Origin of the sequence: Bradyrhizobium genosp. P (assembly GCF_049949265.1) — a bacterium.
GTDB lineage: Bacteria > Pseudomonadota > Alphaproteobacteria > Rhizobiales > Xanthobacteraceae > Bradyrhizobium.
The window spans coordinates 8,552,316-8,607,824 of sequence record NZ_CP188195.1; the positions used below are offsets into that span (position 1 = coordinate 8,552,316).

At 63.2% G+C, this 55,509-nt stretch carries 55 protein-coding genes and 2 pseudogenes (1 of these 57 cut by a window edge); 14 read left to right on the plus strand and 43 right to left on the minus strand.

The window, feature by feature from the left end; translation table 11 throughout:
* Window positions 1–1,304: the 3' portion of an MDR family MFS transporter gene (locus ACP2YO_RS41035; protein ID WP_426436880.1), read on the plus strand. The gene continues 310 nt to the left of window position 1, outside the view; the window shows 1,304 of its 1,614 coding nt (coding positions 311–1,614); the start codon falls outside the window, past its left edge; the stop codon is at window positions 1,302–1,304.
* Window positions 1,305–1,334: 30 nt separating this feature from the next.
* Complete coding sequence (locus ACP2YO_RS41040) at window positions 1,335–1,793, plus strand: carboxymuconolactone decarboxylase family protein (protein WP_426436881.1); 459 nt, start codon at window positions 1,335–1,337, stop codon at window positions 1,791–1,793.
* A gap of 193 nt (window positions 1,794–1,986) precedes the next feature.
* Here ACP2YO_RS41040 and ACP2YO_RS41045 read toward each other — a convergent pair whose 3' ends face one another.
* From ACP2YO_RS41045 to glsA, 5 genes are all read right to left on the minus strand, one after another.
* A complete protein-coding gene (locus ACP2YO_RS41045) occupies window positions 1,987–2,847 on the minus strand; it encodes a D-amino-acid transaminase (RefSeq protein ID WP_426436882.1) in 861 nt (286 codons plus the stop codon).
* A 103-nt stretch (window positions 2,848–2,950) separates the two neighbouring features.
* Complete coding sequence (locus ACP2YO_RS41050) at window positions 2,951–4,315, minus strand: amidohydrolase family protein (RefSeq protein WP_426436883.1); 1,365 nt, start codon at window positions 4,313–4,315, stop codon at window positions 2,951–2,953.
* Window positions 4,316–4,385: 70 nt separating this feature from the next.
* Window positions 4,386–4,949, minus strand: a complete 564-nt coding sequence (locus ACP2YO_RS41055) for an HdeD family acid-resistance protein (protein WP_426436884.1) — start codon at window positions 4,947–4,949, stop codon at window positions 4,386–4,388.
* 90 nt (window positions 4,950–5,039) lie between these two features.
* Window positions 5,040–6,662, minus strand: a complete 1,623-nt coding sequence (locus ACP2YO_RS41060) for an MFS transporter (RefSeq protein ID WP_426436885.1) — start codon at window positions 6,660–6,662, stop codon at window positions 5,040–5,042.
* Between the two features lie 72 nt (window positions 6,663–6,734).
* Window positions 6,735–7,733: a glutaminase A gene (gene glsA, locus ACP2YO_RS41065; protein WP_426436886.1), complete on the minus strand. Its 999-nt coding sequence runs from the start codon at window positions 7,731–7,733 to the stop codon at window positions 6,735–6,737.
* A 400-nt stretch (window positions 7,734–8,133) separates the two neighbouring features.
* On the opposite strand from glsA, the gene ACP2YO_RS41070 reads away from it, so the two are divergent.
* Entirely contained in the window at window positions 8,134–8,343 is a 210-nt protein-coding gene (locus ACP2YO_RS41070; RefSeq protein ID WP_426436887.1) for a hypothetical protein, read from the plus strand.
* Window positions 8,344–8,442: 99 nt separating this feature from the next.
* Here the strand turns inward: ACP2YO_RS41070 and ACP2YO_RS41075 are convergent, their stop codons facing one another.
* From ACP2YO_RS41075 to ACP2YO_RS41105, 7 genes are all read right to left on the minus strand, one after another.
* A complete protein-coding gene (locus ACP2YO_RS41075; RefSeq protein ID WP_426436888.1) occupies window positions 8,443–9,174 on the minus strand; it encodes an amino acid ABC transporter ATP-binding protein in 732 nt (243 codons plus the stop codon).
* A gap of 195 nt (window positions 9,175–9,369) precedes the next feature.
* A complete protein-coding gene (locus ACP2YO_RS41080; RefSeq protein WP_426436889.1) occupies window positions 9,370–10,062 on the minus strand; it encodes an amino acid ABC transporter permease in 693 nt (230 codons plus the stop codon).
* Window positions 10,063–10,064: 2 nt separating this feature from the next.
* Entirely contained in the window at window positions 10,065–10,796 is a 732-nt protein-coding gene (locus ACP2YO_RS41085) for an amino acid ABC transporter permease (RefSeq protein ID WP_426436890.1), read from the minus strand.
* A 289-nt stretch (window positions 10,797–11,085) separates the two neighbouring features.
* Window positions 11,086–11,997, minus strand: a complete 912-nt coding sequence (locus ACP2YO_RS41090) for an amino acid ABC transporter substrate-binding protein (RefSeq protein ID WP_426436891.1) — start codon at window positions 11,995–11,997, stop codon at window positions 11,086–11,088.
* Between the two features lie 28 nt (window positions 11,998–12,025).
* Entirely contained in the window at window positions 12,026–12,889 is an 864-nt protein-coding gene (locus ACP2YO_RS41095) for an alpha/beta fold hydrolase (protein ID WP_426436892.1), read from the minus strand.
* The gene (locus tag ACP2YO_RS41100) at window positions 12,886–13,302 is read right to left on the minus strand and encodes a hypothetical protein (RefSeq protein ID WP_426436893.1); all 417 of its coding nucleotides are present in this window, start codon (window positions 13,300–13,302) and stop codon (window positions 12,886–12,888) included. Before ACP2YO_RS41100 ends, ACP2YO_RS41095 begins: the two co-directional genes overlap by 4 nt.
* A complete protein-coding gene (locus ACP2YO_RS41105; RefSeq protein ID WP_426436894.1) occupies window positions 13,299–13,523 on the minus strand; it encodes a hypothetical protein in 225 nt (74 codons plus the stop codon). The genes ACP2YO_RS41100 and ACP2YO_RS41105 overlap by 4 nt, the downstream gene beginning before the upstream one ends.
* A gap of 127 nt (window positions 13,524–13,650) precedes the next feature.
* Here ACP2YO_RS41105 and petA point away from each other — a divergent pair, with 127 nt between their 5' ends.
* On the plus strand, window positions 13,651–14,304 hold the full coding sequence (gene petA / locus ACP2YO_RS41110; RefSeq protein ID WP_426436895.1) for a ubiquinol-cytochrome c reductase iron-sulfur subunit: 654 nt from the start codon (window positions 13,651–13,653) through the stop codon (window positions 14,302–14,304).
* 58 nt (window positions 14,305–14,362) lie between these two features.
* On the opposite strand, the gene ACP2YO_RS41115 is transcribed toward petA, so the two are convergent.
* The 3 genes from ACP2YO_RS41115 to ACP2YO_RS41125 all read right to left on the minus strand — a co-directional run bounded on the left by ACP2YO_RS41115 (window position 14,363) and on the right by ACP2YO_RS41125 (window position 18,268).
* Window positions 14,363–15,208, minus strand: coding sequence for an IclR family transcriptional regulator (locus ACP2YO_RS41115; protein ID WP_426436896.1), 846 nt, complete (start codon window positions 15,206–15,208; stop codon window positions 14,363–14,365).
* Between the two features lie 171 nt (window positions 15,209–15,379).
* Entirely contained in the window at window positions 15,380–16,663 is a 1,284-nt protein-coding gene (locus ACP2YO_RS41120) for an MFS transporter (RefSeq protein WP_426436897.1), read from the minus strand.
* A 219-nt stretch (window positions 16,664–16,882) separates the two neighbouring features.
* Window positions 16,883–18,268, minus strand: coding sequence for a M20 family metallopeptidase (locus ACP2YO_RS41125; protein ID WP_426436898.1), 1,386 nt, complete (start codon window positions 18,266–18,268; stop codon window positions 16,883–16,885).
* Between the two features lie 171 nt (window positions 18,269–18,439).
* Between ACP2YO_RS41125 and ACP2YO_RS41130 the strand changes: the two genes are divergently transcribed.
* Window positions 18,440–19,828, plus strand: coding sequence for an LLM class flavin-dependent oxidoreductase (locus ACP2YO_RS41130; protein ID WP_426436899.1), 1,389 nt, complete (start codon window positions 18,440–18,442; stop codon window positions 19,826–19,828).
* Between the two features lie 277 nt (window positions 19,829–20,105).
* On the opposite strand, the gene ACP2YO_RS41135 is transcribed toward ACP2YO_RS41130, so the two are convergent.
* The 3 genes from ACP2YO_RS41135 to ACP2YO_RS41145 all read right to left on the minus strand — a co-directional run bounded on the left by ACP2YO_RS41135 (window position 20,106) and on the right by ACP2YO_RS41145 (window position 23,606).
* Window positions 20,106–21,770, minus strand: coding sequence for a thiamine pyrophosphate-binding protein (locus ACP2YO_RS41135; protein ID WP_426436900.1), 1,665 nt, complete (start codon window positions 21,768–21,770; stop codon window positions 20,106–20,108).
* A gap of 129 nt (window positions 21,771–21,899) precedes the next feature.
* Window positions 21,900–22,418 (minus strand): GFA family protein, encoded by a 519-nt coding sequence (locus tag ACP2YO_RS41140; protein WP_426436901.1) that lies wholly within the window; start codon window positions 22,416–22,418, stop codon window positions 21,900–21,902.
* A gap of 60 nt (window positions 22,419–22,478) precedes the next feature.
* The gene (locus ACP2YO_RS41145) at window positions 22,479–23,606 is read right to left on the minus strand and encodes an alkene reductase (RefSeq protein ID WP_426436902.1); all 1,128 of its coding nucleotides are present in this window, start codon (window positions 23,604–23,606) and stop codon (window positions 22,479–22,481) included.
* 103 nt (window positions 23,607–23,709) lie between these two features.
* Between ACP2YO_RS41145 and ACP2YO_RS41150 the strand changes: the two genes are divergently transcribed.
* Window positions 23,710–24,093: a winged helix-turn-helix domain-containing protein gene (locus ACP2YO_RS41150; protein WP_426436903.1), complete on the plus strand. Its 384-nt coding sequence runs from the start codon at window positions 23,710–23,712 to the stop codon at window positions 24,091–24,093.
* A 214-nt stretch (window positions 24,094–24,307) separates the two neighbouring features.
* Here ACP2YO_RS41150 and ACP2YO_RS41155 read toward each other — a convergent pair whose 3' ends face one another.
* Window positions 24,308–25,804: an aldehyde dehydrogenase family protein gene (locus tag ACP2YO_RS41155; protein ID WP_426436904.1), complete on the minus strand. Its 1,497-nt coding sequence runs from the start codon at window positions 25,802–25,804 to the stop codon at window positions 24,308–24,310.
* A gap of 263 nt (window positions 25,805–26,067) precedes the next feature.
* Between ACP2YO_RS41155 and ACP2YO_RS41160 the strand changes: the two genes are divergently transcribed.
* On the plus strand, window positions 26,068–26,919 hold the full coding sequence (locus ACP2YO_RS41160; protein ID WP_426436905.1) for an SDR family NAD(P)-dependent oxidoreductase: 852 nt from the start codon (window positions 26,068–26,070) through the stop codon (window positions 26,917–26,919).
* 111 nt (window positions 26,920–27,030) lie between these two features.
* Here the strand turns inward: ACP2YO_RS41160 and ACP2YO_RS41165 are convergent, their stop codons facing one another.
* Complete coding sequence (locus ACP2YO_RS41165; protein WP_426436906.1) at window positions 27,031–27,411, minus strand: hypothetical protein; 381 nt, start codon at window positions 27,409–27,411, stop codon at window positions 27,031–27,033.
* Window positions 27,412–27,579: 168 nt separating this feature from the next.
* On the opposite strand from ACP2YO_RS41165, the gene ACP2YO_RS41170 reads away from it, so the two are divergent.
* Window positions 27,580–28,989: an aldehyde dehydrogenase family protein gene (locus tag ACP2YO_RS41170; RefSeq protein WP_426436907.1), complete on the plus strand. Its 1,410-nt coding sequence runs from the start codon at window positions 27,580–27,582 to the stop codon at window positions 28,987–28,989.
* A 199-nt stretch (window positions 28,990–29,188) separates the two neighbouring features.
* Here the strand turns inward: ACP2YO_RS41170 and ACP2YO_RS41175 are convergent, their stop codons facing one another.
* The 8 genes from ACP2YO_RS41175 to ACP2YO_RS41210 all read right to left on the minus strand — a co-directional run bounded on the left by ACP2YO_RS41175 (window position 29,189) and on the right by ACP2YO_RS41210 (window position 36,034).
* A complete protein-coding gene (locus tag ACP2YO_RS41175; protein ID WP_426436908.1) occupies window positions 29,189–29,395 on the minus strand; it encodes a hypothetical protein in 207 nt (68 codons plus the stop codon).
* A gap of 92 nt (window positions 29,396–29,487) precedes the next feature.
* Window positions 29,488–30,483, minus strand: a complete 996-nt coding sequence (locus ACP2YO_RS41180; RefSeq protein WP_426436909.1) for a hypothetical protein — start codon at window positions 30,481–30,483, stop codon at window positions 29,488–29,490.
* Window positions 30,480–31,601: a GNAT family N-acetyltransferase gene (locus ACP2YO_RS41185; RefSeq protein WP_426436910.1), complete on the minus strand. Its 1,122-nt coding sequence runs from the start codon at window positions 31,599–31,601 to the stop codon at window positions 30,480–30,482. The genes ACP2YO_RS41180 and ACP2YO_RS41185 overlap by 4 nt, the downstream gene beginning before the upstream one ends.
* Complete coding sequence (locus tag ACP2YO_RS41190) at window positions 31,598–32,797, minus strand: hypothetical protein (protein WP_426436911.1); 1,200 nt, start codon at window positions 32,795–32,797, stop codon at window positions 31,598–31,600. Before ACP2YO_RS41190 ends, ACP2YO_RS41185 begins: the two co-directional genes overlap by 4 nt.
* The gene (locus ACP2YO_RS41195; protein WP_426436912.1) at window positions 32,794–33,669 is read right to left on the minus strand and encodes a HesA/MoeB/ThiF family protein; all 876 of its coding nucleotides are present in this window, start codon (window positions 33,667–33,669) and stop codon (window positions 32,794–32,796) included. The genes ACP2YO_RS41190 and ACP2YO_RS41195 overlap by 4 nt, the downstream gene beginning before the upstream one ends.
* Window positions 33,666–34,721 carry a hypothetical protein gene (locus ACP2YO_RS41200; RefSeq protein WP_426436913.1) on the minus strand — a complete coding sequence of 352 codons (1,056 nt, stop codon included), beginning with the start codon at window positions 34,719–34,721 and terminating at the stop codon, window positions 33,666–33,668. Before ACP2YO_RS41200 ends, ACP2YO_RS41195 begins: the two co-directional genes overlap by 4 nt.
* A gap of 292 nt (window positions 34,722–35,013) precedes the next feature.
* A complete protein-coding gene (locus ACP2YO_RS41205; RefSeq protein ID WP_426436914.1) occupies window positions 35,014–35,289 on the minus strand; it encodes a YiaA/YiaB family inner membrane protein in 276 nt (91 codons plus the stop codon).
* A 49-nt stretch (window positions 35,290–35,338) separates the two neighbouring features.
* Window positions 35,339–36,034 (minus strand): PspA/IM30 family protein, encoded by a 696-nt coding sequence (locus tag ACP2YO_RS41210; RefSeq protein ID WP_426436915.1) that lies wholly within the window; start codon window positions 36,032–36,034, stop codon window positions 35,339–35,341.
* Window positions 36,035–36,146: 112 nt separating this feature from the next.
* On the opposite strand from ACP2YO_RS41210, the gene ACP2YO_RS41215 reads away from it, so the two are divergent.
* Window positions 36,147–36,755 (plus strand): TetR/AcrR family transcriptional regulator, encoded by a 609-nt coding sequence (locus tag ACP2YO_RS41215; protein WP_426436916.1) that lies wholly within the window; start codon window positions 36,147–36,149, stop codon window positions 36,753–36,755.
* Window positions 36,756–36,786: 31 nt separating this feature from the next.
* Here the strand turns inward: ACP2YO_RS41215 and ACP2YO_RS41220 are convergent, their stop codons facing one another.
* Window positions 36,787–37,404, minus strand: a complete 618-nt coding sequence (locus ACP2YO_RS41220) for a cupin domain-containing protein (RefSeq protein WP_426436917.1) — start codon at window positions 37,402–37,404, stop codon at window positions 36,787–36,789.
* A gap of 99 nt (window positions 37,405–37,503) precedes the next feature.
* Here ACP2YO_RS41220 and ACP2YO_RS41225 point away from each other — a divergent pair, with 99 nt between their 5' ends.
* Window positions 37,504–37,788, plus strand: coding sequence for a hypothetical protein (locus ACP2YO_RS41225; protein WP_426436918.1), 285 nt, complete (start codon window positions 37,504–37,506; stop codon window positions 37,786–37,788).
* Between the two features lie 45 nt (window positions 37,789–37,833).
* Here ACP2YO_RS41225 and ACP2YO_RS41230 read toward each other — a convergent pair whose 3' ends face one another.
* The 4 genes from ACP2YO_RS41230 to ACP2YO_RS41245 form a co-directional block, all read right to left on the minus strand.
* Window positions 37,834–38,865, minus strand: coding sequence for a G1 family glutamic endopeptidase (locus tag ACP2YO_RS41230; protein WP_426436919.1), 1,032 nt, complete (start codon window positions 38,863–38,865; stop codon window positions 37,834–37,836).
* Window positions 38,862–39,773 (minus strand): hypothetical protein, encoded by a 912-nt coding sequence (locus ACP2YO_RS41235; RefSeq protein WP_426436920.1) that lies wholly within the window; start codon window positions 39,771–39,773, stop codon window positions 38,862–38,864. Before ACP2YO_RS41235 ends, ACP2YO_RS41230 begins: the two co-directional genes overlap by 4 nt.
* 42 nt (window positions 39,774–39,815) lie before the next feature.
* Window positions 39,816–41,585 carry an adenylate/guanylate cyclase domain-containing protein gene (locus ACP2YO_RS41240; protein WP_426436921.1) on the minus strand — a complete coding sequence of 590 codons (1,770 nt, stop codon included), beginning with the start codon at window positions 41,583–41,585 and terminating at the stop codon, window positions 39,816–39,818.
* A 433-nt stretch (window positions 41,586–42,018) separates the two neighbouring features.
* The gene (locus ACP2YO_RS41245) at window positions 42,019–43,002 is read right to left on the minus strand and encodes a zinc-dependent alcohol dehydrogenase family protein (protein WP_426436922.1); all 984 of its coding nucleotides are present in this window, start codon (window positions 43,000–43,002) and stop codon (window positions 42,019–42,021) included.
* Window positions 43,003–43,124: 122 nt separating this feature from the next.
* Here ACP2YO_RS41245 and ACP2YO_RS41250 point away from each other — a divergent pair, with 122 nt between their 5' ends.
* Both ACP2YO_RS41250 and ACP2YO_RS41255 read left to right on the plus strand, forming a co-directional pair.
* Window positions 43,125–43,700, plus strand: a complete 576-nt coding sequence (locus ACP2YO_RS41250; protein WP_426436923.1) for a TetR/AcrR family transcriptional regulator — start codon at window positions 43,125–43,127, stop codon at window positions 43,698–43,700.
* A gap of 134 nt (window positions 43,701–43,834) precedes the next feature.
* Window positions 43,835–44,857, plus strand: coding sequence for an SAM-dependent methyltransferase (locus ACP2YO_RS41255; RefSeq protein WP_426436924.1), 1,023 nt, complete (start codon window positions 43,835–43,837; stop codon window positions 44,855–44,857).
* 63 nt (window positions 44,858–44,920) lie between these two features.
* Here ACP2YO_RS41255 and ACP2YO_RS41260 read toward each other — a convergent pair.
* The 6 genes and pseudogenes from ACP2YO_RS41260 to ACP2YO_RS41285 all read right to left on the minus strand — a co-directional run.
* Window positions 44,921–45,864, minus strand: a pseudogene (locus ACP2YO_RS41260) (pyridoxamine 5'-phosphate oxidase family protein); the annotation flags it as partial.
* 60 nt (window positions 45,865–45,924) lie between these two features.
* Window positions 45,925–46,542 carry a glutathione S-transferase family protein gene (locus tag ACP2YO_RS41265; RefSeq protein ID WP_426436925.1) on the minus strand — a complete coding sequence of 206 codons (618 nt, stop codon included), beginning with the start codon at window positions 46,540–46,542 and terminating at the stop codon, window positions 45,925–45,927.
* 211 nt (window positions 46,543–46,753) lie between these two features.
* Complete coding sequence (locus tag ACP2YO_RS41270) at window positions 46,754–48,235, minus strand: aldehyde dehydrogenase (protein ID WP_426436926.1); 1,482 nt, start codon at window positions 48,233–48,235, stop codon at window positions 46,754–46,756.
* A 102-nt stretch (window positions 48,236–48,337) separates the two neighbouring features.
* Window positions 48,338–48,751: a Rieske (2Fe-2S) protein gene (locus ACP2YO_RS41275; protein ID WP_426436927.1), complete on the minus strand. Its 414-nt coding sequence runs from the start codon at window positions 48,749–48,751 to the stop codon at window positions 48,338–48,340.
* Between the two features lie 69 nt (window positions 48,752–48,820).
* On the minus strand, window positions 48,821–49,933 hold the full coding sequence (locus tag ACP2YO_RS41280; RefSeq protein ID WP_426436928.1) for an amidohydrolase family protein: 1,113 nt from the start codon (window positions 49,931–49,933) through the stop codon (window positions 48,821–48,823).
* Window positions 49,934–50,149: 216 nt separating this feature from the next.
* A pseudogene (locus ACP2YO_RS41285) lies at window positions 50,150–51,213 on the minus strand (amidohydrolase family protein).
* Between the two features lie 249 nt (window positions 51,214–51,462).
* Between ACP2YO_RS41285 and ACP2YO_RS41290 the strand changes: the two are divergent.
* Window positions 51,463–51,945, plus strand: a complete 483-nt coding sequence (locus ACP2YO_RS41290; RefSeq protein ID WP_426436929.1) for a hypothetical protein — start codon at window positions 51,463–51,465, stop codon at window positions 51,943–51,945.
* Between the two features lie 81 nt (window positions 51,946–52,026).
* Here the strand turns inward: ACP2YO_RS41290 and ACP2YO_RS41295 are convergent, their stop codons facing one another.
* The 3 genes from ACP2YO_RS41295 to ACP2YO_RS41305 all read right to left on the minus strand — a co-directional run bounded on the left by ACP2YO_RS41295 (window position 52,027) and on the right by ACP2YO_RS41305 (window position 53,792).
* Entirely contained in the window at window positions 52,027–52,443 is a 417-nt protein-coding gene (locus ACP2YO_RS41295) for a DoxX family protein (protein ID WP_426436930.1), read from the minus strand.
* An 83-nt stretch (window positions 52,444–52,526) separates the two neighbouring features.
* Window positions 52,527–52,949: a nuclear transport factor 2 family protein gene (locus ACP2YO_RS41300; RefSeq protein WP_426436931.1), complete on the minus strand. Its 423-nt coding sequence runs from the start codon at window positions 52,947–52,949 to the stop codon at window positions 52,527–52,529.
* A 132-nt stretch (window positions 52,950–53,081) separates the two neighbouring features.
* Window positions 53,082–53,792, minus strand: coding sequence for a DJ-1/PfpI family protein (locus ACP2YO_RS41305; RefSeq protein WP_426436932.1), 711 nt, complete (start codon window positions 53,790–53,792; stop codon window positions 53,082–53,084).
* Between the two features lie 99 nt (window positions 53,793–53,891).
* On the opposite strand from ACP2YO_RS41305, the gene ACP2YO_RS41310 reads away from it, so the two are divergent.
* Window positions 53,892–54,839 carry a GlxA family transcriptional regulator gene (locus ACP2YO_RS41310; protein ID WP_426443444.1) on the plus strand — a complete coding sequence of 316 codons (948 nt, stop codon included), beginning with the start codon at window positions 53,892–53,894 and terminating at the stop codon, window positions 54,837–54,839.
* 60 nt (window positions 54,840–54,899) lie between these two features.
* On the opposite strand, the gene ACP2YO_RS41315 is transcribed toward ACP2YO_RS41310, so the two are convergent.
* Complete coding sequence (locus ACP2YO_RS41315) at window positions 54,900–55,448, minus strand: carboxymuconolactone decarboxylase family protein (RefSeq protein WP_426436933.1); 549 nt, start codon at window positions 55,446–55,448, stop codon at window positions 54,900–54,902.
* Window positions 55,449–55,509 lie beyond the last annotated feature (61 nt).

Here is a 55,509-nt window from a genome sequence, read left to right on the forward strand (position 1 = left end):
CGTTCCTGTTCCTGGTGTTCTCGGCGACGTGCGCGCTGGCGCAGGACCTGCCGCAGATGATCGTGCTGCGCGCCGTGCAGGGCTTTTGCGGCGGCGTGTTGATCCCGATGGCCTTCACGCTAATCATCACGCTGCTGCCGAGAGCGAAGCAGCCGATCGGGCTCGCGGTGTTTGCGATATCGGCAACGTTCGCGCCCGCGATTGGCCCGACCATCGGCGGCTATCTGACCGAGAACTGGGGCTGGCAGTACATCTTCTATGTCAATCTGGTGCCCGGCGCGATCATGATCGGCATGCTGTATTTCTCGCTCGAGCCCGGCCCGATGAAGCTGTCGCTGCTCCCGAAGGGCGACTGGCTCGGCATCATCACCATGGCGATCGGGCTGGCCGCGCTGCAGACCGTGCTGGAAGAAGGCAACAAGGACGACTGGTTCGGCTCGCCCTTCATCGTCCGCCTGTCGGTGATCGCAGCCGTTGCGCTGACCGCCTTCCTGGTGATCGAGCTCAGCGTCGAGAAGCCGCTGCTCAATTTACGCCTGATGCTCCGCCGCAATTTCGGCTTTGGCATGCTGGCCAACTTCCTGCTCGGCGTCGCGCTGTATGGCTCGGTGTTCATCCTGCCGCAGTATCTGTCGCGCATCCAGGGCTACAATGCCGAGCAGATCGGCATGGTGCTGGCATGGACCGGGCTGCCGCAGCTGTTGCTGATCCCGCTGGTGCCGCGGCTGATGCAGCGCATCGACGCCCGCATCCTGATCGGCGTCGGCTTTGCGGTGTTCGCCGGCTCCAACTTCATGAATATCTTCATGACCAACGACTACGCCACCGATCAGCTGTTCTGGCCCAACGTGGTCCGCGCCGCCGGCCAGGCGCTGGTGATGGCTCCGCTGTCCGCGGTCGCGACCGCAGGCATCGAGGCGGAGAATGCGGGCTCGGCGTCCGGGCTGTTCAACATGATGCGCAACCTCGGCGGCGCGGTCGGCATCGCGGTTCTGCAAACGGTATTGACCAAGCGCGAGCAGTATCACTCCAACGTGCTGAGCGAGTCGGTCTCCCTGCTGGAGCCCGCCACCCGGGCGCGGATCGACCAGATGACCCAGTATTTCATGAAGCGCGGCATCGTCGGCCAGGCCGAGGCGGCCCATAGCGCCATCGTTGCGATCGGCAGGATCGTACAGAAGCAGGCCTTCATCCTCGCCTTCAGCGACACTTTCTACCTGCTCGGCGTCACGCTGATCGTGGCGCTGATCGCGGGCCTGTTCCTGAAGAAGCCCGGCCATCTCGCAGGCGGCGGCGCGCACTGATTGACATTGAACCAAGGAAGGAGAAATGACATGAAACCTCGCATGAACTATTACCAGGCCGCGCCTGAGCTCATTAAAGCGCTTGCCGCGGTCGACGCCCAGATCAGGGCGAGCGGGCTCGAGCAATCGCTCATCGAACTGGTCAAGACCCGCGCCTCGCAGATCAACGGCTGCGCCTACTGCATCGCCGTCCATACCGAGGACGCCCGCAAGCATGGCGAGACCGAGCAGCGGCTCTATCTGCTCAACGCCTGGCGCGAGTCGCCGCTCTACAGCGACCGCGAGCGCGCCGCGCTGGCCTGGACCGAAGCCCTGACGCTGGTTTCCGAGACGCACGCGCCCGATGCCGACTATCAGGCCGTGTGCGCGCAGTTCTCGGACAGCGAGACGGTCAACCTGGCCATGCTGATCGGAACGATCAACGCCTGGAACCGGATCGCGATCGGCTTCCGCGCGGTGCATCCGGTGAAGGTGAACGTGGCGGCGTGAGCAGCGGCAAGCGTCAGAGATTTGGCCGCGCGCACAATCTATCACCGTCACCCTGAGGAGGCCGCGAAGCGGCCGTCTCGAAGGGCGACGGCCCGACTTGGGCCGTGCATCCTTCGAGGCTCGCCCAGCGGCGCAAGTGCGCCGCAAGGCTCGCACCTCAGGACGACGGGTTTAGCTGTCGCGCTAGACTTCTTTAAACCGCCGTCGCCTTGGCGAACTCGACATAGATCTCGCGCAGGCGGTCGGTCATCGGGCCGACCTTGCCGTTGCCGACCTTGTTGCCGTCGATCGCGACCACGCCCTGGACGAACACCGAGGCGCTGGTGATGAAGGCTTCCTTGGCGGCGAGCGCTTCCTCCACCGTGAAGGCGCGCTCCTCGATGCGGAGCTGGCGCTCTTCGGCAAGCTTCATCACCGCCTTGCGGGTGCAGCCCGGCAGGATCTCGTTGCCATTGTGCCGCGTCACGATGACGTCGTCCTGGGTGACGATGAAACTGGACGACGAGCCGCCCTCGGTCACCTTGCCGTCCTCGATCATCCAGGCTTCGCCGGCGCCGGCTTCGGCCGCAGCCTGTTTGGCCAGCACCTGCGCCAGCAGCGCCACGCTCTTGATGTCACGCCGCGTCCAGCGGATATCGGGCACGGTGATGACGTTGATGCCGGTCTTGGCCGAGGGCGCGTTGATGATATCCTTTTCCGAGGTGAACATGACCAGGGTCGGCTTGACGTCCGCCTTCGGGAACGGAAAGTCGCGTCCCGTGTCGGCGCCGCGGGTCACCTCGAGATAGACCATGCCGTTGACGAGGTTGTTGCGCTGGACCAGTTCCTTCTGGACCTCCTCGATCCGCTCGAGCGTCTCCGGCAACGCGAGCTGGATTTCACCGACCGAACGCTTGAGCCGCGCCAGATGCGAGGCATTGTCGATCAGCTTGCCGTCGAGCACCGCGGCCACTTCATAAATGCCGTCGGCGAACAGGAATCCGCGATCGAAAACCGAGACCTTGGCCTCGGAATGCGGCACGAACGAGCCGTTGACGTAAGCGATCTTTTCCAAGCGAATTCTCCTGCGGACGGGACGCGATTTCGTCCCTTCCTATACGCAAATTGTTAACGGCGATAAACCCCGTGGCGGGTCATTCCGGAGCGTCGTGTGGCGTCTACGTCTTTTTCTCGCCGGCCAGGAGATTCTTGTAGACTTTTCCGTCCTTCATGATGACGAGGAAATTTCTGGCCGGATCTTCTATCAGTTTGATGTTGTCGATCGGGTTGCCATCGACCAGCAAGAGGTCCGCCAGCGCCCCCTCCTCAACTACACCCAGTCTGCCGGGGTATGGATTTCTGGGCCCGGACAGGCTGAGCAATTCGCCATTGGTCGATGTCGCCATCGTCAGTGCTTCGGCAGGCGTGTACCACCGGGTGAGGTCGACCAGCATCGCGCCCTGCCGTTCGGCGAGCGCCTTCGAGAACAGAACATCGGTGCCGAATGCCGTCTTGAGCCGGTATTTCCTGGCCAAGGTATAGACTCTGTCCGTGCCGGCAACCACTTGCTGCATTTTCGCTTGCTCCGCGGGTCCCAGAGCGCTTGCGCCTGACAAATCGAGGAAGGGCTGCGTGCTCAGCCAGATGCCCTTGTCGGCCATCAGGCGGGCCGTCGCGTCGTCCATCAAGTGCCCGTGCTCGATGCACTTCACTCCCGCCGCAATCGACCGCTGGATCGCAACCGACGTATAGGCGTGCACAGCGACATAGGTGCCCCAGTTCTCGGCCGCCTCGACGGCGGCATGCAACTCGGGCTCGGTGAACGTGGAGACATCGAGCGGACTGAATGGTGAGGCAACGCCGCCACCGGCGGTGAGCTTGACCTGCGAGGCGCCTTGCATGAGTTGTTCCCGGGCGCGCAGTCGAACCTCATCGGGACTGTCCGCGACCATGCTGCCGCCGATTCTTTCCATGCGGCTGAGCATGCCGCCGATCGTTCTTGGCAGATCGGAAAGCTGCCGGAAGTCGCCATGACCGCCGGTGATGGTGATCATGGCGCCGGATGGGTAGATGCGAGGTCCGACCACAAGGTCTTCATCGATGGCTCGCTTGAGGCTAAAGGTGGGTCCGCCCATATCGCGAACGGTGGTGAAGCCCCGCATCAGCGTCGCCGTCGCTTCCGCAGCCGCCAGCAGATTGGTGTAGCCAACGTCGCCGGCGATGGCGGCTGCCGGGGTTGGGCGCACCAGCATCGCATGCCAGTGGGCGTCGATCAGCCCGGGCATCAGCACGCGTTCTCCACCATTAATGACTTGAGCATTGATTACCTGGGCGTCGACCGCGATCGCCGCAGCCGAGATCTTTTCGATCTTGTTGTTGCGGACCAGGACATTCGAGGGTGCGGAAAGCGTCTGGTTCTTTCCGTCAAAAATTCGGACGTTCTGAAACAGCACCGTGGAGTCTTGTTGAGCCTGCACGGGTGACGTCGCTGCAAGGCCGATTGCCATTGCTGCGAGCCATGCCGGAATTGCCAAGCCCGGCATGCCTGATCTCTGCCAGTGGCGCATGATCAAATATCTCCACTCGTCTTGTTGTACAGAAAATCGATGCCCGCTATCCCGCCCTGACAGCCGGCTGCCAGGCGTAGGTCAGCCATCCGATGCCATGAGACAGCAGATCGACGCCCAGGAGCAGTCCGAGCACCCACAATCCGGTCGCCGGAAATCCACTCAGGATCACAAGACCCGCGAGAACGCCGAATAATCCCGACGCCAACATGATCCAGCCGAGTTGCCGCCAATGGCTGATGCCGATCAGGATTCGAACGATCCCGGAGATCAGAAACAGCAGACCGAGCGTGTAGGTCAGGATCAGCGCGCTGGCGACGGGCTGGCTCACCAATACGATCCCGAACGCGAGGTAGAGGGCGCCGAGCACCAGCTGCCACACGAACCCGCCCCAACCCTTGGTCCAGAAGGCATGGAAGATTTCAAAGCCGCCGGCAACGATGGCCATCCAGCCGATAAAGATGGTGCTGATCACGGTGAAGAACGCGACGTCGCCAAGGACCATGAGGCCGGCGATGATCATGACGATCCCCAGCAGGACGCACACCCATAAAGGCGGTGCCGGCAGGCCGGTAAGACGCACTGCGGAACTGTTGTCATAGGTGGTCATGTCGTCCTCCATTGCTTGCCGCGTTTCATCCATGGACAAGGCCGAGCGTGCTCGATGTCCGACCGGGAGCCATCGTTCGCGCTCACCGCCTTATCTCTCCTCAATCTCTCCTGGTCGGTAATTCGGCAGCCGCCGGGCCGGAACGATCGACAGCAGCGCCAGACCCGCCATGATCAAAAGGCCGATCTTCAAGGCGCGCAGGCGCGCTTCGGTATTGATGCGCACCGCCTCCGTCACCTGCGCCGGGGTTGCGGTGGTGCTGCTGAGAACGGTCTGCAGCCGGTCGTTGCTGATGAAGTTGATATTGTCGAGATCGACTTGCGCCTGGAGCTCGGGTGTGAGCTCGGGGCTGGCCGCGATGCTGGCCAGCGCGATCGCACTCAGCAGCCCGACGAGCAGCGCTCCCACCACCGCCGTCCCGACAGCGGCGGCGAGGTTGTTGGCTGTACCGCGGAGCGAGCCGACATCGCCTGCGAGTTCCTTGGGCGAGGCAGTGACCAGCACGTTGAACAGCAATGTGACGAGCGCACCCTGTCCGATGCCAAACATGATGAGCCCGAACAGGACCGGCACCTCACTCCAGTCGTTACGCACGACGAAGGCGAGCCATAACAGCGCGATGGTACAAAGGACGAAGCCGTAACGTCCGATCTGCCGCGGGGTCAGTCTGTCGTAGAACCGGACGATCAGCATCGCGGCGACGAATACCGTGAGATTAAAGGGCATCATCGCGATCGCGGTCGCGATCGGGCTGCGGCCCTGCACGATCTGAATGTAGAGCGGGACCGAGAAGTTGAGCGCAGCTTCCAGCGCGACGACCGCGAACATCGCGTAGACCGCTGCCCGCTCCTCCGGGGAATCGATCACCTGGAGCGCGAGAAGCGGGGTCTTCCCCGCCTGCTGGCGCTTGTGCGTCCACATCATGAAGATCTGGCCAAACACGACGCCCGCCACGATCAGGACCGGCGCGGGAGACAATCCGATCAGGCTGAACGGCGCGTTCGCCGTCGCCAGCAAGAGGCCCCATCCATTCAGATTGTTGAAGCCGAAGCTGATGGAAATGATCGCCGCTGCCGCGAGAATAACGCCTAGTCCGTCAATGGTGACGTCCGGGCGCCCCTCGTCGGGCTTGAGACGGTAGCTCAACAGCAAGACGATGGCCGATACCGCAATCAGAATTCCAAATACCGGCCGCCAGCCGATATAGGTGCCGAGCACGCCGCCGATGATGAAGGCAAGCACACCGGCGCCGGCGCGCGCCGAGCCCAGCGCGCCCAATGCCGTCGCCTGTTGGCGGCCTTTGTAGTTTTCTGCGATCAACGCCACCAGGGACGGCACGATCACGGCGCCCGCCACGCCGCACAGCGCCTGGGCAAAGATCATGAGCGTTGCGGTTGGGCTGAACGTCATCAGTATCTGCGAGAGACCGAACAGGACGATCGCGAAACGGTACACGCGCAACGCACCGTAGCGCTGACAGAGCTTCGCTCCGAGCATGACAAAGCCGGCGACCAGCATCGAGTAAGCCACGATGCCGGTCGCAACCGTGGTCGGCGGAACGCCGAAGCTCTTGACCATCCCGCCCATCGCAACCGGCAACGATGCCACGTTGAACGACATGATCATCTGGCCGAGCGCAATCGCGATCATGGGGACCCATGACGCGCGCTCCTCCTGGCGGATGCCGCCGATCGAAATCGTCTGTGTTGTCATGGCATCCTCCGATGGGCTCGGCGCTGGCGATCGGCTGGATCACCGAGGACCGCCGATCTCTTGAGCATTGGTTCATTCTTCCGGTTGCGACACGAACAGATCCATTCCCAGCCGCCGCGACAGGAATTTTGCGGCTTGCTGTCCCCTCACACTGTTGCCTGCGGCATCCAGAGGCGGCGCGAAGGTGCCAAAGCCGCCTTTGCCCGGAGCCACCGCGACGATGCCGCCGCCGATGCCGCTTTTTCCCGGCAGGCCGATGTCGTAAAGCCAATCGCCCGATGTTTCATACAATCCGGCCGTGATCATCACCGCCAGGGCGTAATGGCATACGGCTGCGTCGACCACGCGTTGCCTGGTGAGCGGATTGACGCCACCGTCGGCCAGCGTCGCCCCCATGACGGCCAAATCTCTGGCACTCACATTCAGCGAGCATTGCCTGGTGTAAAGGTCGGTCGCCTCCCTGGCGTCGCAATAGATGCGGCCGTAGCTCTCCAGCAGCCGCGCTATGCTTCGATTGCGGAAATTGGTCTGCGACGCTGACGCATATACCTCTTCATTGAGCGGAAGCTTGCGGCCGGCAAAGCGCGAAAGCCCGTCATGGATGAATTGCCACCGATCCTCAACGGACCCTCCGGGCGCGAGGCTCGTCGCCGCGATCGCACCCGCGTTCACCATCGGGTTGGTGCGGCCGCTGCCGTGCTCGATTGCAGCGAGCGAGTTGAACGGAAGTCCCGTGGCATTCGCTCCGAGCTTTGCGCGCGCCTCCTCAGGCCCGATCGTCTCGCAGATCAGTGCGAACAGAAACGGCTTTGACACACTCATGATCGAGAATTCGTGGTCCGCGTCTTCGGCGCCGTAGACACGCCCGCTGGTTCCGACGACGCAGACGCCGAACAGGTCCTTCGGAACCCGGGCAAGCGCGGGGTAAACCTCCGAGTTTTTTCCGTCAGCATTGGGCAAGAAGCGCCGGTACGCGTCTTCAACCAGCGACTGCACCAGCTCAGGCCCCGGCAAATGCCCGGTCGAAACGTAGGACTGTTCGAATCCGTCAAACGCAGATTGTGACGCCATCGCACCACTCCGCCGAACGAATTATCAGCTCAAGTCAGTCCGTCCATTCTGGAGTCCACCGCATGTCATTCAATGTAAACCCACACGTTTAGGATAAGTCAACTTGCAACCACCGGACTGATTCGCAAACCAGCCAACCGAATATCAAAGTCGCGATTCCGTCGTGACCGGTTCCCGAGACTCTGACGAGCGTCAGGTAAACAACACTGACACGATCGTTCGCGTTCGCAATTGAATCAAAGAGAATTTGTCGGTTGCGAATCCGGGCAATGAAAAATTTGCAACGCCTGCCCCTGGGTATACGATTGGAGGCCCGGACGATGCGACCTGTCGCCTGCACGGGCAAAACCGATGCGAAGAGAATTGGTGATATGGGCCCATCACAAGAGTGAGGCTGATCATGGTGGCGAGCACGAGTGACGGACATTACCTGCTGATCAAGAAGCTTGGTGGACTGCTCTCGATCATTCTTGGATGTCTGCTGACTGGAATTGGCGCGACGTTCGAGTCCGCCAGCACGTTGGTCGTCGGCGTCCTGCTTCTTGCGCTTGGCGCCTTCCTGCTCACGCTCAAGATCATAAGACGAAATCAGGACAGTCCTAGCGGATAGCAGGACTTGTCCGTGCCTCGCACGTGGCCGGAAGCAGAGCCAATTGCGAGCGCTCCGCGACCAGTCCGTCGCGGCATGCGGGGACGATCAGTCGACGGCCTAGTGCTGCAGGATCTTCGACAAAAACTTCTGCGCCCGGTCGCTGCGCGGCTTGCCGAAGAAGTCGACCTTCTTGGCGTCCTCGACGATCTCGCCGCGGTCCATGAAGATCACGCGGTCGGCGACCTTGTTGGCGAAGCCCATTTCGTGGGTGACAACCATCATGGTCATGCCCTCGCGGGCGAGGTCGACCATCACGTCGAGCACCTCGCTGATCATCTCGGGGTCGAGCGCCGAGGTCGGCTCGTCAAACAGCATGGCGATCGGGTTCATCGCGAGCGCGCGTGCGATCGCGACGCGCTGCTGCTGGCCGCCCGACAGCTCGGCCGGATATTTCTTCGCGTGATCCTTCAGCCCGACCCGATCCAGCAGCTTCATGCCCGTGACTGTGGCGTCGTCATGCTTGCGTCCCAGCACCTTCTCCTGCGCGAGGCAGAGATTGTCGATGATCCGCAGATGAGGAAACAGCTCGAAATGCTGGAACACCATGCCGACGCGCGAGCGCAGCTTCGGCAAATCGGTCTTCGGATCATTGACCTTGACGCCGTCGAGGATGATGTCGCCCCCCTGAATCGGCTCCAGCGCATTGACGCATTTGATCAGGGTCGATTTTCCCGAACCGGACGGGCCGCAGACCACGACCACCTCGCCCTTGGCGACGCTGGTGGTGCAATCCTTCAGCGCCTGGAAGCTCGGCCCATACCATTTGTCGACGTGGTTGATCTCGATCATGTGTGACTCAAAAGTTGCAACGGGCTCGCTTTGAACACCTCTCCCACAGGGAGAGGTCGGATCGCGCGAGCGATCCGGGTGAGAGGCTTAAATCCATCGATAGGCCGGACCCCCTCACCCGGCGCTACGCGCCGACCTCTCCCCATGGGAGAGGTGAAGTGGTTCGTGCCCTGATCAACCAGTCGCATAAGTAACCTATCGCACGATGGCAATGCGCGCCTGCAGGCGGCGGACGAAGAAGGATGCAGCACAGCAAATGACGAAGTAGACCAGCGCTGCGAACAGATACATTTCGACCAAACGGCCGTCGCGCTGGGCCACCTTGCTGGCAGCACCGAGGAAATCCGGAATCGACAGCACGTAGACCAGCGAGGTGTCCTGGAACAGCACGATGGTCTGCGTCAGCAGCACCGGCAGCATGTTGCGGAACGCCTGCGGCAGCACGACGTAGCGCATGGTCTGGCTGTAGGTCAGGCCGAGCGCGTTGGCCGCAGCCGGCTGGCCGCGCGAGATCGACTGGATGCCGGCGCGCATGATCTCGGAGAAATACGCCGCCTCGAACATCACGAACGTAATCAGCGAGGAGGCGAAGGCGCCGACGCTGATCGGGCGCGACGCACCGGTGATCCACTGGCCGATATAGGGCACCAGGAAGTAGAACCAGAAGATCACCAGCACCAGCGGCAGCGAGCGCATGAAGTCGACGTAGAAACCGGCAATGCGTCCGAGCACCTTGTAGCCCGACAGCCGCATCAGGGCGATCAGCGTGCCGAACACCAGGCCGCCCAGGGCGGCGAGCGCCGTGAGCGTCAGCGTGAATCGCATCCCCTCGAAGAACAAATAGGGCAGCGCGCGGCGGATGACATCGAAATCGAAGTTCGTGAACATCGTTATTTCCCCGAGATGTAGCCGGGGATCGCGACATAGCGCTCGAGAAAGCGCATCGCGGTGACGACGACGAAATTGACGAGGAGGTAGAGCACGGTGGCCGCGGTGAAGGCCTCGAACACCTGGAACGAGAATTCCTGCATCGAACGCGCCTCGCCGGTCAGCTCAATCAGGCCGATGGTGATCGCCACGGCCGTGTTCTTGATGGTGTTGAGGAATTCCGAGGTCAGCGGCGGCAGGATGATGCGGAATGCGATCGGCAGGAGCACGTAACGATAGGTCTGCACTGTGGTCAGCCCGAGCGCGGTCGCGGCCATCTTCTGCCCGCGCGGCAGCGAGCCGATACCGGCCTGCAATTGCACCGCGACGCGCGCCGACATGAACAGGCCGATACCGATCGCGGCGGTCCAGAACGGCGCATTCGGCAATTGCTTCATCCAGAGCCCGGCGGACTGCGGCAGCAGTTCCGGCAGCACGAAGAACCACAGGAAGAGCTGCACCAGCAGCGGCATGTTGCGGAAGAACTCGACCCAGCAAAAGCCGATCCACTGCGCCGTCCGCGACGGCAGCGTGCGCAAGACACCGATGATGATGCCCATGATCAGCGCGATGATCCACGCCAGCACCGACGTCTTGATGGTGACCACCAGTCCCGCCAGCAACAGGTCGAGATAGGTGCCCGTCCCCATCGGGTTCGGCTCAAGGAAGATATGCCAGTTCCAGTTATAGTTCACGGGTCCCCCGCGCAAACGCGCCGATCACGCATATCTGCCGGCTAGTAAACAGCCGATATGCAACAGCCTATATGCAAATGTCCGGCCATTCTCCTCCAAAAATGGCCGGACATGTCAATTTCAGACCCTCACGCGAGAGGCAGCGGGTCTACTACGTCGTCATTGCGAGAAGCGATAGCGACGAAGCAATCCATACGTCCGCGCATTCGATGACCATGGATTGCTTCGCTTCGCTCGCAAGGACGTGGAAAGAGCTACGCTCTCTCTTCTCTTCACGGGAAGACAAGACCTACTTGTACGAATCCGGATCCGGCGAATCCGACGGCTTGGCGAACTCGTTCTCCAGCTCCGGCCCGATCGGCACGTTGAGGTTCAAGCCCTTCGGCGGAATCTTCTGGTTGAACCATTTGTCGTAGATCTTCTCGCCTTCGCCGCTGGTGTAGAGCGCGGCGGTGGCAGCGTCGACGACCTTCTTGAAGGGCGCGTCATCCTTGCGCAGCATGATGCCGTAGGGCTCGGGCTTGGAGAACGCATCCTTGGAGATGACGTAATCCCCCGGCGACTTCGAACCGGCGACGAGGCTCGCGAGCAGGATGTCGTCCATCACGAAGGCGACCGCGCGGTCGGTCTCGACCATCAGGAAGGATTCGGCGTGGTCCTTGGCCGGAATGATGTTGACGTTGAGGCCACGCGCGACATTGGCTTCGGTGAGCTGCTTGATATTGGTGGTGCCGGCGGTCGAGACCACCGTCTTGCCCTTCAGATCGTCGATCGACTTGAGCCCGCTCGACTTCTTGAAGACGTAGCGGCTCGCGGTCAGGAAGTGGGTGTTGGTGAAGGCGACCTGCTTCTGCCGCTCGGCATTGTTGGTGGTCGAACCGCATTCGAGGTCGACGGTGCCGTTGGCCATCAGCGGAATACGCGTCGCCGAAGTGACCGGGTTGAGCTTGACCTCGAGCTTGTCGAGCTTCAGCTCCTTCTTCACGGCATCGACGATCTTGTAGCAGATGTCCATGGCGTAGCCGATCGGCTTCTGGTTGTCGTCGAGATAGGAGAACGGAATCGAGGAATCGCGGAAGCCCAGCGTAATCGCGCCGGTCTCCTTGATGTTCTTCAGCGTGCCGGTCAATTCCTCGGCCTGCGCCTGGCTCGCGCCGAGCGCGGCGGCAAGCGCGAAGCCGATCAGATAGTTGCGTGTCATACGTCTACTCCTTCGTGGAAACGGTCATTTATTGCGTGAGAATGTCGGCGAGGACAGGTGCGATATAGCGGCGAAACTGTTCGGGATTCTCGCTCATCGGGAAATGACCGAGCTTCTCCATGATCGTGACGCTGGCGCCCCCTATTGCCGCTGCCGTCCGCGTAGTGTCCTCAGGCGTGCAGGAGAAATCATACTCGCCCGTGAGCAAATAGAGCTTGCATACTTTAGTATCGATTGACGCGACCCGATCGCGCAGGTCGCCGTCGACACGGTAGAAGTAAAGATCGCCCTTGAACACGCCGGGACCGCCCTGCTTGTAGGCCCACAGCGTTTCCATCCGCGCGGCTTCAGGGCTCTGCGGGGCAATGAGGCCCGATACCAGCGCGGCGCAGACTTCGCCACCATGAACGTCCGGACGATTCAGCCAGCTTGTGTCATACCACGGCGCCTGAAAGTCGGCGGCCTCGAGCCCGATCAGCGCGCGGAACTCGGCCGCATGCTCGATCGCAAGGTTGAGCACGATGCGGCCGCCGATCGAGCAGCCCATCACGACAGGCTTCTCCAGCGCGAGCGCACGACAGAAGGCGCGGATGGTCTCGGTGTATCTGATGGTGGTGAGTTGATATTCATCGCCGGTCCAGCTCTTCGGCGGATTCGACTTGCCATGAAAGGGCATATCGAAGGCAATGATGCGGAAATTTTCGGCAAACTGCGCGTCGGCGAGCAGATGCCGCCATTGGCGCCCGTCGGAGCCTGCGGTGTGCAGGCAGACCAGCGGAATGCCCTCGCCGCTCTCCTCGAAATAGATGCGATGCGCTTCGCCGCCGATCTCGACATGAACGTAGCGGCCGACCATCGGCTCGATATAGCCGTTCTCGATGTGGCCGTTCATGACACCGACGCCTGAACATGCGCCCGCGGCAGCGCCAGCAGGTCCTTGAAATACTGCAGATGCGCCATGAAGGGATGCAGATCGCCTTCCAGCACCGCCTCGCCGCGCTTGGTCAGCGCCAGCAAATCGTGCCAGCCGGGCTTCGGCTCCGCCTGCCAATAGGCCGCCCATGCCGGCGCGGTCGCGCGATAGGAGAAACGCCAGGAGCGCATCAGGCGAGGCGCCGGCACAAGCTCAACGATGCGGCCGGCGCGGATCGCGGCGTAGAACGGATGATCCATCGGACCGAGGCGGCAGTCGCAATCGAGCAGCCGGCCGCGCGCGAGCAGCGACGGGGCCTGGTCGAGCAGCGCGGGAATGCCGGCAAACGCCCTGATGATTGTGGCGTCGGTGGCGTCAGGCGATAACGTCATCTGTCGAGCAGGGTTCCGGCGGCGGGCAAGGCCATGATGGCCCGAAGCGCTGCTCCTCGCAAGGCGCCCGGAAGCACTGGAGTTTGAAGCTGTACCCGATTTAACAAAAAACGGCTGGCAGCCGCGGCAGGCGTCACCACATTTCCATCGAGCGCTCGCGGTGAGTTGCCGCTGCGAAACGCGCAGCTTTCGGACCAGGCGAACATGCCGTCAAACGGCATCGGCCTTGGCTCGGGCGGGTGAAGTTCGCGCCGATTGTGAACAATCCGTAGCAGGTCTGGCGGATGCGCCGAGTTCGATCGAGCGCGACAATTCCGTCATCTGCCCTCTCAAAGCGAGGCATCCTCGATGACCGACACAGTTCATGCCGCAATCATCCATCCCTCCGATGAACCGACGCGCCGCGACTTTCTCTACATCGCAACCGCCGCCTTCGGCGCGGTTGGCGCCGCGGCTTCCATCGTTCCCATGATCAGTCAGATGAACCCTGACGCCTCGACCTTGGCCGCGGGAGGTCCGGTCGAGCTTGATCTCACAAAGGTCGCACCGGGTCAGCAGGTGATGGTTCGCTGGCGAACCAGACCCGTCTTCGTCACCCACCGTACGCCGCAAGCCCTGGAGAAACTCAAGGATCCGGCGCTGCTCTCCCTGCTGGCCGATCCGCAATCGTCCGAGTTGCAACAGCCAACCTACGTCGAGAACTGGCATCGCTCCATCAAACCCGAGTTCGGCGTCGTGATCGGCATTTGCACCCATCTCGGCTGCATTCCGCTGTTCGAACCGCAACCGAACCCGACCTCGCCCGCGCCGAACTGGCCGGGCGGCTATTTCTGCCCGTGTCACGGCTCCAAATACGATCTCGCCGGACGTGTGTATCAAGGGGTTCCGGCGCCCTATAATCTGCCGGTTCCTCCGCATCACTTCCCGAACGACACCATGCTCAGCGTCGGCGAGAATCCGCCGACCTCCGATTTCGACTTTGCTTCCATCAAACAGATGTGAAGCAATGATGAGATCGAGTTCTGGCGTACGCAGGACGCTTTCCGGATCGAGCCTCGCTTCAGCCGATCTTGCCGGCGCGGCCGTTCTTCGGCGTCTGCGCGATTGCGCGCGCGAGCACCTGGGCTTCCTTCTTCAGCATGTCGGCGAGCTCGCTTTCGCGGCGGCGGATGCGGTCAGAGGCGGCGCCGATCGAGAGCGCGGCGACCACCTCGCCGGCATCGTCGCGGACCGGAACGCCGACGCCGCCCATGCCTGGAAACGCCGCGTCGATCAGCACGGTGTGACCGATCTTGCGGGCGGAGGCGATCCGCTCGCGAAGGAATTTCGGCGTGATGCGCGGCGATTTCGCCAGCCGCGGCACGATCACCTCGATGACGGCCTCGATCTCGGCATCCGGCAGCCAGACCAAAAGCGCGAGCGCTCCGGCGCCGACGCCGAGTGGACGGCGGCTGCCGATCTGCAGGTAGTTCGGCTGCAGCGGATGGCTGCCGACCGAACGCGCCAGATACAGCGCCTCGACGCCGGAGCGCACCGACAGCAGTGCGGTATCGGCGGAACGTTCGGAGAGCCGCAACAGGCTCGGCTGTGCCAGTTCGGCGATATCGACCGAGCGACGCGCGCCCACCGCCATCACCCGCGCCTCCTGGCCGAGCTCATAGGTCTTGGCGCCGGCGATCCGGCTGACGAAGCCTTCCTCGATCAGCGAGTTGAGGATGCGCAGCGCGGTGGCCTTGTTCAGCGAGGTGGCGTCGGCGATATCGGTGAGGCGCAGCGGCGAGCGCTGCGCCAGCACGCGCAGGATCGCACAGACCTTCTGGATCGCGTTGAACTTGTCGGACTGCCCCGGCTCCGGCAGCGGCTTCTTCCGGCCGGCCCGTGCGGTCGCAGTGGTGGACGCGTTCATGCCATTTCCTCAGTCGCAAATTCGGCGGTCATCCTAAGGCGGTTAATGGCCCCATGACATCGTATACTTTCGTCAGATGAAACTTTGATTTCGACTATGCGCGCTGCCCTGCAGCAAAATAACCGGAGTTAATTTCGCTAATTTCGTAACACGAAATCTGGCAGGGAGCTTCTAGGCGAGCCGCCTCCGGCGGATCGTGACGAGCGCGCAAAGGCTGAGAATGCAGACCGCGGTGAGATAGTAACCCGGCGCGAGCTCGCCGATCAGCGCGAAGCCGCCCATCCAGGTCATGATCGCCGGCCCCATGCCGCCGAACAATGTGACGCCGATATTGTAGCTGAGGCCGAGCCCGGTGGCGCGCGTCGCCGGCGGAAACAGTTCCGACATCAGCGCGGCGAGCGGCCCGTAATAGAGCGACTTGAGAACGCCGAGCCAGAGCACGCCGAGCAAAATAATTGTCGGCGTCGGCTTGCCGGTGAGCAGCAGGAAGGCCGGAAAGATCGACACCAGCAGCAGCAGCGCGAACAGGATCATGTGCGTGGTGCGGCCGATCTTGTCCGAGACGAAGCCTGCGATCGGCGCCAGCACGGCAACCGCGCTTTGCGCGGCGAACGCGGCGATGAATCCGACCGACGGCGGCAGGCTCAGTGTCTTCACCACATAGGTCGGCATGTAGACGATCAGGTAGTTGACGGCAGTCGACACCGCGAGCGCGCCGATGGCGAGGATCGTCGCGAGCTTCTGCCGCGCAAACACCTCCGTGACCGGCGACTCCTGCTTCCCCGCAGGCGGCGGCGTCGCGTCGTCGACATTGTTGCGGATGTAGATGCCGACCGGGCCGATCAGGACGCCGAACAGGAACGGCAGCCGCCAACCCCAGGACTGCAGGTCCTCCGCGCCCATGAACGATGTCAGCAGCGCGCCGAAGCCTGCCCCCAACAGGCCGCTGACGCCCTGGCTCGCGAATTGCCAGCTCGCGACAAAGCCGCGCCGCTCCGGCATGTGCTCGACCAGGAACGCGGTCGAAGAGCCGAACTCGCCGCCGGCGGAAAATCCCTGCACCAGGCGTGCGAGAATGACCGCGATCGGCGCCACGATGCCGATGCTCGCATAGGTCGGCATCAGCGCTAGCACGAGCGTGCCCACCGTCATCAGCACGATCGAGGTCATCAGCGAGGCCTTGCGGCCGTGACGGTCGGCATAGGCGCCGAGCATGATACCGCCGATCGGGCGGACCAGGAACGACAGGCCGAAGCTGCCGAAGGTCAGCAGCAGCGAGGTGGTCGGGTCATTGGCCGGGAAGAACGCCTTGGAGAGATAGACCGCGAAATAGGCGTAGATCGAGATGTCGTACCATTCGAGCGCATTGCCGATCGAAGTCGCGACGATCAGCCGGGTGATGTTCTTCTTTGTGCCGACGTCGGCCTGAGAGTTAATCGGCTTCGATAGTGTCATCTAGATCCCTTGACGATCTCAGGCTTTCTCGCTGCTTCGTTCACCTCTCCCCGCTTGCGGGGAGAGGTCGGATTGCATCGCCAGATGCAATCCGGGTGAGGGGGTACAGGTCTCAACGATCGGTTTGGTCGCGGAGAGAGGCCCCTCACCCCACCCTCTCCCCGCAAGAGCGGGGCGAGGGAGCCTATCCAGTCTTTGCTCGGCTCAACGGCGCGCAGGTCACGATTTGCGCGGCGTCTCGCCGAGGTCCCAGAACAGGCCGGCCATGATGGTCAGCGCCTCCTCCGTCACCGGCAGCAGGATGTGCTCGTCGGGGGCGTGCTGCGAGCAGCCCGGGTAGGAATGCGGCACCCAGATCGTCGGCAGCCCGAGGCCTTCGGAGAACACGTCGTTGGGCAGCGAGCCGCCGAAATTCGGCAGCACCGCCGGCGCCTTGCCGGTGGTGGTGCGGATCGAATCTGCCGCCCACTCGATCCACGGGCTATCCATGTCGGTGCGCGAGGCACCAAACCGCTGCGCGCCGGAGACTTCCACCATCGGAAAGCCGTTGGCGTGCAGATGGGTACGCACGCCGTCGATCACTTCGAGATATTTGGTACCGACGACGAAGCGGAGCTGCAGCACGGCACTGGCTTTTCCCGGAATCGCGTTGGCCGGCTTGTCGATATTGCCTGACGACATCGCCAGCACTTCCAGCGTGTTCCAGGCATAGAGCCGTTCGGCGGCGGTGAGGCCTTCCTCGCCCCAGTTCTCCGCGAGCGCAGGCTCGTCCGCCGTCGGCTCGACCTTGACGTCGGCAAGCGCGGCGCGGACGCGGTTGGAGATCGGCGGGGGTTTCAGGATCTCGAGCTTCATGCGGCCCTTGCCGTCAACCAGGCTTGCGATCGCATTGCAAAGGATCGTGGCGGGATTGGCGAGCACGCCGCCCCAATTGCCGGAATGATTGCCACCCTCGCGCAAATTGACGTCGAGATGGATGCGGTTGCCACCGCGGCAGCCGAGGAAGATGGTCGGCCGCTCGGCCGAGAGCCGCGGCCCGTCGGAGGCCACGAACAGATCGGCCTTCAGCTCCTCGCGATGCGCCTCGCAGACCTCGCGCAGGTCGGGCGAGCCGATTTCCTCGCCGGTCTCGATGATGAATTTGGCGTTGAAGCCGAGCTTGCCGCCGCGCGCCTGCTTCACCGCGCGGAGCGCCGCCATGTTGATGGAATGCTGGCCCTTGTTGTCGGCGGTGCCGCGGCCATAGACCCGATCGCCCTTGACCGTGGTCTGCCAGGGATTGAGGCCATCGCGCCATTCGCCGACCATACCGTCGACGACGTCGCCATGGCCGTAAGTGAGCACCGTCGGTCGCGACGCGTCCTCCTGGTAGTCGGCGATCAGATAGGGCCCGCGACCGGTCGGCGATTCGATCAGCCGGGTCTTGAAATCGAGCTCGGCGAAGGCCGGCTGCAAATTCTCGACCAGATAGGCGCGCAGGGCGTCACCCTTGTCGGCATTGAGGCTCTCGGTCTGATAGCCGACCCTGCGGTCGAGTTCCTTCAAGAACTGTCCCGATTGAAAATGCTCTCGCACAACAGCGATTGCGTCGGCCCGTGTCGCCATGATCATCCCTTCGGAGGTACGCTTGAAGCGGCCAACCTAGCGGGATCGGATGACCGGACGAAGTGGCGCAAATGCGAATGGGCCTTGCCAAAACATGAGAAGTCGCAACACATTTCGATCCGTCAAGCCCGGCGTCTGACCGGGCATCCACTGCGCGCCCAGGTTTCGACAATGACAAAACAAATCCGGCTCAACGCCTTTGCCATGAATTGCGTGGCGCATCAGTCGCCGGGGCTGTGGACCCATCCGCGCGACCGCACCAAGGACTACAACAAGCTGTCCTACTGGACCGATCTCGCCAGGACGCTGGAGCGCGGACGGTTCGACGGGCTGTTCCTCGCCGACGTGCTCGGCGTCTACGATGTCTATGCCGGCACTCCGGATGCGGCGCTGCGCAACGCGGCGCAGACGCCGGCCAACGAGCCCCTGATGCTGATCCCGGCGATGGCCGCGGTGACCGAACATCTCGGCTTCGGCGTCACCAGCAACCTCTCGTTCGAGCCGCCCTACCCGTTCGCACGGCGGATGTCGACGCTCGACCATCTGACCGGCGGCCGGGTCGGCTGGAACGTGGTGACCGGCTATCTCGATTCGGCCGCGCGCGGCGCCGGCAAGGACAAGCAGACCGCGCATGACGACCGCTACGAGCTCGCGGACGAGTATATGGAGCTGGTCTACAAGCTCTGGGAGGGCAGCTGGGAGGACGACGCCGCGATCCGTGACATCACGCGCGGCATCTTCACCGATCCTGCGAAGGTGCATCCGGTGCGCCACGAGGGCACCAACTACCGGCTCAACGCCATCCATCTCTCGGAGCCGTCGCCACAGCGCACGCCGGTGCTGTACCAGGCCGGCACCTCGCCGCGCGGCCGGCAATTCGCCGCCGAGCACGCCGAATGCGTGTTCATGTCGGGGCCGTCGTCCAAGGTGATCGGTCCGCGCGTCACGGCGATCCGCGAGCTTGCTGCCACAAAGGGCCGCAACCCAGCCGATATCCTGATGTTCTCGATGATGTGCATCGTGGTCGCGCCAACTGAAGCAGAGGCCAAGGCGAAATATGCGGAGTACCGCAGCCATGTCAGCCACGAGGGCGCGCTGGCGCTGATGTCGGGCTGGACCGGCGTCGACTTCTCGACCTATTCGCTCGACCAGGAGGTGCGCCACGTACAGAACGACGCCGGCCGCTCCGCGATGGACAACGTCACCCGCGCCGATCCCGACCGCGTCTGGACCGTGCGCGAGGTCGCCGAACATGTCGGCATCGGCGGCGCCGGCCCTGTCATCGTCGGCTCGCCCGAGCAGGTCGCCGACAAGATCGAGCAGTGGTTCGAGGAGACCGGTGTCGACGGCCTCAACGTCGCATTCGCGATCTCGCCGGGTGATTTCGAGGATATCGCCGACATGCTGGTGCCGGAGCTGACCAGGCGCGGCCGCTACAAGAGCGAGTACGCGAAGGGCACGTTGCGGGAGAAACTGTTCGGAACGGGGCGAGCGCGGCTCGACGCGACGCATCCGGCGGGCCGGTATCGGGTCAAGCCGAGAGCAGCGGCAGCGGAATAGGCGCGCCGGGCGAGCCGGTCCTCGCCTCTCCCCGCTTGCGGCAGGGCTATCGCAGGGGCAACTGCCAAAATATCGAGAACAACCCTATGCAAAGTAGCCGACGGCTGCCGGCGTTCGACACCACTACTTGACACGTCGGGCAAATCAGCGGTATTATTCGATTATTCCGAAATATCGTAAGCCCGTAGGATGGGTGGAGCGCAGCGATACCCATCATCCCGCCGCAAGGGCGATGGGTATCGCTTCGCTCCACCCATCCTACGATTCCTGTTCTGCCTCAATTCACCGAATTGCTCACCACCACCTCGATCAGCTTCGCACCGGGCCTTTCGAACGCCGACTTCATCACGCCCTTCAGCTGCTGCGGATCGGTTACCTTGATCGCCTCCAGCCCGAGCGATCGAGCGACGCCGGTGAAATCCACCGGCGGGTCGATGAAATCCATGCCGACATAATTGTCGTCGCCGTGGAAGGCGAGCAGGCGCTGCTTGATGATGCGGTAGCCGCCATTGTTGACGATCACGAACGTCAGCGGCAGCTTGTGGTTCGCCGCGGTCCACAGCGACTGGATCGAATACATCGAGGAGCCGTCGCCGGAATAGCAAACCACCGGCCGGGTCGGATTGGCGAGGCTGACGCCGACCGCGGCCGGCAGGCCCCAGCCGATGCCGCCGGAGGCCAGCGCGTGATAGCCATAGCGGTCGCGATGCGGCCTCAAGCCGAGCATCTGGCGCGACGAGGTCAGGCCCTCGTCGACCAGGATCGCATTGTCGGGCATCGCCTCCGCCACCTGCAGCGCGAGCCAGTCCGGATCAATCGGCGAGGTATTGGCAGCCTTCGAGATCTGCTCGACCAGCGCCCGGCGCTTGGCCGTCCAGTTCTTCGACGACAACGCTTCGATCCCATGCCTTGCGCGCGTCTCCAGCGCACTGCCGCCCGCTTGCTTCAATGCGGGCACCAGCGCGCGCAGCGTTTCCCTGACATCGGCCTTCACGGCGATCTCGGCGCCGTAGTTCTTGGCAAGATCGCTGTCGACCAGGCCGACTTGCACGATCGACAACCCGTCCGGCAGCGGGTCGACCTCGCTATAAACCGACATTCGCAGGGGATCGCCGCCGAGCGCGATCAGGAGATCGTAGGGTGCGAGTACCTCGCGGGCGACCTTCTGCAGCCGCGCGATCGCGCCCATGAAGCACGGACTTTCGGAGAGGAAGTGCGAGCCATAGGGCGTCGACGACTGCCAGGCCGGGCAACCCAGCGTCTCCGCCAGATCGGCCGCCTCGCGCAGCGCGTCGCTTTTGACGATCTCGTCGCCGACGACGATCACCGGACGCTCGGCTTTCAGGATGCGTGCGGCCAACGCCTTCAGCGATTCATCTGATGGCCTGACGCGCGTGTCGACGCGGGTGGAGCGGCCAAGCTCGATGCCGGCCTCGGAATTGAGGATGTCGCCGGGCAGCGAGATGAAGACTGGCCCGGTCGGCGGCGTGGTCGCGATCTTGGCGGCGCGGCGCACGATGCGCGGCAGATCTTCCAGCCGCGTCACCTCGACCGCCCATTTCACCAGCGGCGTCGCCATCTGCACCAGCGGGCCGTAGAGCACCGGCTCGGTCAGGCCATGGCCCTGCTCCTGCTGGCCGGCGGTGAGGATCAGCGGCGTGCCGGTGAAGCTTGCATTGTAGAGCGAGCCCATCGCGTTGCCGAGGCCCGGCGCGACATGAACGTTGCAGGCGACAAGCTTGCCGGAGGCGCGGCTGAAGCCGTCGGCCATCGCCACGACCAGGCTCTCCTGCATCGCCATCACGTAGGTAAGGTCGGGGTGGTCCTTCAGCGCGTGCATGATCGGCAATTCGGTGGTGCCGGGATTGCCGAACAGATGCGTGATGCCCTCGTCCTTCAACAGCGCCAAGAAAGCCGAGCGGCCGGTAATACGATTCTTCATGTCTCCTCCGAACCCCGCGGACGCGTTGGCCGACGGGATGGCGGAGATGACCAAACTTGCGCGGCGAGAGCAATCGAGCAGGCGGTCATGGCTGCATTCCGCAGGCGCGCGCCTGGAGCATAAAACGCCTTAGAACATCCCCTCGCGATTGCTTCGCTTCTTCTTTTTCGAGCGTTGCCAGACCACGCCGGGATAGCCTTTCAGCGGCACCAGCGGCTCGCCGGTATAGGCCCATTCCTGCAACTCCTCGATCGCGATGTGGTAGAGCGGCTGGCGGCCGGTGCGCCCTGAGAACAGCGCGCGGGGGATGTTGACCATGTGCGGCGAACGGGGGCGCTCGTAGATGATCGGTGTGCCGCAGTTGGAGCAGAAGCTGCGCGCGGTCTTGGTCGCGGCATCCTCATAACGCGAGAGCAACGCCTTGCCGTGCGTGATACGAAACCGCTTGCGCCAGCTTCCGACATAGGTGGCGTAGGCTGCACCATGCGCGCGGCGGCTGGCCTGTGTGTGATCATGCCACGCCCAGCGTGCCGGCGCGTCGATCTCGAAGCGCACCTTGCCGCACAGGCATTGACCCGCGGCCGGCTTTGCCAGCGCGACTGGCTTCGGCTTTTTCGTGGGCTCAAGTTCGTCGTCTTCCGGAAACATCGGGGTCTCCCGGCTGTCTTGTAGCCCGGATTTCGTTTCGCTCATCCGGGCTACGAAGGCTTATGCCTGTGCCAGCTCGTCGTGCGCGGGATAATCCGTGTATCCCTTCTCCTCGCCGCCGTAGAACGTCGCGCGGTTGTAGGGCGTCAGGGGATAGCCGCGCTGCAAGCGGCGGGGCAAATCCGGGTTGGAGATGAAGTAACGGCCGAAGGCGATGGCGTCGGCATGGCCTTCGGCGATCGCGCTCTGCGCATTCTCGCCGACGAAACCTCCGGCTGATATCAACACGCCGCTCCACAGCGGGCGGTACAGCACCATCGCCGACGGCACGTTCTGCCAGTTGACGTCGGCACGTCCGGCGCCGGAGGAGCGTGGCTCGATGAAGTGCAGATAGGCCAGCCCGAGCTTGTCCAGCGACGTGATGGCGTGGCTGTAGAGCGGCATCGGGTCGGCTTCCCCGCTGCCATTGGCGATACCGTAGGGCGACAGCCGCACGCCAACGCGGTTGGCGCCCCAGACATCGATCGCAGCCTGCGTCACCTCCACGAGGAAACGGACGCGGTTGTCGATGGAGCCGCCATATTGATCGGTGCGGAGGTTGCTGCGCGATTGCAGGAATTGCTCGACCAGGTAACCATTGGCGCCGTGGATCTCGACGCCGTCGAAGCCCGCGGCGAGCGCATTCCTGGCCCCCTGCCGGTAGGCCTCGACCATCAGCGCGACCTCGCTGGTCTCCAGCGCGCGCGGCGTCTCGTAGTCGGCGACCTTGCCGTCGGCCGTCATCGCCTTGAATTCGGAGGGGATTGCCACCGCCGACGGCGCGACCGGCAGCGCGCCATCAGGCTGGAACGAGGAATGCGAGACGCGGCCGACGTGCCAGAGTTGCAGGAAGATGATGCCGCCCTCGGCGTGCACGGCATCGACCACTTCGCGCCAGCCCGCGATCTGGGCTTCGGTGTAGACGCCGGGGACGCCGGGATTGCCGAAGCCGGTCGCGACCACCGGCGAAGCCTCCGCGATCAGCAACCCGCCCGGCGTGGCGCGCTGCGCGTAATAGTCGGCGTTCAGCGGCCGTGGCGCGAGGCCCGGCCTCGTCGCCCGCATCCGCGTCAGCGGCGCCATCACGACCCGGTGCTTGAGCTGGTAGGGACCGATCTGGAGGGTAGAAAACAGCGACGGAGGATTCATGCCTGCCCCGGATATTCTTGTGCGATTTCCCGTTATGTAACGGGTTCATCTTGTTCGCAAAAGCGGGTAGTGGCAATCTATTGCGGAGACTAGCAGGCTTGCCATGTCGAAACCGAGCGCCACATTGCTCCCTTCCCTGAGCGTCCGCATCGATCTCGATGCCGAGGGCAGGATCGGGCCGGGCAAGATCCAGCTCCTGGAAAACATCCGGGAATGCGGGTCGATCTCGGCTGCCGGCCGCGCCATGGACATGAGCTACAAACGCGCCTGGGACCTCGTCGATGAAATCAACCGCATCTGTCGCCAGGCGGCCGTGGCGCGGCAGACCGGCGGCAGGAACGGCGGCGGCGCGGTGCTGACCCCGTTCGGGCTGTCGCTGGTGGCACGCTACCGGAAGATCGAGCGCGATGCCGCAACCGCCGTGCGCAAGGATCTCGAAGCGTTGAGCAGCGACATCGGCAAGCCGAAGAAGGCTGCGGGGCGATAAGGGACGGCGGCGTTAGGGCCGCCGTTTTTCAATCTTCTTGGCCACGACCGAGCCAGAAATTCTCCCTCGCCCCGCTCTTGCGGGGAGAGGGTTGGGGTGAGGGGCTTCTATCCGCAAGCGAGCCGATTCTTGAGACCTGTACCCCCTCACCCGGATTGCATCTGGCGATGCAATCCGACCTCTCCCCGCAAGCGGGGAGAGGTGAAGACAGCACCTAGCCCGTCTTGATCCAGACGGCCTTGACGTTGAGATACTCCTCGACGTGCTGCTTGCCGGACTCGCGGCCGTAGCCGCTCATCTTGTAGCCGCCGAACGGCACCGCCGGATCCATCGCCTGATAGCAATTGACCCAGACCGAGCCGGCGCGCAGCGCCTTGGCGACCTGGTGCGCCTTGCTGACATTGGTGGTCCAGACGCCCGAGCCGAGGCCGAAGGTGGTGGCATTGGCGCGCTTGATCAGCTCGTCCGGATCCTTGAACGAGATCGCCGAAATCACCGGACCAAAAATCTCCTCCTGCGCGATGCGCATATTGTCCTGCACATTGGCGAACACCGTCGGCTGCACGAAATAGCCCTTCGACAGCGCGCCCTCGGTGAGGCGGCCGCCGCCGGCAAGCGCCTTGGCGCCTTCCTTCTGGCCGATATCGAGATAGCCGGAGACGCGGTCCATCTGATCCTGCGACACCAGCGGGCCGATCTGGGTGTTCGGATCGAGGCCATTGCCGACCTGCAGCTTCCTGCCGAACTCGGCGACGCGGCCGACGAATTCGTCATAGACCTTCTGCTCGACGAACAGCCGCGTGCCGGCGCTGCAGATCTGGCCCGAATTGGCGAAGACCGCCATCGCCGCGCCCGGCACCGCCGCATCGAGATCGGCATCGGCGAACACGATGTCGGGCGACTTGCCGCCGAGTTCGAGCGAAACGCGCTTGAGGTTGCCGGCCGAGGCCCGGATGATCGACTGGCCCGTGACGTGCGAGCCGGTGAATGCGACCTTGTCGACATCATGATGCGAGGCGAGCGCCGCGCCCGCCGTCTCGCCATAGCCTGATACGACGTTGACGACGCCGGGCGGAATGCCGGCTTCCATGCAGAGCTCGGCGAGCCGCAGCGAGGTCAGCGGTGATTCCTCGGCGGGCTTCAGCACCACGGTGCAGCCGGTCGCGATCGCCGGCCCGATCTTCCAGATCGAGGCCGTCAACGGTCCGTTCCAGGGGATGATGGCGCCGACCACGCCGATCGGCTCCTTCAGCGTGTAGGAGAATATCTCGCCGGGCAGCGAGTTCTCGATGGTCTCGCCATGGATCGCAGTCGCTTGCCCTGCGTAATAGCGCAGCATGCCGAGTGCGCGCAGTTTGTTGCCGCGGGTACGGCTGATCGGCGCGCCCATGTCGAGCGTGTCGAGCTGGGACAGTTCCTCGAAATTCGCCTCGACCAGTTCGGCGAGCTTGAGCAGCAGGTTCTGCCGCTCGAACGGCCTGACCTTGCTCCAGGGGCCCTCGAAGGCGCGGCGCGCGGCCGCGACCGCGCGGTTGATATCCTCGGCATCGCCCTCGGCGACTGTCGCAAGCAGTTCGCCGGTGGCCGGGTTATGGGTCTCGAATTTTTTGCCGGAGGCCGCGTCGACCCATTTGCCGTCGATCAGCATCTTCTTGTAGGAACCATCGGCGTAAGGATGGCGCGTGATCGGAATTGCCTGCGAAACAGCCATGTTTACACTCCCTGAATGTCGGCTGGCGTCTTTTGAAAGCGTTATATCGCGGATTCTACAGCGCTGACACGAAACCGTAAAGCCGAGCGGACGTTGACAAGGACGGCGCGCATGAAGACCTCCCATGCGCCCGCGTGCATGCTGTGCACAATATGCTAGCCTTCAGCCATCTTGTTTTCGATGCGTTTTCTTCACGCGAACCGGAACCACTTCGCTCGAAAACGCTATAGATTTGTCAGCCACATATGTGTCCGGAGACGACGATGCCCCACCCCGTGATGTCGCAAAATCATGTTGCCGTGATCACCGGAGGCGCCTCCGGGATCGGGCTCGCCGCGGCGATGCGCTTTGCCAAGGCCGGCATGAAGGTCTGCATCGCCGATCTCGGCGCCGACCGGCTAAAGCAAGCTGAGACAAAACTGTCATCCGCGGCACCGGGCGGCGCGGCCGACATCATGACTGAAACGGTCGATGTCAGCCGCGCGGACGAGGTCGCGGGCCTCGAGGCCGCCGTCACCAAGCGATTCGGCAGCACCGATATCCTGATGAACAATGCCGGCATCCAGCCCGGCAGCACGATGTTCGGTCCGGAGAACAATTGGCAACGCATTCTCGGCGTCAACCTGTGGGGCGTGATCAACGGTACGCAGACCTTCGCGCCTAACATGATCAAGCGCGGCAAGCCGGGGCTGATCATCAACACCGGCTCCAAGCAGGGCATCACCACGCCTCCCGGCGATCCCGCCTACAACGTCTCCAAGGCCGGCGTGAAGGCCTTCACCGAGGCGCTGCAGCACGAGCTGCGCAACACCGACGGCTGCAAGATCACGGCACATCTGCTGATCCCGGGCTTCGTCTTCACGGGGCTGACGGCGCGCGGCCGCAGCGAGAAGCCGGCCGGCGCCTGGACCGCGGAGCAGACCGTCGACTTCATGATCGAGCGTCTCGACGCCGGCGATTTCTACATCTTGTGCCCCGACAATGACGTGCACCGCGCGCTCGACGAACGCCGCATCCTGTGGGCGGCCGGCGACATCGTCGAGAACCGCCCGCCGCTGTCGCGCTGGCATCCGGACTATGGCGATGCGTTCGCAGAGTTCGTGAAGGGGAAGTAGCTCCCTCCCCGTCATTGCGAGGAGCGACGCGACGAAGCAATCCATAGTTCCGCGTGTGTGGACGGATGGATTGCTTCGCTTCGCTCGCAATGACGGGACGGCGTTATTGAGCTAATTCGCCCGCACGCGGATCTGCGTCGCGGGTTGCGCGACCAGCGCCTCGCCGAGTTCGCTCTGCTGGGCGCGCGGGATCGAGAAGCAGACACTGAATCCATCTGTGGTTTTGAGCGTCATCATGCCCTGGGTCGGATCGGTCGATTGCTCGATCACCCATGAATCCAGCGGATAGGCATAGCGCAAGCTCTGGTCGCCGAAACGGGTCTGCAGCGCCTTGCTGATCAGCCCAGGCAGCGTCATGACCAGCGCGCCGACCTGGTTGATCGACAGCCGGATCGTCGCCGGCTCACCCTTGCCGTCCACGAACCCCAGCGAAATGGCGCAGCCGTCGGGCGCGACTTCGCAGGTGGTGAGTTCCTGGGTTTCGATCTGCATACCGGCACTCCGGATCATATCTTCGTTATAGTCGATAGAATATATCGATCTGGCTGCGACCGTCCAGCCGTCAAGTTAATAGGCCGTGGCTCCCCCATCGCATACGTGATATATGACAGGATATAGCGAGGCCTCGAAGGGCCCGTTTGACCAGGGAGAGCAAAGCCTATGAGTGATTACAATCTTCTCATTGACGGCAAGATGGTACCCGGCGACCAGACCATGCCGGTCCTCAACCCGGCGACCGAAGAGGTGGTGGCGCAGTGCCCGCGCGCCTCGAAGGACCAACTCGACAAGGCTGTCGCCGCCGCGAAGGCCGCCTTTCCCGCATGGGCCGCGACCCCGATGGAGGAGCGTCGCAAGCTCATCATCAAGATGGCTGAAGCGATCGAGGCCAATACCAGCGAACTCGCGCGCATCCTGACCAGCGAGCAGGGCAAGCCGCTCGCGGACGCCACCGGCGAAGTCATGGGCATGGCCGGCTTCTTCCGCTACCTCGGCTCGCTCGATCTGCCGATGCGCGTGATCGAGAATTCCGGCGATCGCAAGGTCGAGGCCTATCGCCGCCCGCTCGGCGTGGTCGGCGCGATCATTCCCTGGAACTATCCGCTGCTGATCCTTGCATTCAAGCTGCCGTCGGCGCTGCTCGCCGGCAATACGCTGGTGGTCAAGCCCGCCCCGACCACGCCGCTGGCGTCGCTGCGCTTTGCCGAATTGGTCAAGGACATCCTGCCGAAGGGCGTGCTGAACTTCATCGCCGACGCCAACGACCTCGGCGATCACATGACCAAGCACCCGGACATCCGCAAGATCTCCTTCACCGGCTCGACGGCGACCGGCCAGAAGGTGATGGCGAGCGCATCGCAGACGCTGAAGCGGATCACGCTCGAACTCGGCGGCAACGACGCCGGCATCGTGCTCGACGACGTCGATCCGAAGAAGGTCGCACCCGGCATCTTCGAGGGCGCGTTCCAGAACTCCGGCCAGGTCTGCCTCGCCATCAAGCGGCTCTATGTGCACGAGTCGGTCTATGACGAAATCTGCAACGAGCTGGTGGCGATCGCGAAGAACACGGTGGTCGATGATGGCTCCAAGCAGGGCACCAAGCTCGGGCCGCTGCAGAACAAGATGCAGTACGAGAAGGTGAAGGCGTTCCTCGACGACGCCCGCAAGAACGGCAACGTGATCGCCGGCGGTTCCGCGATGGACCGTCCCGGCTACTTCATCGAGCCGACCATCGTGCGCGACATCAAGGAAGGTTCCAAGCTGGTCGACGAGGAGCAGTTTGGCCCCGTGCTGCCGGTCATCAAATACTCCGACAAGGACGACGTGATCCGCCGCGCCAACGCCACGAACTACGGCCTCGGCGCCTCGGTGTGGTCGTCCAATATCGACCGCGCCCACGCCGTCGCGACCCAGATCGAGGCCGGCACGGTGTGGATCAACAAGCACCTCGACATGGCCCCGAACATCCCGTTCGGCGGCGCCAAGCAGTCGGGCATCGGTACCGAGTTCGCCGAGGAAGGCCTCGCCGAGTTCACCCAGCTGCAGATCATCAACGGCCCGCCGGCCGTCTGATCCTGATCAAGGCGATCGCGGCGCAATGGCGCCGCGATCGCTCCCCCGCCCAACACGAACAGAGCCGCTTCATGTTCGACGCCCAATGCGACCTCGCCGCCCTGGTGTATGACGGTGCAGGGTCTCGCTGCGAACGGCGGCGCAGATTGCGCCGGATCACATCACGGTCTGCGAAGTCTTCAAATAGGCGACCCAACGCTCAGAGCGTTTCCTGCTTGTGGCCGCACTGCTTGCAGGCGTATTTGACGCGGGTCTCGCCCCTGTCTGCCTGCAGCCGGTTCGGCGCACCGCATTTGCCGCAGACCGCCTCAATCCGGGTCGCGCCCTGCTTGACGACGAGATTCCGCTTTTCCATGGTCTCGCGGATCAGGCGCTCGGCCTCCTCGCGCATCGACTGCTTCGACATGATCCATACCGGTCGTTGGTTCGCGGGCGCGGTCATAGCACGACCGTATGCCGCTTCAACAGCGGATATCGGGCCGTAGTAACCCTGACGGGTCAGACGACGAGCTGGTCGACCGGCAAGCGGAAATGCCGTGGCTTGTATGCCTTTGACGGACGGCCGACGCGAAACACGTTGACGAGGCGCAGGCCATCGCCGATGTGGCCGAGCGCGCGAAGCCGCTCGTTGAACCCTGGATGATCGGCCAACGCCGAAATCGGGCAGGCGGCGAGCCCGGCGCGGTCGATTTCCAGCCAGACACGATAGAAATGCCGACCGGAGATGAGTGGGTCCTCACCTTGCGGCCGGCAGAACAGGACGATGGCCGATGCCGACGTGGTCTTGGCGCCGTCGGCCAGCAGCGAAGCCGCGAGGCCGAACCGATCCAGCGGCTTGAACAGGCTGCCCAGCACGAAGCGGGCGGCCGTGGCTTCGAGCGCATTCATCGCAAGCGCGTCGCGGTTGAGGCCGTTCTCCAGATATTGCGGATGGCTCTGCGACAGCCGCATCCACATCAACAATTCGCGCCGGTAGTCGTCGCCGCGGACGAAGGAGAATTCGGCCTGGTCGGCCCAGCCGGCAATGCCGGCGATCGCCTGCCGATCCCTGATGCAGGTGACGTCGTCGCGTGCGGCGGAAAGCTGTGCAATGGACGCCGCATCGGCCGGCGACGACACGAAGGTGCCGCGCCATGACATCCGCCGCGCAACGTGGTCGGCAAGCGGATCGGGCGTGGAGCCCCTGCTGGCCGTAAACGTGCAAAGCGCTGTAAATTGTGGCGACAGCCGCTGTTCGAGCGTCGTGACACCCACCATCGCAAGACCGCGGCGGTTGAACGCGAGCGACATCCCTTCCAGGGCCGCGCCATGCGAGATCAGGACGTCATGGCCGGCGGGATCCGCGACCGGCGCGCGCACGCGCGTATCATCGATCAGCGCCAGCCGTCCGTCGTCCAGCAAACGCCAGCGCGTCGGCTGGATGTTGTGAACGCTCGGCGCCAGCCGCGCCTCGGCGACGAGCTCGCGCACCAGATCCGGTGTCAGCACGCTCATGCCGCCGCCAGTTTCTTTGTGAAGAGATGCAGCCGGTGCAACGGTTTCGCGCCGACCTTCTCGACCTGGCGCAGCGAGGGGCCGTTGACGTCTGATATCCAGGTGCCGCCGAGGGTACGGTAGCCGGCCTCCTGCAGCGCCAGTGCGGTGCGATAGAGCATCGCGCCGTTGAGGCCACGATTGTGCAGATCGCGGCAGACCGATTGGTAGATCAGCACGGCGCGCGTGTTCGTCAGGCGGTGGTGCAGGAACTTGAACGGCGAGGATAGCCCGATCCGGCCGCCGATCGCCTTGATCAGCGGATTGAGATCGGGGATCGCGATGATCGCGCCGGCGGCCCGGCCGCGATGATAGACGACGGTGGAAATCCGCTTGTCGATGATCCACATCATGTCGCCGGCCTGGAACAGATATTCGGCCGCGGTCGGCGGCACGAACATCGGGTTCTCGGCAAAGCCGTCGTTCAGGATGATACGGGCATCCTCCAGCCGCACCTTGAAGGCGGACCGCTTGATCGGCTGCCAGACGAAGTCGGGATCGGCGAGCACCGCGCGCTGCTTGTCGCCAAGCAGTTGCTCGGGTTTGCCACCATCGAGCGCGATCTCGAACGTGGTCATCGGAAACGTCGCAACGTAGCCGGCGCGTTCGAGATGGCGCGCAATGTGCGGCGGGCTCCACATCATGTCGGTGAACGGCGCCTTGTCGAAACCGTCGGTCATCACGCCGACCTGCTGCATCGCCGTGAGATTGAAATTGCCGGTGACGCTGGTCATGCCGCGCGCAGCCAGCCATTGCTCGGCCGCCTTCAGCAGTGCATCCGCGACATCGGGATCGTCGATAAAATCGAAGAAGCCGAACGCGCCATTGGCGGTGCCGTGCTTGCGGTTGGAATCGTCGTGGATCGAGGCCGCGATGCGTCCGACCGGCCGGCCGTCGCGATGAGCGGAGAACAGGACGTAGCGGCCGTGGCCTTCGGTGACGAAGGGATTTTTTGCGGGATCGAACATCCGGTCAAAATCGCTCCACAGCGGCGGCACGTAGAGACTGTCAGGACCATAGGCATTGAGGGCTGCGTCGAACGCGGCGTGGCGGTCGCCCTCGCGGATCTCTGATGTCATTTGGCCTCCGGAGTAAGCGCAAGGATCCGCCGCACCAGCGCCAGCGCGGTTTCGGTCGCGGGGTCGGCGGCAGTGACCGGCACCGCCAGCACGATCAGGTCGAGCGGATCATGGGCGAGCACGATGACATGGCTGGCGCTGTTCGCCGTCATCAACGAGATCATGCGCTCGGCGGCGGGCTCGGTGGGCGCCAGCCCCCACGGCGCATCGGACCGGCGGAGCACGCGCCGGGTCGACAGGAAATCGCGCAGCAGCGGCGGATCGTAAAGCGCGACCTCGCTTTCGCGGAAGCGGCGGGCGCTTTCGAAGATCGGGTGGCGCGCCAGCTCCGCGATCAACTGGTCGCGGGTCTGCGCCGGCGAGGCGGCAACCGAATTGAGCACGCCGGGCTCCTGCGATTCGAACAGCGCCCGCAACGCGTCGGTCATCAGGCCGATGGTCAGCACGCCGGCGACCGCTACCGCGACGAAGCGGATGATCTGCGCCACATCGGCATCCGGCACCATGAAGGCGGCGGCGAAGCCGAGCAGGCCCGAACTGACCAGCCGCAGCGCCATCATCGCCAGCCCGTGCCGGCGCGTCTCGGCGCCGCCGCCCGCGATCAGCATCACGGTGACGGTGAGCAGCGCGCCGAGGGCGCCGAGCCGGACCGGAATGTGCGGAAACAGCGTGCGGAAGTCGGTGAGGATGAACGGGATCACCACCAGCGCGCCGACCGCAAGCCGACCGATGCTGCGGTTTTCCGAGGCCATCAGCGCCGCGCGGTCGCGCGAGGCCAGCAGAAGCGCGCAGATGGCAAAGCCCAATAGCTGGAAGAGCGCCAGCGCGATCGCATAGGGCATCGCCAGGCGCTGCAGCCCGAACGTGCCGCCGAGACCGAGCAGGATGCCGCCACCGAGTGCGGCGATCTTGACCGCGCGCGGCGCGTGCCGCCGCAGGATGCCCTCGGTAACGATCAAGGCGCCGAGCGGAATCAGCGAGGCCGGGATCACCGACAGGCGATCGAGCACGACGCTGCCAGTCCACCACGCCACGCCGCGGTCCAGGAACAGCATCGCGATCACGCCGAGCGCAAGCAACAGGCGCCGGGTCAGCGGGCTCCGGGGATCGCGCCGGTAGAACGTCATCATCGCGACCGCGACCCCAATGGCGCCGCAGAGATTGACGATGGAATCGGCGATCACCCCTGAGGTCATTTGCCGCCCGTCAGTTGGTCGATGGCGCGGCGCACCAACGGGCGCAGCAGGGCAGCAACGAGCGCGTTGCGCGGCCTTTCGATCGCGGGCCGGTGCGGATTGAGGAACCAGCCACGGCAATCGGTGCCGGAGCTGCGCCCCAGGATCAGCGCGATCGCCTCATAGGCCATCAGCATGCCGGTCGAGATGACCATTGGCGCGAACGACATCCGGCTGCGGCGGCCGGCCGCGACCTCGCCTGCGATCGCCAGATCGACATAGTTGCGCGACGAGGAATGCAGCATCACGTGCTCGATCTCGGCCCGCATCGCCGCACGCCGGTCACCCTCGGTGATCTCTTGCCAGTCCTTGCCGAGCGTTGGAAATCCCAGCCGCTGCTCGGGGCGCGGATCGTTCGGCCGCACCACGATCACCGACGGCAACGGCGACATATAGGCGTCGATCACGGTGGCATCAGCGCTTTTGGCGGTCCGGTAGAGATGAACGCCGGCGGCAATGTCGTCCATGCCGTTGACGATGACCGGGCAGCGTTGCGCGATGGCGGGCAGTTCGGTGGTCCAGTTTTCGCCGAGCACCTCGATCTCGAGGGTCGGATTGATGCGCTTTGCCGCCTCGGCGGCGACTTCCGCCTTCTCGCGGCCGACCTCGTCGGCGAAGGCGAACACCTGGCGATTGAGATTGGAGACCTCGAAGCGGTCGATATCGGCGATCACGAATTTGCCGACGCCGGCGCGCGCCAGCGCCATGAAGGCCGCGCCGCCCATGCCGCCGACGCCGCAGACGAACACCCGCGCCTGCCGCAGCAATTGCTGTTCGCGCTCGTCGATGAAGCCGATATTGCGGCCGGTGAAGGAGTAATAGTCGAAACTCATCGCGCGCCCCCGGAATCGTGATGGCGCGGGCGCAAGGTGCCGAAGGCGCGCGTATCGTCCATCCAGTGGACCACCGGCAGCACCAGCCGCTGCAGCGCCAGTACCGCGGAGGCCGCCAGCAGCGCCGGCAGCGAGCCGTGCGGCACCTCGCTGGTGAGATAACGGCGCGCGCCGGCGAGATCGATGCGGCCGAGCTGCAGCACATCATCGCCGCGGTCGTAATCCAGTTCGCGCTGGCAAAAATCGTTGTAGATCGCGTTGCGATGCTTGGGCGCGATGTCGAACGTCTTCTTCAAGGCATCGGAGCCGCCGGTATAGGCGTTGGTGATGACGAAGCGCTCCTCGTCGAAGCCGGCCTCGTCGCCGACGCCGAACACGGCACGATGATCGGCCATGATACCGCGGGCGAGCTGCAGATGCGCAAAACTCTGCCGCGCACCCGGCAGCGGCGACGGATAGACGTCGGAAAAGGTGTCGCTGACCATGCCGGCGACCGCGGGCACCTGGGTGACGTTGGAGATCCATTTCGGCCGCAGCCCGTCGCGGGCGAACAGCACCAGCGCGGTCAAGCCGTAGAGCACCCAGGACAGCCCCTGCCCGCGCACATCGGGATCGACCATGACGAGCCCGAGATGGGTGACTTCGGCCGGCTCGCCGTCGAGCGGAACGCTCATCACCGACAGCGCGTTGAAGGCAATCGGACGTCCGCTGTCTTCCTCGCAGATCAGGGTGACGACGGCTTTCGACAGCCGTTCGGGTTCGCCGGAAAAGATGCCATAGGTCAGGCTTTCCTGCGGCAGCGTCTTGGCGGCGACGATGCGCAGTTGCGCGACCAGTTCATCGAGCTCCGCCTTCGGCAACGACAACCCCGGCGATTCGACGATTCGGGTGCGCTGGCCCACCTGCGTGCGCAGAGTGAGATCGATGGTCGGCTGCGACAGCGCCTTCAGCCAGAAGCCGGCATGGCCGCGCAGCCGGGCGGCGGTCGCGCGCAGTTTCGCAAAACCGTTGCCCGTGCGCGATGCCGGAGTGCCGTTATCCGATGACGCCATGTGTCCTGCCCGTGATCGGTGCAATTCCTGCACGTCCGCCTGTTAAGGAGCGATGAGCGCAACCTGACGCTGTTTGCCGCAGGGTAAACGAGCCGTTCAAAGAAAAGAACAAGTTCGAGCGGCGGCTTCCGCTTCACCTCGCCCCGCGTGCGGGGAGAGGTCGGAACGCATCGCCAGATGCGTTCCGGGTGAGGGGGAGTCTCCACATATCGAACTGTCACCGCCGTCGCGGAGACAGCCCCTCACCCCAACCCTCTCCCCGTAAGAACGGGGAGAGGGAGCGCGTTCCGGCTCAGGCCGCCTTGGATACTTCCATCAACAGGCGCTCGGCCTTGGCATCCTCGATGCGGTTCACGAGCTTGCCGCTCTCGTGGTTGTCGCGCACCGTCTTGGTCAGCGTGATGCAGGTCTGGACCAGCATCACGATGCCCATCGTGAGATAGCCCTTCATCCAGATATCCATCGGCAGGAAGAACACGCCGATGGCGACGAGGAAGGCGGAGGCAGCGAAGGACGCATAGGTAAAGGTCACCCAGGCACCGCTGTGGGGTTGGATATTCTGGTTCATGGTAGTCTCCTTGATGATACGAGGTCTGATGGTTGGTGAAGGTTGGGGATTAGGCAGCTGGCGGGCGCCGGGCTTTCAGCCGGGCCAACACGTCGTCGGCGGTCGATTTTATGCGCGGGCCAAAACCCTGCTCGGCTAGCTTTTCGGCGGTGGCGAGCGGACCTGAGGTAGCGTCGATCTCGATCAGCGCGTCGTCGGCGGCCTGGACTTCCATCTGCCGTTCGCGCAACCGCTTCAGCGTGGCCTCGGCTTCAGGCAGCGTGGCCTCGTAGGGGCGCGCCGCCTCGATGCCGCTGCGGCGCAGCGAGCGGACTGCCTCCGAGGCACGCGCCAGCCGGCGGCCTCGGTCGAGCTCGGAGATGCGCGCCTCGGCGTTCGCCACGTGGCGCTTCAGCCGCGTGATCTCCGAGGCGAACAATGCGCGCGCGGTCGTCGCGGCATCGCGCTCGGCTTCGAGATTGGCGATCGCCTGCGCGGCTTCGCGGGCGAGATCGTCCCGACCGCCTTCAAGCGCCGCGGAGGCGCGAACCTCGAGATCGGCGATCCGGCTGTTGGTGATCTCGAGCCGGCGGCCCTCCTGCTGATCGCCAGCGATCGCCAGCGCCAGGGTCCGCTTCGAACGCTCCACGGCCGCCGCCGCGTCGCGCATCTGTTGGTCGAGGATCACGAGGGCCGTCCGGTCCCCGAGTTCCTCCTCTGCCGCAGCCACGCTGCCGCGAAAAAGCGTCAAAACAGTTTTGAACATTTGGTCTCTCCCTGCTATGAGCATCGCTCATGAGTCACTTGTAGCACATCTTGAGCGACGCTCAAGTGTTATTTGAGCAACGCTCACAGCTATAATTAACGGCGAGTAAATCATGTCCAAAGCATTGGAAAGACGTGCCAAACTGCGCGAAGCGCTGATCGAGGCCGCGGAACGCGCAATCGCGGCTAAAGGTCTAGGCGGCCTGAAAACCCGCGAATTAGCGCAGGAAATCGGCGTCGCCAATGGCGGCGTCTACAATCTGGTCGAGGATGTCGACGAGCTGATCCTGCGCGTTGGCTCGCGCACGCTGGCGCGGCTGGACGCCTCGCTGTCGCTTGCCGAGATCGGCGGCTCGTCCACCCCGCGCGAGATGCTGGTGCGGATCGCGGTCGCCTATTGCGACTTCGCTGCGGAGAATCTCGAACTGTGGCGCGCGCTGTTCGAGCACCGGATGCAGCCCGGCAAGCCGGTGCCGGAATGGGCCATCAGCGAGCAGATGGAATTATTCCGCCACATCTATAAACCGCTCGCCGCGCTGTTTCCGCAGCGCTCGTCTGCACAGCTCGGCGTCACCGCGCGCAGCCTGTTCTCCGCCGTGCACGGCATGGTCACGCTGGGGCTGGAGCAGAAGCTGATCGCGGTGCCGCTTCCCGCGCTGCGCAACGAGATCGCGACGCTGACCCGCGCGATGGTCGACGGGCTGACGGGGAAGAAAGAGTAGCGCCGTTGCCCGAAGGATCCCTGCCTCACGGCTACATGGTGTAGGAGCGTCCAGGTTCGAGCGCGTAGATGGTCAGGAAGCGGAGCGGGCGTTCCGGATCACAATTGCGAAACAATGTGTGCGGGATATCGGCCCGATCCTGCAAAGTCTCGCCGGCCCGATACTGTCGCGGCTCATCGGTGCCATAAGCGGACTCGGCGATCCCTTCGACGATGAAGATCACGCCGCCCACGGGATGCCGGTGCAGCGGAGCAACGCCACCGGCTGGATAGGTCACCTCAACCACGACAAGTTCCCTGTCATCGCCGGTCAATGGAAGGCGTTCGAGAAGCTTGCGCGTGACACCCGCAAACCCGGCATGTTGGGGACTTGCCTGCTCGTCTTTGCTTTCACCCACTGGACACCCTTTCTTATCAAGCGTTGCGTAGTTGTACCCCGATCGGATCGCAGCGCGAATACGAAGGTCTTGTTGCCGACAGCATGTCCGCGTTGCAAGATTTTGATCGCGAATGAAACTCTTGCTGTCGCCGCAATTGCCGCGTTTGTCTGTTCCCGGAAGTCCCAGCGCCGATCGCCGCCGCTCGGTGAAACCCAGAACAAAGCCCAGCTCAGTGGATCTTGCATGCGAACTAGTATCTTGACTGCACATTTGTCAGGGGTCGCCGCCTTGGTGGTGGTTGTCGTCGCTCCGAGCTTCCTGTCGCTGTCTTTGGCACGGGCCGCGTCCCCGCCCCCACCTGAGTGTTCAATGTCGGTAACGCTGGCGGATTGGGGGCAGAATTCGACCGGCGACATTGATGTCAAGTCAGGAGAAAGCTGCCTGTTTCCAATCGGGATACGCGGCACGGTCACTGACTCGGCCATTTCGCAAAAGCCGGGATACGGCAAGCTGAAGAAGGTCGACCCATCTACCTTCGAATACAAAGCGAAGGCCAAATACAAGGGGAGCGACACGTTCGCCATCAAGGCAACGGGTCAAGGGCCGGCCGCTTCCGGCACATCGGTTATCACCGTGCACGCGACGATCAAGTAGTTGATTTCGACCAATCGGACACCGCCCGTCGGGCGGTGCGCTTCGCTAGCGAAAGTACGTGAGGAATTCGGTCGGATCGACCGGCTTCGCGATCGAGACCTTCACGGTTCTTTCCGGATATTGTCTCACGACATACATGTCGATGAGCTTCGCGGCGGAGAGATTGCGTTCCACCATCGTCCCGGTATCCGGGTTGATCGCCATCGCTCCACAGTCATGGAAATCGACCGTACCGTAGTCCGGCAGCTGCAGGAGCGTCGGAGATGGCGGGTCCTCCGGCCTTTCTGTCACCCATTCCGCTGTTGCTCCCGGAACCTTGAAAGGTTGCCCTGTGCTGGTCAGGGGCGCGGTCTGAAAGAATTGCACGGAGCGGCCGGTTGTAAGGTTCGTGATCACGAATGATACTCCGGCGCGATCGTCCGCCACCTGCATGAAGCACAAGACGACATCGCCCGGGTGAATCGCTGGCGACATAAGTGTCATGGGCAACGCCTGGGCCGGGTCGTCCCTCACCCACCATTGCCACCACGCGAAGAATGACTTCGTCGGGCCACCCGAACTCGGATCGATGTTTTGCGCCGTGCCAATTTGCGGCAGGGTCGATCTGTAATACCGGCGCTGCCCATCAAAACCGATCCACGTCGAACTGTGATACTTCTCGCTGGCTCGGCCTCCGGCTGGCTCATCTGGCACCGGAATCTGAAATCTCCCCCAGATCGACGAAAATACCTTGCCATCCCTCGGCATGATGTAGGCACCAGACCAATTGAGGCTACTTTGCCGCCGCGGCGATTGCTGGAAAAAGCTGCTGCTGTGCGTCGTGACGAGGGGAAGTACCTCGAAATCGAATACCTCGAATTCCACGGTCGGAGCGAACATCTGCTGCCAGAATGCGTACTCAGCCGGCTGAAGCGCCGGATCGGGCCGCCTTGGGAACCCAAGCCTCGTCAGTTCTTCCTGCGACGCGTCCAATGGGCGAAACCCGGCTGCGGGAAGAAGGCTCTTCGTCGAATCCTTGACGATCTTCCTCAGACGTTTGAGGTCGAGTGTGGGGCTCCGCCCTTTCTGCTTGATCATTGCCATTCACCCGCGGCAGCCGCGATCGCACCGTCAAACAGCGGCACTGCATTCGGAGTCAGGATGGCGCTGTCCAGCAAATCCGCTATCCGGACGCCGCCTTCCGAATCCTTCGGATAGTGCACACCGGCAATCTCGCGGTTACGAGCGACCGTATCCGCCAGAATGGAGAGATCGGAGTTCATTACCGCCTGGTCGGCCGCAGACATCGCCGTCGAGGTCGCCGTCGTTTGTGTTGCGGCAAAAACCCTGAGCATGCAGTTCTTCATCAAATGCGCCTGCGTCGAATGCCCGCTTGGCCAAGATGCGTGGCCGGGGACCTGGATAGGCGGAAGCAATGCGGGACATATCTGCGATGGCCTGGGCAAATCGTATTTGTCCTTGAAATACAATGCCGCAAAGGATCCAATGAGACTGGCGATATTCAACACGCGCCAGGTTTGCGGATGCGAACCGGGCCTGGCGGTGAGCACCGCGAGGAAATCCGTGAAGAATTCCACGTCCTGCGAGAGGATGAGGCCCATGGCATCCGGCCGTTCATCCCGCGCGGCAAGCACAAGGTTGTCGATCTGCAGGTCGTAGTTGGCGACCAGGTCGGTCCGAATTGCCGTGAGGGCAGCGTCGCCATCGACGGTCGCCGCCCAACCGGGAACATTGGCCACCATCTGGTGCAAGACACGCCACGCATACCAGTTCGCCGACCATTGCCGACTGCCGAAATGCGCCGGTGGCGTCCGTCGCAGGCTGCCAAGCTCGTTTGCGCCGGCAGGATCAAGCCTCGTGACGAATGGCAAGTCGACGCGGTCGGAAATAAACCAGCCATCACCGCCGACGTTTCCTGTATTTCCGGTGTTTCCGGTGTTTCCCGTATTGCCAGTGTTACCAGTATTGCCCGTGTTGCCCGTCATGACGTCTTTCCCTTTTTCGGCAGTTGTCGCCAGCAATGCAGGTCAATCAGGAAGCCCCGCCGATCGCAGGTGCCCGAGCCAGGTTTCCAAGGCGGCGCCGCGAAACGGGCAGCGCGTCGCGTAGGACGATACGCGGAACCCCGGTTGAATGTGCAGGTAGCGACGCGTCGCGCGCGCGGCTTCTTCGCGACGACCCAAGGCATTGAGTGTGACGATGAGGAGACGATGATTGAAGCGGATCAGCTCGTTGCGGCTCAGAGCGCTACGCACCCATTCCAATGCCTGCTCATAGTCGCCATTCACGTAATGGGCCTGGCCGAGCAATCCCTCGTGCCAGAACGAACGGAAGTCGAGCGGCGAAAGGCGTACGCCCTGCTCACCTTGGCGCACCGCCGTGGGACCGTCACCAAGAAAGCCCGACGTCGCGCTTGCCATGGTCCACGCCATCGCTGAACTCGGGCCGGCGGCAACGGCGCGCTCCAGAGTTATCTTTGCCTTCTGAAAGTCATGCAGCAAGTACGACTGGACATGGCCATACACCCCCAACGCGAACGCATCGTCGGCACTCCGTTCGATGGCTTCCGTTGCATATCGGGCGCCGTCGAGCGCGTCGCCGTCCGGATCCGGCGATCCAATTTCTCCGATCCGGAACACGTACCAAAGAGCAACGTGGGCATAGGCCAGAGAAAAATTCGGGTCATGCGATATGGCCTGCTCAAGCAAGCCCCTGGCCTTCGAAAACGAGTCGTAGTCCATCCGATACAACAGCTCGAGCGCCTGCAGCACGAGATCGTAGGCGGTGAGATTCTGCGGGTGTTTGCGCATCGCCCGCATCCACTCCCGCTCACGGACCTGCGGCGCAATCTGTCTCACAACGTTGATAGCAATGCGATCCTGAAAGGCAAAGAGTTCTCCAAGGTCGCCTTCATGCAAATCCGAACGAACGACTTCTCCCGATTCGGCATCACTGAGCTCAGTCACAATACGGACCGTCGTCATTGTCCTCTGCACTCCTCCATAGAGGACGTAACGAACCCCGAGCTGACGGCCGATCTCGCGCACGTCAATATTGCGGCCGCCGAAGCCAAGGCTGGACCCTCGTGAAACCACGAAGAGTTCCTTGAGCCCGGCGAGGCCGCGAATGATATCGTCGACGATGCCATCGGCGAAGTATCCCTCGTCCGGGGTGGCCAAATTCATCCGGAACGGCAGAACTGCAATCGAGGGGCGAGGCTCCGAGCCCGCCAGCGCTTCCCCGACAAGCTTCGCAGGCTGCACGGACGGATGGAGCGCATAAACGCGTACCGGGCGGCCCATATTGCGAAGATGGAGGTCGCCAAGATCAATCACACTGACGTTGAGATCCTTGCCAAGCTGCTCGGCAACTGCGCCCGAAACGACAATACCACCCGCGGCCGCATAGGTTTGAAGGCGCGCGGCAATGTTCACACCCTCGCCGTAGATGTCATCTTTTTCCACGATGATATCCGCAGCGTTCAACCCGATGCGAAAGCTGATGCGCTCGTCAGCGGGCATTCCTGCCGTATTGATAGCCACCGCTTCCTGCAGCGAAAGAGCACAACGTGTCGCGTCTCGCGCGGTATCGAAGGTTGCCAGAAAGCCATCGCCGGTGTTCTTGACGATCCTGCCGTTCTGCGCCGCGACACCGGGGTCGAGGACATCGGACCGCAACTGCATGAGCCGCGTGTGAGTGTTTGCCTCGTCGGCCTCCATCAAACGTGTATAGCCAACCACATCCGCTGCGAGGATTGCCGCAAGACGTCGTCGGACCTCCGGCACCGATGGGGTCATATTATTGATACTTCTATGAAATTTACCGATACTTCTTAAAATTGCAGTATAAGGAGCAGGCCACTGATCCGAGAAGGATATCGTCATCAAGGTCGCAAAGGAAGTCACGATCGACAGAGGTGCTGACCGACCGCGGCACTGCTTCGCCTGCGACAAGACCGCGCATCGTGAGCTCGATTTGGCGTCGGACCCTGACGAATCTCACGCCTCAGCCGCATCGTTAGGCACTGAAGAAAATGTGGTGACAAGGCCGCCACACTTTCGGCAGGTCATGTGTCTCGGACTGGGGAGTCTTCGCCCTAAGCCTCGACAATCAAGTAGCTGACACCGAACCGGCAGGCACGCCTGAATCGGGCGTGCCCGCGGAGTGAACCGGCCAACGCAATCCATATGCGGACAAGATTGTTGACCAAAGGGTACAGAATCTTCGCGCTCACGCCTTGTTGGGGGTAAAGATCACCTTTCCCTTGAACGCCGCGGCCTTGCCGATCGCCTCCGCAAATCCTTCCAGGCCGTAGGTCGCCGCGATCGGCGCGCTGATCGCACCAGACGCGACCATCGGTACGAGATGATCATACATTGCGGCCATCGCCTCGTCGGTCGCGGCCTTGCCCCAATGTCCGAGCCAGAAGGCGCGCACGGATAGATCGGAGAAGATCATGCTCGGCGCCGAGCCAGTGAACGGTTGCCCGCTCATTGCGCTGTAGATCACCACGACACCCTTCGGCGCCAGGCAATTCATCAAGTTCAGGGTGGACGAACCGCCGACCACGTCAAGCGCCAGTTGGACGGGCGCCCCGCCGGTTTCCCTGGCGACGCGCTTGGCCAGGTCCGGGCCGTCGACCAGTACCACGTCTGCCCCGAGTGACTTGACTTCGGACACCACGTCCTCGCGCCGCACGACATTGACCAGCCGGATTCCGAGCGATTTCGCGATCGCGATGACCGCACGCGCCGTCGCCGAATTGGCGCCATTCTGGATCGCCCATCCACCCCGCGGAATCTTCACGAAGTCGGTCAGCAACAGATAGGCGGTCGCCGGGTTGACCCCGACCATGGACAATTGCGCGATATCGGCCTGTTCCGGCAAAGGACGCTGCCAGGATGCCGCGAACTTGACGCGTTCGGTCCAGGTCGGCGTCATGAAGGGAATCAGCGTCCGGTCGCCCTCCTTCAGGTTCGTCACCTGCGATCCCCTGGCGATGACCCGGCCAACACCCTCGATCCCGAGCGTGGCCGGCGGCGTTGGCAGAGTGCCGTAGCGGCCCGCGGCGATCAGGAAGTCAGAACTGTTGATCGGTGCCGCCTCGACCGCGACCACGACCTCGTTGGGCCCGGGGATACCGACGTCGGCGACTTCGTTCAGCTTGATGACTTCGGCGGGCTTTCCAAATGCTACGACTTGAACCGACTTCATGGGCGTTCTCCTGGCTTGTTATGTACTACTGGGTATAGAATGCATCGGATACGCCTCCAGTCAAGGCGTTCACGGTGAGTTGAGGGCTTCACATCCGACGCGGGAGTACATAAAAAAGCATCATGGCAAGGCCGCGCAGCTTCGATCCAAATGATGTTCTGGACATCGCCCGCCAAATGTTCTGGCAGAAGGGTTTTCAGGCGACCTCGCTCGACGAGATCACAGCGTCGAGCGGCGTGGCAAAACCCAGCCTCTATGCCGCCTTCGGCGACAAGAATGCGCTATTCCTGAGGGTGCTGGATCGCTATCACGACGGCATCCTTGGCTGGGCCGAGCGGACCCTGGCGCAACCTGGCTTGGCCCGCGACGCCGTCAGACAGTGGCTTACCGGGTTCATCCCCTATTGTTCGGGCGAGAAGGGCCAGCACGGCTGCCTGTCGGTCAACTCGGCAACCGACGGTTCACTCGACCAGGTCGGGGTACGAAAGAGCATCGAACGCTACAACAAGCGCCTCGAGGAACTGCTGCGCGCGCGGCTTCGTGCCGATCGCGCCCAGTTCAAGAAGGGCTTTGACCCTGACATCACCGCGCACACCATCATGGTCGTGCATTCGGGACTGATGGCGCTAGCACATCAGACCCCGGATTCGAAGCGGGTAAAAGCCGTGATCGACCAGGTCATGAACCTGGTCGCCTGATCATCGATCCGCGTCGGCTTCCCCAACACAGACATAAAATCGTATAATTGCAACGCATAGTATCGTTTGAGCGCGGCGCTACCTCCATAGGAATGCCCACCGCGTTCAGAACGCTTCACCAGTCAGGAGCGACCTTGGACATAGTTCACATATTTCTGTTCGCCGCGGCGATCATCGTCGCGTTGTTCGTGGCATACAATCTTCTTCATTACATCCTTTTCCTGCTGGTGACGCATCCGAGAGACGCGAGCGAGATCGGCCACGCACTGAATCCGTTCGAGCAGCGCCAATTGGTCGAGTGGGCCCCACGGCCGGACGATTTCCTCAAGCACGATGACGAGACGCGGACATATGACGACGTGTTCGGCACGTATCGCGACGAGCAGGCCAACTACAGCACGTGCGTGTTCCCCCGAACGCCATTTTCGCGACCTTACGAAGCCGAATACGGTCTTCTGAAACCCAAGGACGGGATGCGATTCCTGGATCTGGGGTGCGGATCCGGCGCTGCCGCCGCCTATCTCGCCAGCCGGAGCAACATCGAGATCGTGTGCGTGACCAATTCATCCGTGCAAGCCGACATCTGCCAGCGCAAATTTGCGAAACTCGGCGGACGTGGACAGGTCATCGTCACTGATTTCGACAGCCTCGATCTCCCAAATGAAAGTTTCGATGCGATCTATTCGCTGGAGTCGATCGGCTACACCAAGAATCTCGACGCCTGGCTTGCGCGATGCTGGCGAATGCTCAAACCGGGCGGCCGCCTGCTGATCCTCACACCGGGATCGCTGGATCATTGCCGGCGCGAGGAGGATTACCGGAGCGTCACCGCCTTCTTCGACAACTGGCGCTACAATTTTGTCGGCGCCAATCTTCTCGTCCACAAGATGCGCCAGCTCAACTTCGGCCCGATCCGCTACCGGCGTCTGCCGTTCTGGGCCTGGGGCCTGACCTGGAACTTCTTTCAACACCTGATGCTGTGGAAGTACCGGTTGAAGATGCGTACCTTCGTGGAGCTGGAAAAGATCATCTGGCGCACATCGAAGGTCTTCGTGTTCGGCAACCCCTACAACACCGTGCTCGCCATCAAGCCGAAAACAGCACGGCTCAACGAAGCGGCCCCTCAAACGGCACAGGCGGATCAAAGCGCAAGCTGAATTCGATCCCCTTTACACGAACCGGCGTCCACTTCGCTCGAAACGCTCCAAGACCGCGCGCTTCAGCGAGTTCGGCGACCGCCGTCTGTCCTGAAAGACCAGCGCAGCGGCAGCGCGCCTCGCCTGCGCACCATCCGACGAGCGCGGAAACTCCAAAGACGTTCGGCGCCCTGAAACGCCGCGATCTCGGGTGAATCCAGGATCACCTCCGCGTCGCCCGTCATCTGCAGGGTATCGCCGGTCTCGAAATCGACGAACACCAGCCCGGCCTTGCCGTTCAGCAGGATGTTGCCGAGCGTGTTGAAGAACAGATTGCCGGCAAAATCGGGAATCGTTAGCGTCCCGTCATCGCCGACGCGGACGAAGCCCGAATTGCCTCCGCGATGCGAGACGTCGACCTGGCGACGGTCCTCGCGCTCGGCGTAGGATGCGACGAAGAACGTGTCCGCCGCCCTGATCATGTCGCACGCGGCTTGATCGAGTCTGGAGTTCTCTTCGATCGCTCCCGTGAACGGCTCGTCCGGCTCGCGAACGAACCTGAAATCCCGCAGCTGGATATACTTCGGACAATTGCCAAAACTCTGATCGACGTCGAAGCCGAGCGCCTTGCCGGACGAAGGGCAAAGCATTCCGTTGACGCGGTTGCGGCGGCGCGTGTGCAGCTCGATCCCCAGCAGCGCAATGGCGTCGCCTTCTTGCGCGCCCTCGCTCGCGGGATCGCTCGGATCGGGCTTGGCATCGATCTCGAGGCTGCGCGGTGTTGGTGACGAGATGAAGCCGGGCCTGCCCGCCAACAAAGTTGCCCATGCGTCGCCCTTGCGGTCCACGCTGCCCAACACGATGAAGGGAATCTGTGCGTAGAACTCGCGGTGCTGGTCGGGCATGAAATCCCGCACCGCCCGCTGGCCCACGGCCTCCATCCGCTCGGCGACACCGACCTTCTGCTGGATTGCCTTTTCCCCGGCATGCCAGGTCGCCAATCTGCTCTTCGATCGCCTGTCGCTCATGGTCTCGCCCTCCCCTTCGGGTTGGACGGGCGCGTCCCGGCGGCGCGCCCGGTCAACGCGTCATGCAGCAGCCGCCAGACCGACGGCGGTCTTGGCGAAGGGCACGAAGCCCGGCAGCGCCTCGATCCGGCGCAGCAAGGCGTTGACGTGGGGATATGCCGCGAGGTCAACGTTGCCTTCGGGCGCGCTGGACAGATAGCTGTAGAGCGCCACGTCCGCGATCGTGGGACGTTCGCCAACCAGCCAGTCGCGGTCGGCCAGATGAGCCTCAAGCCGCTTCAGCACGACATGCGCGCGGCCGATCACGTCCTCCGGATTGAACTTCGCGCCGAACACGGTGACGAGCCGCGCCGCAGCGGGGCCATAGGCGATCTCTCCTGCGGCGACCGACAGCCAGCGCTGCACGGCGGCGGCGCCCTTGGCATCCGCGGGCAGCCAGTCGGTGCGGCCGAGTTTGGTGGCGAGGTAGACCAGGATCGCGTTGGAATCGGAAACGATCGTGCCGCTGTCGTCCAGCACCGGAACCTGGCCGAAGGAATTGAGCGCGAGGAACTCCGGCGTCTTGTGCGCCCCGGTCCCCAGGTCCACTTCCACCAGTTCGTGTGGAATGCCCAACAGAGAAATGAACAGGCGCGCGCGATGCGCGTGGCCCGACAGCGGATAATAATAGAGCTTCATGGTGGCTTTCCCTGCACCGAGAACGGGGTCATTCCCGATCCGCGACACAGAGAATAATTAATTGCACCAAAAATGATAATTATTGGATTTATCACTTCATTGTTGCAACAATTGCAACAATTAGGACTCAGCCAAAACGGGGCCATAAGCAGTCCGGCGGCTGTGCGCCGGTGCGCGGCGAAGCCCCAGGGAGCGGCGGCTTCGTTATTGTTCAGCGCATCACGAACGGGTTGGCCGGAACGTCCTGCGCGGTCGAGATCCAGACGCTCTTGGTTTCCTGATATTCGCGGACCGCGTCGATGCCGCTCTCGCGTCCGACGCCCGAAAACTTCATGCCGCCGAACGGCATCATGTAGCTGATGGCCCGGTAGGTGTTCACCCACACGGTGCCGGCGCGCAGCAGTTTCGGCACGCGGATGGCGCGCGCGAGATCCTTGGTCCAGATGCCGGCAGCAAGGCCATAGATCGTGTCGTTGGCGATGCGAACGGCATCGTCCTCGGTGTCGAAGCCGATAATCGAGAGCACCGGCCCGAACACCTCCTCGCGCGCGATTCGCATGGTGTTGTCGACGTCGGTAAAGATCGTCGGCTCGACGAACTGGCCGCCGATGATGCCATCGCCGGAGGCCGGCTTGCCGCCGAGCAGACAGCGCGCGCCCTCCGCCTTCGCGATATCGATGTAATCGAGCACCTTCTTGTACTGTGCGGGCGTGGTGATCGGACCGACATTGGTGTCCGAGCGCATCGGGTCGCCGATCTTGGCGGTCCGCGCCACCTCCAGCACGCGTTCGACGAACTTGTCCTTGATCGAGTTCTGCACCAGGAGGCGAGATCCGGCGATGCAGGTCTGCCCCGTGGCAGCGAAGATGCCGGAGATCGCGCCCGCCGCGGCGGCGCTGAGATCGGCATCCTCGAACACGATGTTGGGAGACTTGCCGCCGAGCTCGAGCGACACGCGCTTCAGGCTTTTCGCCGCGGTCTCATAGACCTTCGCGCCGGTCGTATCCGATCCGGTAAAGGTGATCTTGGCGACGCCGGGATGCGCGATCAGCTCGCTGCCGATCTCGGGCCCGAAACCGGTGACCACGTTGAAGATGCCATCCGGAATCCCGGCCTCTTTCGTCAGCGCGGCGAATTCGAGCGTGCTGGCAGAGGTGAATTCCGACGGCTTGACGACAACGGCACAGCCTGCGGCAAGCGCGGCGGCGCATTTCCAGGCCACAAACAGCAGCGGCGAATTCCAGGCAGTGAGCGCTGCGACAACGCCGACCGGCTCATGCGTCGTGTAGGCGAAGGTATCCGGCTTGTCGATCGGCACCAGGCCGCCTTCGAGCTTGTCGACGAGGCCGCCGAAATACCACCACCATTCCGGATGGTAGCGGACCTGGCCCAGCATCTCCGCCATCAGCTTGCCGTTGTCGCGCACCTCGATCTCGGCAAGGCGCTCGGCATTCGCAGCGACGAGGTCGCCGAGCTTGCGCATCGCCTTGCCGCGCGCCGACGCCGTCATCTTCGGCCACGGACCGCGCCACATCGCCTCATTGGCGGCCTTCACGGCCTTGTCGGCATCGGCGGCCGAACCACGCGGAATCTTCGCCCAGGCCTCGCCGCGATAGGGATCGATCGTCTCGAACCATTCGCCCTTGGCAGGATCGACATACTGGCCGTTGATGAAAAGCTGATAGGTCTTCACGGTACCCTCCCGTCGAGGCAGACACGGCTGACAAACGATATGATGTATTCCGTGACGTCGTGACAACGAAGGCGCATCAACGCCGTTTCACGGGCTCACGCCCTACAGTTCGACGATCACGTAATTGTCCTCGACATGCACCGGAAACGTCTCGGCCACGTAAGGTCCCTTCTGCAACGCCTCGCCGCTTTCGACCGCAACCGGATAGGAGCGGATCCTGAACCGGTTGGGATCGAACCAGGACTGGCCGTTGCGCATGTCGAATTCCCAGCCGTGCCAGGGACAGCGCAGCATCTCGCCGACGCGGTCGCGTTGGTAGATGCCGGGCTCCGGCGAGGTCAGGCGCGCGACACAAGCCGCCTTCTCCAGCGGCGCGCCCTCATGCGGACAGCGATTGAGCAGCGCGAAGAATTCACCGTTGACGTGGAACACGACGATGTCGCGCCCCTCAACGCCGACGACCTTGTTGCCGCCGGCCGGGATATCGCTGGTGCGCGCGACAATGTGACGAGCCATAGAACCTCATAGCGTTTTCGAGCGAAGTGGACTTCCGGTTCGCGTGAAGAAAACGCGTCAAAACAAGAGTCAGAACTTGTAGACCGCGCGCGCGTTACTATTGAAGATCTTGCGCCGCTCGGCCTCGGTCAGCGGCGTCTTGAAGGCGTAGCGCGCGTCGTCATAGTCCCAGTGCGGATAGTCTGACGAGAACAGCAGCCGATCGATGCCGACCCATTCGATCAGTGAGCGCAGATGTTTTGCTTCATCAGGCTCGTCGATCGGCTGCGTCGTGAACCAGAAGCTCTGCTTCACATACTCACTCGGCTTGCGCTTGAGATGCGGCACCTCGCTGCGGAAGCGCTCGAAATGCTGGTCCATCCGCCACATCGCCGAGGGGATCCAGCCGAAGCCGCCCTCGATGAACACGATCTTCAGCTTCGGGAAGCGCTCGGGAACGCCTTCCAGCACCAGGCTGGTGAGCATCGACGCCATCGTATGCGCATTGGACTGATGCTCCTCGCAGTAATAGGACGGCCAGCCGCCGCCGGTCGGCGCATGCCCGCCATAGCCGCCGACATGGATGCCGAGCGGCAGGTCGAGCTCTTGCGCACGCGCATAGATCGGCCAATAGCCGCGCCGGCCGAGCGGCTCATTGGCGCGCGGCGAGACGTTGATCTGGATGTATTCGCCGGTCCTGGCGCAGCGCTCGATCTCGGCGAGGGCGAGGTCGGAGCCATCCTGCCCGATCAGGATCGAGGCCTTCAATCGGGGATCGCGGTGCGCCCAGAACGCCAGCTGCCAATCATTGATGGCGCGCTGGATCGCGGCGCCAAATTCCAGGTTCTGCTGCGAGAAGATGAAGAGATCGAGCACCTGCAGAATCCCGAACTCGACATCGAACGGATCGAGATGCTGCTTGCGCATGAATTCGAGGTCGGAGCCGGGCACACCGCCGGTCGGCGGCCAGGCATCGCGCCGCGCGATCAAGGGCGATGACCGCGGATAGGGCGTGGTGCCGATATAGGGCGTTCGCAGATGGCTGCCATATTCCTTCAGATGCTGCTGCCAGCGTTTCGGCAGGAATTCGTTGAGATCGCTGTGCGAATGGATGCTCGGATGGATATCGCAATCGATGATCCTCAGCCGCGTCGCGGCGGTCTTCTCCTGCCCGAGCATCGGGCGGTCGATGACATCACTCATGCAATCCTCCTGTGTTGTCTTCGAGGTCAGCCGTATCCGCACCTCTCCCCATTGGGGAGAGGTCGGATTGCATCGCTAGATGCAATCCGGGTGAGGGCCTTACCGTCCCTCGTGAGACCTGCGCCCCCTCACCCGTCGCTGCGCGCCGACCTCTCCCCGCTGGGGAGAGGTAAGGCGCCGCCGATGACGCGAAAGCTCGATCAAACTCGATCATGCTCACGAGTCCAGCTTCAGGCGCGGAAAGGTTTCGAGCGGATTGTCTTCGCACATCCGCGCGACGATACTCTTCGGCAGATGCGGCGGAATCGGGTCGTCGCCGTCGAACTGCCAATGCGGATAGTCCGACGCGAACAGGAACATCTTGTCCGAGCCGATCTGGTCGATGACGTCTTCGACACCCACAGCGTCCGGCGGCCCGTCGAACGGCTGCATGGTGACGCGGAAATGATCGCGGATGATCGCCGCCGGCTCGCGCTCGACCCAGGGCACCTCGACACGCACGCCGCGCCAGGTTTTGTTGGCGCGCCACATGAACGTTGGCAGCCAGCTCACGCCTGATTCCATCAGCACGACCTTGAGGCCCGGAAACTTGCCGAACACACCCTCATAGATCAGGCTCAGCGTCTGCGCCTGAAATGCCTGCGCTTCCGCCAGATAATATTCGTAGCGATAGGACGGCCAGCCGATCGAGCTCGGTGCCCCTCGGTACATGCTGCCGGCGTGGATCGCGATCGGCAGCCTGTGCTTCTCCGCCGCCTGGTAGACCGGCCAGTAATGCCGCCGCCCGAGCAGCATCTCGCCCTGCGAGGGCAGCAGCACCGACACGAATCTGTTGTCGCTGGCCCTGCGCTCGATCTCCTCGACGGCCAGATCAGGCGCCTGGATCGGCACCACGATCGAGGCGCGCAGCCGCCTGTCCTTTGCGAGCCATTCGGCGGCGATCCAGTCGTTGATCGCCTTGCAGAAGTCGGCGGCCATATAGGGATCGAACACCGCCTGCGCGCCATAGACCACGTTACAGATCGCATGGCTGGCACCGAGCTGGTCGAATGCGCCGCGCTGCACCATGGCGAGATCGCTGCCGGGCTTGCTGCCGTCGGCCGGCCGCCAGTCAGCACGCCCGCTCAGCGGCATCGACGGCGGATAGGAATTGAGATCGAGCCCGTCGATGGCGCGGCTGACCACCTGTTCTTTCCAGTGATCGTTGAGATACGGCAGCAGCGTGGTGCGCGTTCCCCCACCGCGGGATGGATATCGCAGTCGATGCGCATGGCCGCCATGGCGTTCCTCGAACCCTTGTTCCGTCTTCTTGGTCTTGATTCTTGGCGGCATCGCTGCCGCAAGCTCCGACTGTGACGCCGATAGCCCAATCCTGCAAGCTGATAGACGCGGGTCCGGTCTGCCTTATCCGCGCGGCGGTCTGCTCACGCGAACGTTAGGGACGCCTGTGAATGGCGTCACCCCTTAGGATTGCGAGCCATGGTAGCGGTTCCGTGCCACGGAAAGCACGCCGAACTCGGGAGGCAAAGATGAGATTGGGCCAATTGACGATCCTCGCATGTTTATTGTCGGTGGCCTCGGTCTCCGCCGCCGCGGCCGCGCCCGCGACAGCCTCGGGCTCCGTGGCGCTGGCGCTGGCCGGTGTGGTCGCACCCCATTCGCCGCTGCCGGCCGCCGAGAAGAAGGCGGTCGCCGCGTTCTTCGCCGGCAACAGCAGCGTCCCCTATGCGAAGAAGATCATTGTGACGGCGGACAAGATCCTTTGCCGTGCCAGCAATGTCGACATCACCTCGCGCTCCTGCGAGCTGACCTTCGGCAGCCACGTCAGCACCGTGAAGGGCCGCGAGGCCAACGAGATCTTCGCCACCGAAGCGCTGGCGGGCGTGCCCTCCGACGGCGCCGCCGGCACGATCTTCGAGGGGCTGACCAAGCTCTCCTGCACCCTCGATCCGAAGGTGATCAAGGAAAACGCCGGCGGCGGCGCCGACTGCACGTTCGAGCCGGGGAATTAAGACGGGCACTCTTGGATCATCTCAGCGTAAAGCACGACAAAAGCCCGCCGTCACCGGCGGGCTTTCTGCGACGCAAGCTGTTCAACGGGCGTGCGCCGCTTGAGCGATGGCGCCTCTGTTGCGCGCGTCAAGGCTGATCGCGCCGGCGCCGAAGGCCACGATCTGAAGCAGACCGCCCGCCATCATCACGTTCTTGAGGAAGTGGATCATCTGGTTCTGGTCGGCGAAGTTGTTGTGGAACGAGACTGCCGCTGCCAGCGAGAACACGGCCAGCGCCAGCGCGACCGAACGCGCCTGATAACCCGCGATCAGCAGCAACCCGCCGCCGAGTTCGACGAGAACCGCGATCGCATAGGCTAACGGCGGCACCGGCAGTCCTGCCGAGGCGATATAGGCGGTCGTCGCTCCATATGCGACGAGCTTGCCGAAACCGCTCATTGCGAACGGAAGGCCGATCAGCAGCCGGCCGACGAAGGAAGCATAACGGGTGGTATCCATGGTAGTAGCTCCTGTGCTTGTTTGAAGTAACGATGACGCGTCTGCGCCTGCCACTTGGTGGAAAACGTCTGTTTCCCGGGGGATCAGACGGGCGGTGAATCCAGGTAGACGTAGAGAGTTGTGATCTTGCCGTTCCGCACCAGGATGAAGTCCTCGCCGGAGTATCGCGGAGGCTCGCCCTTGGGGCCCGAGCCCCAAGCCAGGCGAGCGGAGTCGTGCAGCACCTGCGGCGCTCCAGACGGCGTATAGACGTAGTGGGGATGCGTGCTCCGAAGATCACCCGCGAACTTGTCGAGCGCATCGTGTCCCACGATGGCGCCGGTAGGAGCGTGCACGACTGCATCGTCAGCGTAGATCTCGGAGATCACAGCCCTCCGGCGCTCCGGGTCATTCTCGCCGAAGACCTCAGCGAGATTGCGCTCCAGCAGTGTCGCAATGAGCTTTGCGTCGTCGGCCACCGGGGACCCGGTATCGGCCAAGTTCTTCTCGTTCAGATGCGTGGCCATTTGAGAACTCCGTCGTTGCGTTCTCAAACTGGCCCTGTCCGATTGCGATTGAAATAGAGATGATGGAAAGTCATCGTTTCCATTTTTGACCCACGGCTTGGGCGGGAATCCTGAGGCGAGGCCGCCGCTCAGCTATCCCTGGACAACGACGCCAAGCCTCGCAGCGACGCGGCGTGCCGTTTCTTCTCGCTGCGCCGTGATCGCCTGCACCGCCCGCCGGGCCTCTCGGAGGATTGCGGGCGGCGCCGTCTCCGGCGTGCCGCTATTGAAGGGCGGCTCCGGCGCATAGGCCATGTAGAGCTGGATCGCCCGTGCAGCGTCGTCGCCGCGCAATTCGGCCGCGAGCCGCAACGCGCCGTCGATACCCGCCGTGACACCCGCGGCGAAGACGTAACTGCCGTCCACCACCACGCGTTCGTTGACGGGGATCGCGCCGAAAAACGGCAGCAGATGAAACGACGCCCAATGAGTCGTCGCCCTGCGTCCCTTCAAAAGGCCGGCCGCGCCGCACAGCAGCGCACCCGTGCAAACCGAAAAGATGCAGCATGCGCCGGCCGCCTGCTGACGGATCCAGCCGAGCACCTCCGCGTCCTCCATCAGGGCTTGCTGGCCGAATCCGCCGGGCACATGCAGGACATCGAGCGGCGGCGCATCTGCCAGCACGCCATCGGGCGTCAGCCGCAATCCCTTGACGTCGCGCACCGGGGCTTTGGTCTTGCCGTAGATGCGATAGGTCGAATTCGGAATCCGCGACAGCACCTCGAACGGACCGGTCAGATCGATTTGATCGACCGCCTCGAACAGCAGCGAGCCGATGTTGAGATGAACATCATGAGGAATCATTGAGGCCTCCCTTCCGCTATGGACAAGGCAAGGCTATCGCGGCACGTTTCGGCGATGACGCCAAAACCCCCTCGTTATCAGCCAAGCGGGAGCCGCCTGATCGAAGTGCTCGCCTATCCGGCCGTGCAACTGCTCGATGTCACCGGCCCGCTGCAGGTGTTCGCATCGGCCAACGCCCTGATGTCGAAGGACAGCAGCGCAGAGCCTTATACGGTCCGCATTGTCGGCAACGGCGGCCCCATGGTCGAGGCATCGGCGGGTGTCGGGCTTGCGGTGCATCCGCTCCCCGCTGCTGATGCTGCCGTGGATACGCTGGTGATCCCCGGCGGTGACGGCGTCAACGCCGCGGCGGCTGATCCCGTCCTGGTGGACTGGGTGCGCAAGCGCGCCGGACAGGCCCGTCGCACCGCATCGGTCTGCACCGGCGCGTTCCTGCTCGCTGCATCCGGCGTTCTCGATGGCCGGCGCGCCGTGACCCATTGGGGATTTTGCGCCGAACTGGCCCGGCGTTTTCCTGCCGTCAGCGTCGAAACCGATCCGATCTTCGTGCGCGACGGTTCGTTCTGGACCTCGGCCGGGGTCACATCCGGCATCGATCTCGCGCTGGCGCTGGTGGAGGAGGATCTCGGCCGCGCAGCGGCGCTGGCGGTCGCGCGCTATCTGGTCGTTTTTCTCAAGCGGCCCGGCGGACAAGCGCAGTTCAGCGAGATCCTGTCGCTGCAGGCAACCGACGACAGGTTCAGCGCGCTGCATGACTGGATCAGCAACCATCTGGCCGGTGATCTCTCGCTTCCGATACTGGCGAAACAGGCTGGCATGAGCGAGCGCAGCTTCAGCCGGCACTATGCCGATGCAACCGGGCTGACACCGGCGCGCGCGATCGAACGGCTAAGGGTCGAAGGCGCGCGGCACCTGCTTTCGGAAACACGAATGCCGGTCAAGCGCATCTCGCAACGCTGCGGCTTTGGATCGGAGGAGACAATGCGGCGCAGTTTCGTGCGGTTGCTGGCCACCACGCCACAGGACTACAGGGCGAGATTCACCTGATCAAAAGGGTACGGCGGCCGTGCGGCCGCTGTACAGTGCTTGACGCGTGAACGAGACGGCTCAACCGTTCCAGGCATGCGCCTGTAACATCTCCTCCAGCGGCGGGTTGGTCACGCTGCCGGTGTAGTTGGTGATGGTCGACGCAGCGACGATGGTGATCGCCTCGAGCAGCAGTTCCTTGCTGAACCCGGCCGCCACAAAGCGCTCGATATCCGGAGCGTCGAGCCGCCCGCGCTTTTCGATCAGCGTCCTCGCCAAGGTCGAGAGCGCGCCGAGTTGCTTATTGGATGGCGAACGGCCGGCGCGCATCGCCTCGATGTCAGCCGTATCCAGGCCCGCCTGCAGGGCTAGCGCCGAATGGAGCGCGACCGCCCAGGTGCAGCCGTTGGTGACCGCGTCAGTAAGAAGCACGGTCTGGATCTGCGGCTCGGTGAAGTTGCCGCCGTGCACCTTGTCGAAGATGCCGATAAAGGCCTGAACAAGCACCGGCGAGGTCGCCATCGCGCCGGCGAGATTGGGGATCATCCCGAACCGTGCCTGCACGTCTCGCAGAGCTGACTTGGAGGCTTCAGGCGCGGATTCGATTGTGTGGACCGGAAACTTTTGCATCGGAACAGCCTTTTGCTGGACTTGAACGAGTCCGAGATCCTCGCGTGCGAGCGTGAGCAAC

Bases quoted from the DNA above. Each gene is read 5' to 3' on its own strand.
- glsA (WP_426436886.1), bottom strand. From the start codon at position 7,733: ATGGCGTCACAATCTGCGTTTGACGGATTCGAACAGTCCTACGTTTCG.
- petA (WP_426436895.1), top strand. From the start codon at position 13,651: ATGACCGACACAGTTCATGCCGCAATCATCCATCCCTCCGATGAACCG.
- ACP2YO_RS41060 (WP_426436885.1), bottom strand. From the start codon at position 6,662: ATGACAACACAGACGATTTCGATCGGCGGCATCCGCCAGGAGGAGCGC.
- ACP2YO_RS41275 (WP_426436927.1), bottom strand. From the start codon at position 48,751: ATGGCTCGTCACATTGTCGCGCGCACCAGCGATATCCCGGCCGGCGGC.
- ACP2YO_RS41220 (WP_426436917.1), bottom strand. From the start codon at position 37,404: ATGTGCAGTCAAGATACTAGTTCGCATGCAAGATCCACTGAGCTGGGC.
- ACP2YO_RS41090 (WP_426436891.1), bottom strand. From the start codon at position 11,997: ATGACACGCAACTATCTGATCGGCTTCGCGCTTGCCGCCGCGCTCGGC.
- ACP2YO_RS41115 (WP_426436896.1), bottom strand. From the start codon at position 15,208: ATGAACGCGTCCACCACTGCGACCGCACGGGCCGGCCGGAAGAAGCCG.
- ACP2YO_RS41290 (WP_426436929.1), top strand. From the start codon at position 51,463: ATGAGATTGGGCCAATTGACGATCCTCGCATGTTTATTGTCGGTGGCC.
- ACP2YO_RS41295 (WP_426436930.1), bottom strand. From the start codon at position 52,443: ATGGATACCACCCGTTATGCTTCCTTCGTCGGCCGGCTGCTGATCGGC.
- ACP2YO_RS41095 (WP_426436892.1), bottom strand. From the start codon at position 12,889: ATGAACGGCCACATCGAGAACGGCTATATCGAGCCGATGGTCGGCCGC.
- ACP2YO_RS41280 (WP_426436928.1), bottom strand. From the start codon at position 49,933: ATGAGTGATGTCATCGACCGCCCGATGCTCGGGCAGGAGAAGACCGCC.
- ACP2YO_RS41125 (WP_426436898.1), bottom strand. From the start codon at position 18,268: ATGGCGACACGGGCCGACGCAATCGCTGTTGTGCGAGAGCATTTTCAA.
- ACP2YO_RS41055 (WP_426436884.1), bottom strand. From the start codon at position 4,949: ATGACCACCTATGACAACAGTTCCGCAGTGCGTCTTACCGGCCTGCCG.
- ACP2YO_RS41170 (WP_426436907.1), top strand. From the start codon at position 27,580: ATGAGTGATTACAATCTTCTCATTGACGGCAAGATGGTACCCGGCGAC.
- ACP2YO_RS41300 (WP_426436931.1), bottom strand. From the start codon at position 52,949: ATGGCCACGCATCTGAACGAGAAGAACTTGGCCGATACCGGGTCCCCG.
- ACP2YO_RS41305 (WP_426436932.1), bottom strand. From the start codon at position 53,792: ATGATTCCTCATGATGTTCATCTCAACATCGGCTCGCTGCTGTTCGAG.
- ACP2YO_RS41215 (WP_426436916.1), top strand. From the start codon at position 36,147: ATGTCCAAAGCATTGGAAAGACGTGCCAAACTGCGCGAAGCGCTGATC.
- ACP2YO_RS41040 (WP_426436881.1), top strand. From the start codon at position 1,335: ATGAAACCTCGCATGAACTATTACCAGGCCGCGCCTGAGCTCATTAAA.
- ACP2YO_RS41180 (WP_426436909.1), bottom strand. From the start codon at position 30,483: ATGAGCGTGCTGACACCGGATCTGGTGCGCGAGCTCGTCGCCGAGGCG.
- ACP2YO_RS41140 (WP_426436901.1), bottom strand. From the start codon at position 22,418: ATGTTTCCGGAAGACGACGAACTTGAGCCCACGAAAAAGCCGAAGCCA.
- ACP2YO_RS41175 (WP_426436908.1), bottom strand. From the start codon at position 29,395: ATGTCGAAGCAGTCGATGCGCGAGGAGGCCGAGCGCCTGATCCGCGAG.
- ACP2YO_RS41190 (WP_426436911.1), bottom strand. From the start codon at position 32,797: ATGACCTCAGGGGTGATCGCCGATTCCATCGTCAATCTCTGCGGCGCC.
- ACP2YO_RS41230 (WP_426436919.1), bottom strand. From the start codon at position 38,865: ATGATCAAGCAGAAAGGGCGGAGCCCCACACTCGACCTCAAACGTCTG.
- ACP2YO_RS41225 (WP_426436918.1), top strand. From the start codon at position 37,504: ATGTCGGTAACGCTGGCGGATTGGGGGCAGAATTCGACCGGCGACATT.
- ACP2YO_RS41135 (WP_426436900.1), bottom strand. From the start codon at position 21,770: ATGAAGAATCGTATTACCGGCCGCTCGGCTTTCTTGGCGCTGTTGAAG.
- ACP2YO_RS41265 (WP_426436925.1), bottom strand. From the start codon at position 46,542: ATGAAGCTCTATTATTATCCGCTGTCGGGCCACGCGCATCGCGCGCGC.
- ACP2YO_RS41160 (WP_426436905.1), top strand. From the start codon at position 26,068: ATGCCCCACCCCGTGATGTCGCAAAATCATGTTGCCGTGATCACCGGA.
- ACP2YO_RS41205 (WP_426436914.1), bottom strand. From the start codon at position 35,289: ATGAACCAGAATATCCAACCCCACAGCGGTGCCTGGGTGACCTTTACC.
- ACP2YO_RS41200 (WP_426436913.1), bottom strand. From the start codon at position 34,721: ATGGCGTCATCGGATAACGGCACTCCGGCATCGCGCACGGGCAACGGT.
- ACP2YO_RS41130 (WP_426436899.1), top strand. From the start codon at position 18,440: ATGACAAAACAAATCCGGCTCAACGCCTTTGCCATGAATTGCGTGGCG.
- ACP2YO_RS41210 (WP_426436915.1), bottom strand. From the start codon at position 36,034: ATGTTCAAAACTGTTTTGACGCTTTTTCGCGGCAGCGTGGCTGCGGCA.
- ACP2YO_RS41235 (WP_426436920.1), bottom strand. From the start codon at position 39,773: ATGACGGGCAACACGGGCAATACTGGTAACACTGGCAATACGGGAAAC.
- ACP2YO_RS41245 (WP_426436922.1), bottom strand. From the start codon at position 43,002: ATGAAGTCGGTTCAAGTCGTAGCATTTGGAAAGCCCGCCGAAGTCATC.
- ACP2YO_RS41165 (WP_426436906.1), bottom strand. From the start codon at position 27,411: ATGCAGATCGAAACCCAGGAACTCACCACCTGCGAAGTCGCGCCCGAC.
- ACP2YO_RS41070 (WP_426436887.1), top strand. From the start codon at position 8,134: ATGGTGGCGAGCACGAGTGACGGACATTACCTGCTGATCAAGAAGCTT.
- ACP2YO_RS41075 (WP_426436888.1), bottom strand. From the start codon at position 9,174: ATGATCGAGATCAACCACGTCGACAAATGGTATGGGCCGAGCTTCCAG.
- ACP2YO_RS41050 (WP_426436883.1), bottom strand. From the start codon at position 4,315: ATGCCGGGCTTGGCAATTCCGGCATGGCTCGCAGCAATGGCAATCGGC.
- ACP2YO_RS41155 (WP_426436904.1), bottom strand. From the start codon at position 25,804: ATGGCTGTTTCGCAGGCAATTCCGATCACGCGCCATCCTTACGCCGAT.
- ACP2YO_RS41195 (WP_426436912.1), bottom strand. From the start codon at position 33,669: ATGAGTTTCGACTATTACTCCTTCACCGGCCGCAATATCGGCTTCATC.
- ACP2YO_RS41145 (WP_426436902.1), bottom strand. From the start codon at position 23,606: ATGAATCCTCCGTCGCTGTTTTCTACCCTCCAGATCGGTCCCTACCAG.
- ACP2YO_RS41120 (WP_426436897.1), bottom strand. From the start codon at position 16,663: ATGACACTATCGAAGCCGATTAACTCTCAGGCCGACGTCGGCACAAAG.
- ACP2YO_RS41100 (WP_426436893.1), bottom strand. From the start codon at position 13,302: ATGACGTTATCGCCTGACGCCACCGACGCCACAATCATCAGGGCGTTT.
- ACP2YO_RS41105 (WP_426436894.1), bottom strand. From the start codon at position 13,523: ATGCCGTTTGACGGCATGTTCGCCTGGTCCGAAAGCTGCGCGTTTCGC.
- ACP2YO_RS41315 (WP_426436933.1), bottom strand. From the start codon at position 55,448: ATGCAAAAGTTTCCGGTCCACACAATCGAATCCGCGCCTGAAGCCTCC.
- ACP2YO_RS41150 (WP_426436903.1), top strand. From the start codon at position 23,710: ATGTCGAAACCGAGCGCCACATTGCTCCCTTCCCTGAGCGTCCGCATC.
- ACP2YO_RS41080 (WP_426436889.1), bottom strand. From the start codon at position 10,062: ATGTTCACGAACTTCGATTTCGATGTCATCCGCCGCGCGCTGCCCTAT.
- ACP2YO_RS41240 (WP_426436921.1), bottom strand. From the start codon at position 41,585: ATGACCCCATCGGTGCCGGAGGTCCGACGACGTCTTGCGGCAATCCTC.
- ACP2YO_RS41250 (WP_426436923.1), top strand. From the start codon at position 43,125: ATGGCAAGGCCGCGCAGCTTCGATCCAAATGATGTTCTGGACATCGCC.
- ACP2YO_RS41185 (WP_426436910.1), bottom strand. From the start codon at position 31,601: ATGACATCAGAGATCCGCGAGGGCGACCGCCACGCCGCGTTCGACGCA.